This window comes from uncultured Anaerofustis sp. (assembly GCF_938029165.1).
GTDB lineage: Bacteria > Bacillota > Clostridia > Eubacteriales > Anaerofustaceae > Anaerofustis.
The window spans coordinates 57,672-115,342 of the sequence record NZ_CALHFB010000050.1 but is presented as its reverse complement, the minus strand read 5'-3'; the positions used below and the strand labels follow the sequence as shown (position 1 = coordinate 115,342).

Sequence of the window (57,671 nt, the reverse complement as noted above, 5' to 3'; positions counted from 1 at the left end):
ACGGGATAAAGGTACACGAAGCTGTACTTAACTACGGTGCAAAGATAACCGGAGCTACCGTTCATTTTGCCGATGAAGGAGCAGATACCGGACCCATAATAATCCAGGGCACCGTCCCTGTATTTACCGAAGATACTCCCGAAATATTACAAAAGAGAGTTTTGGAAGTTGAACACATGATTTTGCCTAAGGCGGTAAGTTTATTCTGTTTGGATAAGCTTGTGGTAAAAGGCAGGATAGTATATATTAAAGAATAAATCAGATTTTATTAAGGAGATATACCAATGATTAAAAGAGCACTTATAAGCGTTTCTGATAAGACGGGCATAGTAGATGTAGCAAGAGAACTCGAAGAAATGGGAGTAGAAATAATTTCTACGGGCGGAACGAAAAAAACTCTGGAAGAAGAAGGCATAAAAGTTATTTCCGTTGAAGATGTTACGGGTTTCCCCGAATGTTTGAACGGAAGAGTAAAGACTCTTCATCCCGGGGTTATGGCAGGTCTTCTCGCAAAAAGAGATAACGAAGAACATATGCAGCATTTATTTGATTTATCTATCGAACCTATAGATATGATAATTGTAAACTTATATCCTTTCAAGAATACAATTTTAAGAGAAGGCTGTACTTTTGAAGAAGCGATAGAAAATATAGATATCGGCGGACCTACGATGCTTAGAGCTGCCGCTAAAAATTTCCAAGATGTTGCTGTTGTGATAGACCCGAGTGATTACGATGTCGTTTTAGGTGAACTTAGAGAAAAAGGCGAAGTTTCTTACGATACAAAACTAAATTTAGCTAAAAAAGTATTTATGTCGACAAGTTATTATGATACATTAATAGCAAGTTATTTGAGAGAACAGGTGGGAGATGATTCTTATCCCGAAACTCTTACCCTTTGCTATGATAAAGCTCAGGACTTGAGATACGGAGAAAATCCTCATCAGGACGCCGTTTTTTATAAAGAAGTACGTCCTATGAAAGGTTCTCTTCCTCTTTCAAAACAGCTTCACGGTAAAGAGCTTTCTTATAATAACATCAACGACACCAACGGTGCACTTGAAATATTAAAGGAATACAGCGATGAACCGACCATAGTAGCGGTAAAACACGCAAATCCTTGCGGGATAGCTTCAGATGCTTCTATCGCAGTTGCATTTAAAAAATGTTATGAAGCGGATCCTCAGTCCATATTTGGTGGTATAATCGCTTCAAATGAAGAAATAGACGAAGAAACAGCTCTTCAAATCAGCAATATTTTTATTGAAGTAGTCGTTGCTCCAAGCTATACAGATGAAGCCTTAAAGATACTTACAAAGAAGAAAAATATAAGAATATTGCAGCTTGATGATATAAAACACAATCAGGAAGGCAAAGATATTAAGAAAGTTATGGGCGGGCTTCTTATGCAGGCAAGAGATACCAAGCTTTTAAGCGATGAATTAAAAGTGGTTACTAAAAGACAGCCTACGAATAAAGAAATGCAGGATTTGATTTTCTCATGGAAAGCAGTTAAGCATACGAAGTCTAATGCTATTTCAATAGCAAAAGATAAGATACTCGTTGCCAACGGTCCCGGTCAGGTAAGCAGGATATGGGCACTTGAAAATGCCGTTAAACAAGGCGGAGAAAGCGTAAAGGGAGCGGTCCTTGCATCCGATGCATTCTTCCCATTTGACGACTGTGTAAAAGCTGCTTATGAAGCAGGAATAACCGCTATAATTCAGCCCGGCGGTTCGATAAGAGATGAAGATTCTATAAAAGCTTGTAATGAATATGGTATTGCCATGGTATTTACAGGAGTTAGACATTTTAAACATTCATAAAAGGAGAAATTGAAATGAAAGTTTTAGTAGTTGGTTCCGGTGGCAGGGAACACGCATTAGTTTACAAATTAAAGCAAAGTCCATTGGTCACGGAGGTATTCTGTGCACCCGGTAATGCGGGGATAGCGAATATCGCGGAATGCGTAGATATCAAAGTTGACGACATAGACTCTCTTAAAGAGTTTGCCAAGACAAATGAAATAGGTCTTACCGTAATAGGTCCCGAACTTCCATTGGTCATGGGTATTGTGGATGAATTTGAAAAAGAAGGTCTTAAAGTTTTCGGTCCCAATAAGAAGTGCGCGGCTTTTGAAGGAAGCAAAGGGCTTACAAAGAGATTTTTGGAAAAATATAAAATACCTACAGCTAAATATTTGGAAGTCACCACATATGAAGAAGGTGTGAAAAACCTTGAAAACTTCGGTTTTCCTGTGGTTGTCAAAGCTGACGGGTTAGCTGCCGGCAAAGGCGTTATAATCTGCGAAAACAGGGAAATGGCTGTTAATGCTTTAAAAGACATTATGGTCGATAAAGTATTCGGAGATTCCGGAAACAGTGTCGTTATCGAAGAATTTTTAACGGGAACCGAACTTTCCACACTTTGTTTCGTTGACGGCAATAAAATAATCCCTATGGAAAGTGCAAGGGATTATAAGCCTGCCTACGATAATGATGAAGGTCTAAATACCGGTGGTATGGGCAACTATTCTCCAAACAAGATTTTTGACGATAAACTAAATGCAAAAGTCAGGACAAAGATTTTAGACCCTATCATAAAAGGATTTAAAAGCGAAGAACTGGACTATAAAGGTGTGCTTTTCATTGGTCTTATGGTTGAAAACGGAGAACCTAAAGTCCTTGAATTCAATGTTCGTTTCGGCGACCCGGAAACACAAGTCGTAATGTTAAGACTTGAAAGCGACCTTGCGAATATCATGCTCAATACCGCAGACGGTATCCTTGAAGAAGACGATATCGTATGGTCTGATGAATCTTCTGTCTGTGTGGTTATGGTTTCCGGAGGATATCCTGAAAGCTATGAAAACGGAAAAGTAATAAGCGGACTTGATAAAGTAAGCGAAGATGTTATAGTATTCCATGCAGGAACGAAAAGAGAAGGCGAAGATATCGTTACAAACGGAGGCAGAGTCCTTAACATTTGTGCAGTAGGTGAAACCTTGGATGAAGCGAGAGAAAAAGTATATAACGAAGTAAATAAGATTTCTTATGACGGAGCTTATTTCAGAAACGATATTGCAAGATAAAAAAGGTAACTAATGACTAAAACTAAAAAAATAATGATAATATTGCTGGCAGTAGTTTTAACTTTTATGACTGCTGCCTGCAGTTCTGATTTACAGGATTTATATTCTTTTGTAAGCGGGGATGATTACATATCAGAAATAGAAGACGGTTCGACCCTCGTTGAAGATATAGATGTAGGTCAGGGCGACAGCTATTTGATTTCTAATTCCGGTTTTGGGAATATACTAATAGATACCGGAGACAGTGAACACAGAGATATTTTGGTTTCTCATCTTAAAAAGAGAGGGATCAAGAAAATAGATTATGTTATTTTGACTCACCCTCATTCCGACCATATAGGGGGAATGACAGGTGTACTCGATAATTTTAAAGTAGAAAATATTTATATGCCTAAAATGACGCATAATACCGCTACATTTAAAAAGATGATAAATAAAGTAAAAGAGAAAAATCTTTACTTTAAAGAAGCTAAAAGCGGTGTCAAGATAAGTCTCGGTAAGGGAAGCAGTATAAACTTTCTGTCTCCCACAAAGGATATGTCTTTAAAGGATCTTGATAATTCCGATGCGGTATGCATGTTAAAGTCAAACGGAAGGAAAGTTTTGTTTACGGGAGATATATTTAAAGAAACGGAGCTTAAATTGATTCCGAGGATAGGTAAGATAGATATTTTAAAGGTTGCTCATCACGGAAGTCATAAAGCAACCAGCAAAGAATTATTGACATCTTCTAAGCCTGAATATGCAATGATAGGTGTAGGAGAAGACAATAAATATGACCATCCGTCTAAGTCCGCTTTAAACAGACTGGATAAATATAATGTTAAAGTCTACAGAACGGATCTTAACGGAAATATCGGATTTACAATAAACAATGATGGAAGTATTGAAGTAAACACTAGCAGGTAAGTTATGATAAAAGGTATAATAGATAGATTTGAAAACGATAAAGTCGTAATAGAATTTGAAGATTTGAAAATCGGAGTGCTCCCTAAGAATATCTTTAAAAAAGGTATAGAAGAAGGGGATGAAGTGACTCTTGACATAGATACAAAACACACAAAAAATATTGATATTGATGAACTATTCAAATAGTCATATGAGGAGATATTTATGAGCGAATATTACATGAAAATGAAAGAATTGATTTCCAGGCTCAAAGCCGACGGATACAGCATTACGGGAAGGATGATAAAACACTATATCGATATAGGTATCCTTCAAAAACCGGAGTATAAATGCCCCAATCAGGCTTTATATGCAGACTTTCATTATATAAGACTTAAAAGGATTTTATCAAGTAAGAAATCAGGAAAAAGCATTGCCAAAATCAAAGATGAAATATTTAAAGAAAATGACGATTTACTTATTAAAATCAAAAAAGATGATTTAGACAGTTATGATATAAATGAAATCATCAAAAAATTGGGTATAGTCGAAAAAGAAGAAGCGGATCTAATAAAGAGCGAACTTAATGATAATAAGACTTATACAAAAGTCGATATATTGGAAAAGCTTGACAGTGACGGAAGTATACTCGATTTAGCCGTTGATACGGGAGTAATTTCAGATAAAGATACTTACAACAGTTATGAACTTTATATTTTGATTTGCATAAAGAATTTAATAAAAGTAAAAAAACAAAATAAAAATGCAAGCGGACAGCTTATAGAGAGAATAAGCGAGATTTCAAAGCTAAACAGTATTGCTAATGAAATTTCATATTTAATCAACAGTGATAAAGATAACTCTTGGCTTTACACTTATCTTTTAGAGTCAATCGTTTTAAGTAAAGTCGATAAGAAAATCATTAGAAAACCCATAACGGAAGATGATGATTATAAATATAAAAAAGCTTTGGAAGATTTGGAAAGCATGGAATTTGATAAAAACTATGAGGGATAGGAGGTAGATTATGAAGTTTATACATACAGCGGATTTACATCTCGGTTCTTCGTTTCTATCTTCTTCTTTTGATAAAAACACCGCAAAAGAAAGAAGAGAAGATTTATTTAAAGCATTCAATAAATTGATATTAGCCTGCAAAAAAAGAGAAGCGGATATTCTTTTGATTGCAGGTGATTTATTTGAAGATGAGTTGGTCAGAGCCAGCGATGTAAACAGGATAATAGACGGATTTAAAATGATTCCCGAAGTAAAAGTAGTAATAGCGGCGGGAAATCACGATTATATCCATGAAAAATCTTTTTATAAATTACTTTCTTTTCCGAAGAATGTAACTATATTCGATAGCGATACATTGGATAAGATAGAGTTTGAGGAAATAAATACTTGTGTTTACGGGCTTAGTTTCCTAAAAAAACATTATGAAGAAGATATTTTTGAAGTACCTGAACTTGATTTCAGTAAAAACAATATACTTCTCCTTCACTGTGATGCAATAAGTAAGACTAGTGATTATCTTCCTGTTAATAAGAATAAGCTTGCATCTTCGGGATTTGATTACTGTGCTTTGGGTCATATACATAAATCTGTCAAATTATCGAATAATTCTGTATATCCGGGCAGTTTGGAGCCTTTGGACTTTTCCGAAACGGGATATCACGGATATATATTCGGAGAAATAATAGATAAAAAAACCGGTGTTAAGCTAATTAAAAGTAACATCAAGCAGTTTGTAAGTTTCGGTGTAAATATAACGGGTATAGAGTCCCTTGAAGAGGTCATAAACCTAATAAAAACCGAGGCTAAGATAGGATTGGACAAGTTCTTATTTAGAGTGAGCATTGAAGGTACTTTGAGTGACTTGGTTAAAATGGAAGATATAAAAACCAGGTTAAACGAAGAGTTTTATTATATAGAAGTAGTAGACAATACCGCAGTTGATTATAATATAGCTAAGATTTATGCGGAAAATAAGGATAATGTCATCGGTCATTATATAAAAGCATTAAAAGGCAAAGATGACGAAATAGATACGGAAGCATTGTATCTGGGTCTTGATGCACTTCTTAACGAGGGGGCTAAATAGATGAAGATAAAGAAATTAGGTATAAAGAGTTTCGGTAAATTTCAGGATAAGGAAATCGATTTTAAAAACGGACTTAATATAGTTTACGGTAATAACGAAGCCGGTAAATCTACTACACATAAGTTTATTCAAGGTATGTTTTTCGGTTTCTTTAAGCCTTACAGCAAAAATAAACTATACAGTGAAGAGTATAAAAGATATAAACCATGGAACAGTGATTTATATAAAGGAAGCCTTGAATTTACCATAGGTAAAAGCGAGTATAGGATAGAGAGAAACTTCGATAAGAAGAATGAAGATTTTAAACTCTTCGATAATATTACCGGAGAAGAATTAACGGACAAGCTTCCTTATGACGGTTCGACAAAGCAGCATATAATATCTCCTGTTATAAGACTAAACAGTGTTTTATTCAATAATACCATATCAATAGCACAGCTTGGTAATAAGACCGAGAAAGACTTCAAAAAGGAAATCAGCGAAACTCTTGCAAATTACGAAAAGGGCAATGATAATAAGATTTCCGTAAATAAAGCTATCTCGTATCTTGAAAAGCAAAAGGCAGAAATCGGAACGAGAAAACAGTCTAAATCAAACTACGGCAGTGCGGTAATAAAACTTGAAGAATTAAAAAAATCCAAAGAAAAAGCCGTTATTGCAATGGAAGAAAACAAGGATTATTACCTTCAGGTAAAAGCCTTGGAAGAAAAACTCAAGGAACTTAGAAAGAAAAAAAGAAAATTAGTTAAAGACTTAAATGATATAGCAAGGAACAGAGAAAAGCATATTTTCTTCAAATACAAAGCTGTCGAAGATGAAAATAATCAGATAAGAGAAAAAATAGAAGAATTAAAGAAGTATAAAGATATTAATAACGATATTTATACAGATTTTTTGAACCTTTATACGGAAAACAAATCTTTGAACGAACAGCTTGAGGATTTAAAAAACAAGCAAGAATATGTCAATAATACTCTTGCCGACCTTGATGACGAAGCAAAAGAGGTAAATAAAGAAACAAAGGGAAAAGACTATAACAAAATAGTTAATGACATAGATATCCTTAAAGACAGACTTGGTAATATCGAAAGACTTAAAGGTAGATTATCGGAAAAGAAAGATGTTTCCGTTGAAAAAGATTATTCTTCCAAGAGCACTACAAATAAGGTCATCAATATCGTATGTATAGTAAGTGCTGTCATCACGATATTCATGCTTGCGTTCAGCTTTACCATTTCAAAGAGTCTGATGCTTTATTTCTATATTGCTCTGGGTGCTACCGTAGTTCTTGGGATAATGAAGTTAGTCATAATGAGTGTATTTAAAGAGACAAGCAAGAAGTATGATAAATATGATACTTCGCTTATCAGGACTCAAAATATGATTGAACTCAATGAAGTTGAAATCAATAAACTCTTAATGGATTATGAAGAAGAAGATCCATATAAACTCATTGAGATACTTGAGGAGAAGAGTATCATTGCAAAAGAAGCTTCCGTAAATCAAAGCAAGCTTGAAAAATATAAGATGGACCTTGAAGATTTTGAAGGTACAACTAAAATTTTAGAAGAGAAAATAAGCGAAAATATCTATAAGATGAATGAAATACTTGTAAATAATAATATTTCAAGTATAGAAGAATTCAAAGATGCTCTCGAAAAGAGAGAAGAGTATGAAAAATCCATTGAAAGATATGAAAGCAACAATAAGCTTCTGTTAAATATCATAGACGGCAACGATATAGCCGAGCTCGAGAAAAAATTTGCAGGGGAAGAAGTAGACCAGGCTACTTTGGATACCATAAAGTCAAATGACAGTGCATTCCTTACAAACAGTGTAGATGATTTAAATGATGAAATCACCGGAGTGTCTGCGGAGCTTTCAAGGATAAACGGTATATTGGAAGAATCCAATGCATTCAACGAAAATCTTTGTGTAATAAACGAAGATATTTATAAATATGAAAATAAAATCAAAGAGTATGAACATAAACTGCTTGCTTTGGAAACAGCAATAGCAACAATAAATAACATTTCCAAGGAAATCCATACCAGTGTTGCACCCAGTCTCAACGAGACTTTGGGTACTATCATGACCAAGATAACCAAAGGTAAATATTCTACGGTCAAAGTAGACGATAACATGGATGTAATGGTTCTTGATGAACAAAGCGGTCAAATGGTGGACGCTGAAAGTTTAAGCAACGGTACTATAGACCAGATTTATTTGGCTTTAAGATTTAGTATCATAGATAATCTTTTAGCAAGTAATAAAATGCCTATCATTTTGGATGATTGTTTTGTTCAGTATGATGATTACAGGCTTAAAGAAGTCCTCGAATATCTTCACAGCGTATGCGGTGAAAAGCAGATCATCATGTTTACCTGTCATACCAGAGAAGCGAGAGCTCTTAATGAACTTGGGATAGATTATAATAAAATCGTTTTATAAAAGGAGAATTTAATTGAAGAAAGTTGTCATAGGAATGAGCGGCGGAGTAGACAGTACCGTAAGTGCTTATCTATTAAAAAAGCAGGGGTATGACGTCATAGGCTTATTCATGAAAAACTGGGATGAGACGGATGAAAACGGAGAATGTACCGCTGAAGAAGACTACGACGATGCGAGAGCCGTATGTCTGAAGCTCAATATTCCTTGTTACACCGTCAACTTCACAAAAGAATATTGGGATAATGTATTTACTTATTTCCTTGATGAATATAAAAAAGGAAGGACTCCAAACCCCGATGTTTTATGCAATAAAGAAATCAAATTCAAATGTTTCTTGGATTATGCCATAAATGTACTCAATGCGGATTATATAGCTACTGGACATTATGCGAAAGTCGAGCATACAAAAGAAGGTACTCGCCTTTTAAAAGCAAAAGACCAGCATAAAGACCAAACTTATTTTCTGTCTTTACTTAAAGAAGAACAGCTTGAAAGAGTTATTTTCCCCCTTGCGGATGTGGAAAAAGGTGAAGTAAGAGAAATCGCTGAAAGGGAAGGCTTCAGAAATGCCAAGAAAAAGGACTCAACGGGGATATGCTTTATCGGTGAGAGAAACTTCACTCAGTTCCTTCAAACTTATCTTCCAAATCAGCCGGGAGATATGATAGATATGGATACGGGAGAGAAAAAAGGTGAACATATTGGTCTTATGTATTACACTTTGGGACAGCGTAGAGGTCTTGGAGTCGGCGGATGCGGAAGCGGAGAAAGATGGTACGTAGCAGATAAAGACTTAGATAAAAATATTTTATATATAGTTCAGGGAGATAAAAATCCGAAACTTTATAAAAACGGATTTATAGCTACGGATGTAAATATGATTTCAGGTCATTATCCAAGCGATAAGTTCAAATGTGAAATGAGGTTCAGACATCTTCAGCCGCTTAAAAAAGTTACGGTGGAAGTAATAGACGAAAGCACCGCAAGAGTTATTTTCGATGAAGAGCAAAGCGGTGTGACTCCGGGGCAAATAGCTGTCTTTTATGACGGAGATGTATGTCTCGGCGGGGGAACAATAGATAAATTAATCAAATTTTAACATATTTTTTCTATATATTTAATTTTCTTTATGGTAAAATATATGTTGAATGAAAAGAGGTAATCAATTATGAAGAGAATGAAGCAAATACTTAGCATTTTAATTATTACTATATTTTTAGGGACTTTGTTCGGCTGCGGTACCGAACCGTCTGCACACAGCAAAGACTTTTCCGATGCAAAAAATAAATGGACACAGGACAGTATCTATATAGATGCACATGCAAAGAAACCGGTTAAGAATACAAAGACGGATATGGTGCTTGATGATTCATCTATGACTGTTACCGTTACATCTAAAAAAGGTTCCCCTAAGACTACTACATATACCGTAAGCGGGGCGAGTGACGGAAAGTTTACTGCTTCAGGAGATGGTGAAACAATAGAATATACTTTTAATTATGATCCGGGAGCAAACATTTTACATCTTTATAATACGGATTCTAAAGGCAGAGAAGTACATACGGTCTACAGAGAATATTCCGAAGCTCTTCCTTGGGATGACGGAAGTGCCAATAAAACCAATAACAACACTACAAAATAATTTTTGTAGTGTTTCTTATAATAGGAGACAAAAATGTTTAATACTTTAAAAGAAAAATATTTTGATGAAATAAAAAAATTAAGAAGAGACCTTCACAGGATTCCCGAAGAGGGGCTTAAGGAATTTAAGACCAGCAGGTATATAAAAGACTACCTTACCGACCTTGGGCTTGAATACGAAGAGACAGCGGGCACGGGGGTGCTTTGTTATATTGATATGGGAAGTGAAACGACATATGCTTTCAGGACCGATATGGACGGGCTCAGTATAGTAGAAAATAATGATATAGATTTTAAAAGTACTAACCCTGATATGATGCATGCCTGCGGTCACGACGGTCATATGTCTATACTCCTAATCTTCGCGAAATATTTAAGTGAGAATAAAGATAAACTTAAAGATAATATTTTGCTTATATTCCAGCCCGCAGAGGAAGGACCGGGAGGAGCGAAGCTCATTATTAAAGAAGGCGTACTTAAGAAATATAATGTGAAGAATGTATTTGCTCTTCATTTAAGTCCCAATGTTCCAAAAGGCAAATATTCTTCAAAGCCTTACGGTTTTTATGCGGCTTCAACCGAATTTACCGTCTTCATAGACGGGAAGTCTTCTCACGGTGCGGCGCCTCATAACGGCGTCGATGCTATAGTTATTGCCGCACAGTATATAAATGGTATACAAAGCATAGTAAGCAGGAACATAAATCCCATAAGAGAAGGGCTTGTTACCATAGGTACTATTGACGGAGGCGACAGGATAAATATAATCGCCGAACATGTCGAAATGGAAGGAACCATAAGGACCCTTGATAAAGATACGTACAAGATAATCGACAAAAGGATGCATACCTTCGCAGAAGGTTTAAGCGAAGCTTATGATTGTAAGATAACTTATGACTGGAGACCGTTCTACGGGATAACTTATAATGATAAAGAATTATATGAAAAAGTGGTTCCCGCTTTCGGTAATGATTATATCCTCGGTGATGCAATATTGAGTGCGGAAGATTTTTCTTTCTACTCTGAAGAAGTACCTTGCTTTTTCTATGAGCTTGGTATAAGAGAAGAAGATAAGGGATATGTTCATCCTCTTCATAACGCATGCTTTAACTTTGATGAAGAAAGTCTTTTATATGGAGTAATGGGCGATATCAATATATTAAAGACTTTAGGTGCAATTAAATAGTTATTTTAATAAAAAATAAGCTTCCTTACGGGGAGCTTTTTTTGTGGATTAACTGTGGATAACTATCCTCTCATATCATTCCGATTAGTAGTATTAAAAGCTGATTTTTATATGCTAGAATTTAAGAAATAAGAAAAATGTCGAAATACGGAAAATAGATATGAATATCAAAAGACCTGCTTTAATAATATTTCTATATATTTTATATGGACTTTTAATGTCTTATTTTAATGCGGAAAATATCATATTCTTTTCGTTACTCTTGATTTCATTTGTTTTGCTGTTCATTTTATTTAGGGATATTTCTCTTAGGATAATCTTTATTATTTGTATCCTTCTCAGTACTTTTACTTTCTATCATACTTCTTACAGGCTTGATTATATAAGCGAAGTGGATAAATTCACCGATGATAATATAAGCATAACCGCTCAGGTAGTGAGCGCACCTTCTTATAAGGAAAAGACTACTTGGATTTATGTAAAAGACGTAAAGTATGAGTTGAATGGGAAGATACACACTTCAAACGATAAACTGCAAATAGTTATTTATAATGACAACGGAAAATACAAAGTCGGAAGCTATTACAGATTTTACGGAAAAGTAAAACATCCCATTGCCCTTAAAGGTTTCAATTATAATTTATTTCTCAGAACTTTGAATGTGTATAACTACATGAATGTAAACTATAAAAATATCGATTTTGTAAGGGAAGACCACTTTCCCTTTTATTTGGATAAGGCATTTGTTTTAAGGGACAGATACAGAAGTAACTTGGAAAGAAATATGAAAAGCGAAGATAACGTCAATCTCCTAATGGGAATGCTTTTCTCCGAAAAGAATGTAGATGATGAAACTTATGCAAATTTTAAGATAACCGGTCTCAGCCATGTACTTGCGGTCTCCGGACTTCATGTCGGTCTTATTTATGCCGTGATAATTTATTTTCTTTCGATGTTTGATATAAAGAAACGCTACAGAGTATTTATCATTGCTCCGATTTTATTTGTGTATGTAATGCTTGCGGGGATGTCCTTTTCTTCTACCAGAGCCATGATGTTATGTCTGTTTAATGAAGTTTTATCCATGAAACACGAAGAAGACAACGATCCCTTCAACCATACTTTTATAATTGCCTCTATACTTCTTTTAATAAATCCGCTGAGTATTTTCCATGTAAGCTTTCAGCTTTCATTCGCAGCTGTCATGGGAATATTTCTTTTATCTCCGGTGATGAGAAATAAACTTCTCGATGTATTCAATGAAGATAATAATATCGTTAAATATTTTATTGAGCTGTTTTGTATAAGTACTTCTGCGTATTTATTTACTCTTCCGATAATCATAAATACTTTCGGTGCCATGTCTGTGATAAGTATATTATGCAATTTAATAATAGTTCCTTTTATTGCTCCCATTATCGTAATGGGACTGGTTGGCGGTATTTCCGGAAGATATGTGTTTGGATATATAGTGTTAAATCTTTTGGATTTGATATTGACCTTTATCAGAAGAGTGATTAAATTGCTGGCTTCCATACCCTTTGCTTCGGTAAAGGTCGGGCATTTGAATATTATTATTTTATTTTTATATTATATTTTGCTTCTTATACTCGCGGGATATATAACTATTCCAAAAAAGAAAAAAAGTAAATTTTAATTATTATATTTTTATGATACAATGTCCATATGGGAGACGGCTATGGATTACATTAAATTAAACGATAATATAAAGAAGAAGAATTTTAAAAATATATATCTATTCAACGTAGGGGAAAATTACATTGCGAAGATGATGCTGGACAGCCTCAAAAGTGCTCTTATATTAAAGGACTATGAAGATTTCAATTACTCTGTATTCGACGGTAAAAAACTTGATATAAATAAAATATCTGAGCTTATGGAAACTCTGCCTATGCTCGATGAACATAGGCTTATACTTATAAAAAGCGAATACGCAAAAAATAAAGATTTCAGCAAGAAGCTTAACGAAATCATCAAAGATATACCTCCTTCAACAGTAATTATCATTTGGTCGGAGGGTAACTTTGATAAAAGGACGGCTCTTTTTAAAACAATAAAAAAAGAGGGGGATATCGTTGATTTTGAAAAGTTCAAGGAATTTAAGCTTGAAAACTGGATAAGGAATAAGGTAAAAAACAAAAATCTCATTTTATCAAAAGACGCAATAGGCTATTTTATAGAAGCCAGCGGATATTTGCTTGACGGCAGTGAGGTCGACCTTGGATACTTCGTAAGTGAAATAGATAAGCTTTCCAGTTTAGGAAAAAGAGAAATCGATTTAGAAGACGTAAAGAAAATAATAAGTGTCAATATAAAGGACGAGATATTCAAGCTTACCGATGCTCTCAGGGATAAAAATACCGACTACGCTTTTAGACTTCTCAGTAATTTGGAATACAACAATGTAAATTTCATGCAGATATTGGCTGTTGTAATAAGAAATCTCGAAAATATGTATTTGTGCAAGGAATACATGAAAAAGAAAAAGAGTGAAAAAGATATAGTAAATGATTATTCTCTGCATCCTTATGCGGTTAAAATGGCGAATATTTCCGCAAAGAAATATTCCGATAAGGAGATACATGAAGCCTTGAATTTATGTCTTGATTTGGATTATAAAATCAAGATAGGCGAAATGAGGAACAGGGAAGCGGGAATAATACTAATAGAAAAAATTTCAAACAGGTAGGAGGTAACAATGTATAAAGTATCACTGCATAATCACACGACTTTGAGCGACGGGAAAACCGATATGGAAGAAATGGTATTGGCTGCAATTAAGAGAGGATTTACTCACTTTGGTATAACGGACCATGTTTGCACTTATAAATATGAAGACCACTCTTTAAAACCGGATAAATACGACGAATATGTCGATAAAGTTCATGAGCTTAGAGATAAATATAAAGATAAAATAGAGCTGTTCGCGGGTATAGAAAGCGAAAGATATGCAAATAAGGGGTATCTTGTAAGCGACTTAAGTAATATAAGACCGAGACTTGATTATATAGTAGGTTCCGTACATGTTACATATCCGGGCGAGATAATGGAGCCTGTGGATGAACTTTGTTCTAAATTCAGGAAGTCTTTGGAAAGAAGTTACGATAATGACGCAAGAAAATTTGTGACGGATTATTTTGAAAATTATTATAATAACTTGGCTGAACTGAAACCGGAGGTTGCGGGACATATAGATTTGATAAAGAAAAACAACATAGACGGGATTTTCTTTGACGAAACCGCATGTTGGTATAAGGATTTGGTTTCGGATGTGCTTGATAAAATAAAGGAAATAGGCAGCGTGCTGGAGCTTAATACCGGTGGAGGTTATAAACATGGTGTTAGAAGTCTTTATCCCTCTGATGTAATAATAAAAATGGCAAAGGATAAAGGTATCAAATTCACCATGTCAAGCGACGCTCATAATATAGAAATGCTTGATGTTTTGTATGATCTCGGTGTCAACAGATTAAAGGCAGCGGGTATAAATAAGCTATATACTTATTCCAATAAGGAAAAGGGATTTATCTCATTTGATATTTAAAGGATATATTTTTATATCCTTTTTTATTTTTATGCAATAAAATTATCTTTTTAATTGTTATATTAGTGAAAGTTTTGAAGCCAAATTGATTTTATAGAAAAATATTGTTATACTTTGTAAAAATATAAAATGAGGATAAATTATGTTACTTTTTGCTGAAATCTTTGGAGGGGAAGATAGCGTAAATACTAATAAGGAAATACCTATAGACGATAATACGATAATCGAAATAGGTATGAGTTCCAAAGAAGCTTTTGAAAAGCTTTATTATGCGACCGATAAAGTTTTATATGCTTATATACTATCATTTTTGAAAAATCATGAAGATACTATGGACGTACTTCATGATACATATATAAAAATAAGATCGGCGGCACATCTTTATAAACCCATGAATAAACCCATGGCTTGGGTATTCACTATTGCGAGGAACCTTGCAAAGACTAAAATAACCCAAAACAAAAGAAATTTATATCGTGATAATACCGATATAGAGAATGATTTGAGCTTTTCTTATGTGACGGACGCAGAGGATAGAATGGTGCTTATTACCGTACTCAAAGAGCTGACGGAGGAAGAAAGAAGTATAATCCTGCTTCATGCGGTTTCTGGTCTTAAGCATAAAGAAATAGCGGAGGATTTAAAACTGCCGCTGTCAACGGTTTTGTCAAAGTATAACAGGGGACTGAAAAAACTTAAAAATAAACTTGAAAAGAAAGGAGTAAGATATGAATAAATATGAAGAAAAACTAAAGAATGCCATATATCAAGCTCCTTTACCGGAGCCGGACAAACTTTACGAAGAGGCTATCATAAAAATGGAAGAAGATGATGAAATAACGTCTGATAAGAAGAAATGTGATTTTAAGAAGTTTTTTGCTCCCGCAATCAGTGCCGTTACATGTTGCCTTATGATTTTTGCATTTTGGTATTCTCAAAACCTTATGCCTTATAATTCTATAGATATCGATGTTAATCCAAGTTTGGAAATAGTGACAAATAAGAAAAATAAAGTAATAGATATAAAAGCTTATAATAAGGGTGCTTACGAAGTAGTTGATGGAATAGATTATAAAAATAGAGATATTGATTTTGTAATAAAAAGAATACTTGACAATATGTTAAAAGAAGGTTACTTGATAGAAGGATATGATTTACTGATGCTTTCAACAAACGATAAGAATAAAGACTTATCAAAAAAAATATTAGATGATTTGGACAGTTATATAAAAGATTATTTATCGGCATTTAATGTTTCCTCCGTTGTATTAAAACAATATTATGATGACAGCAGTCATAAGAATATTGATATAAAGGGATGCTCATTGGGTAAATATAATCTAATTGAAGAAATTATCAGCTTAAATCCTTCATTAAATGAAGAAGAGCTTAAATTGTATTCCGTAAGAAAACTTGTAAGCATATATTATGAGCTTAGCAATAACGATGAAAAAAATCATTTGCATGCAAGTAATAAGGAAGATGTCATAAAGGCATGCGGACACTCCAATACAAAAAAAGAAATACATGACAAAGGACACGAGAAGAAAAAGGAACATAAAAAAGAAAGAGAAAAAAATCATCATTAAAAATAAAATTTTATGCAATAAATACTCTATGTGATTAGTTATATTAATATAACAATAAAAAGGAGATTTATATATGAAAAAGAAAAATTTAATTATTTGGGGAGTATCGTTGTGTTTTGTATTCGGAGTATTTTTGTTCAGTAATTATTCTGTGACAAATGCTGCGAGTGTTTCCGTTTCACAAAAAGTAAAAACCGTAAATTGTACTAATGAAGAGTGTTTAAAAAACGATGAACATAAGAGTATCAATCATACAAAAGTTTGTGATAAGTCGAATTGTATAAATAAAAATTGTGATGGAAAAAATCATGTGTACAAACATAAAAAAAGAAGCGAAAATCATAAAGCATATGTAAATAATAATCATGGTTTAGGTAATTATCATAACAATAAATCACATAACAGTGGCGGACATCATCATTAATAGAATAATACAAATAAAAGCCCACAAGTATGTGAGCTTTTATTTGTTTATTTTTTTGTTTTTAGTTCTTCCCAGAATATAATCTGCCGAAACATTATAAAAGTCAGCAAGAGTTATAAGATGCCTAAGAGGCAGTTCATTTATGCCAAGTTCGTATCTTGAATATACTTGCTGAGTCGTCTTTATAATAGCCGCTACTTCGCCTTGCTTAAGGAAGTTATCTTCCCTCAGCTCTCTTAGGATTTCTGCATATTTTTCCATATACACCCCTCCAATAGAAATTATTATAATCAAGGTATGTTTTAATAATTGACTATACATCTTATGTGGTGTATAATGATTATTAAAAATATGTAAGGGGTAAAAATCGGTGATTTGTAAAGAAAATAAAAACTCGGATATTGAAATTTTAGAAAAGACGACTTCATATAAAAATCACGATAATAGCTGCTTTTATATAAAAGGAACTTTATATAATAAAAGTAATCAAAATTTCGGTTACGTTCAAATTACTTTTGATTGCTATGACGAAAAAGGAAATTATATCGATTCAGCCATAGATGTAATAACAAATCTTATTTCCGGTAATAAGTGCGGGTTTAGTGCAGTATGTTCAAAAAATATTGAAATGATATACACTTATAAATTAAAAGAAATATATTACAATTAGTATAAGCCGTTTATTTTAATTTAAACATAAAAAAGTCCTATAATATAGTTTATAGGACTTTTTATTATTCTTTTATTACCATAAGAGAAATGAGGACGTTTTCTTCTTTTTTCTCTTTTCCGATTTTCATCTTTGTAAGATAAGTCTTACTTCTCATTTCATTTACTTCAAAATATTCGTTAACCACCGACAATACATCTTTTTTTACCATTTCCAGCTTATCGTTTGAAATATTGGTCCTTTCTTTCATAAGTATGTTTTGAAGTCTTTCTTTTGCGACATCTTTGCTTTTGGTTTCATCTGTTTTATCTTTTAAAAAATCAAACATATCTCCTCCTAAAATCCAAGACTGTGAACGAGTCTTCTGACAAGATTTTCTTTCTTTACTATTTCCGTTATAGGTATCTCTTCTCCCGTTATCCTTCTTGCTATATCCATGTAAGCCTGTCCGGTTATAAGGTCATTTTTTCCAGCCACCGGTTCGCCTCTGTTGGAAGATATAACTATTTCTTTTTCATCGGGAACTATACCTATAAGCTCTATACCCAAAATATCCAGTATATCGTTTGTATCCATCATCTGACCTTTTTTCATCATATCTTCTTTGGCTCTGTTTATGATAAGTTTTGTATTTTCGATTTCATTTACATCCAGTAAAGATATAATCCTGTCTGCATCCCTTACCGCCGAAACTTCCGGAGTAGTAACGACTATAGCTTCTTCCGCTCCTGCAATGGCGTTTTGAAATCCCTGTTCTATTCCCGCAGGAGAATCGACTATTATGTAATCAAAAGTATTTTCGAGTTCTTTGCAAACTTTTTTCATCTGCGATGGGCGCACCGCACTTTTATCTTTGGTCTGAGAGGCTGGGAGCAGATATAAACCGTCGTATCGTTTGTCTCTTATCAAAGCTTGCTTTAGTCTGCATCTCTTTTCGACAATATCGACTATCGTATAAACGATCCTATTCTCAAGCCCTAATACTACATCTAAATTTCTAAGCCCTATATCAGCGTCGATAACAACTGTCTTTTTTCCTAATTTGCTGAGTGCCACTCCTATATTAGCGGTAGAGGTTGTCTTACCGACGCCGCCTTTACCCGATGTAACTACTAAAGTCTTTCCCATTTTCGCTTTCTTCCTCTTTTCTCTTTTCACTGTTTTTAGTAAATAATAGCAAGATAATGTAAAATTTTTTGTCTTTATTTGTTAACTAACATAAAATTTGAAATTAATTTTATTTATGTTAGAATATATTTAAAATTATAAGAGTATTTTGAAGGAAGTGTACATAATGAAAAAAGTTAAAATAACGGTACTTAAGACGACTTTAGATGAAGAACTTGCGAAAGAGTATGGGGCAGAGGGGCTTGATAAATGTCCTATGATGAGAGAAGGTCAGGTTTTTTATGCTGATTATGCGAAACCTGAAGGATTTTGTGATGAAGCTTGGAAGGCGATTTATCAGTATGTGTTTGCTCTAGCTCATAACTATGGAGATGAACTGTTTTATTACGGAGACTGGATAAGAAAACCGGGGGTCGCGATATGCAGCTGCAATGACGGGCTCAGACCTGTGATATTTAAACTTGAAGCAACAAAAGAAGATGCTGAAATCAATTATACTCCCGTTCGTTAATTTTGATTATCGTAGAAAGGAATAGAATATGAAACTAAATACACTCGGATGCTACGGACCCATTTCAGGCAGTGACGGTCCTACAAGTTCGTATTTAATGGAAGTAAATGATAAAAAAATATTGATGGATATGGGAGCGGGTTCTCTCATAAATCTTCAAAAAATATGTAAGATGGAAGATATAGATATGGTAATATTATCTCATCTTCATGCAGACCATATAAATGATTTGTTTATACTTAGATATTATTTGAAACTTATAGATAAAAAGATACCTCTTTATGCTCCGAATAGTCCAATCAGTGAATTTGACAGATTTAAAGATGAGGAATGTTTTGATGTCAAAGTATTAGAGGATAATATGGAAGTGAAGTTAGATGATATCAAGATATCATTTTTAAGTACCGAACATCCCGTATCTGCTTTTATGACAAAGATTGAATATAATAACAAAACATTCGTTTACAGCGGGGATAGCATAGTAAATGATAATTTAAAGACATTTATAAAAGGTGTTGATTTCGCACTTTTGGACGGTGCATTCATAAGCAGTCAGAAATTAAATAGGAATACTCATATGAGTTCCTATGAGGCAGCAAAAACAGCTGTAGACATGAATGTTAAAAAGTTAATGATCACTCACCTTGCACCGTTTATAGACATAAAAGAATATCTTTTTGATGCAAAAAAAGGTTCTGATGAGGAAATATTGCTTGCAGTACCGATGTTAAAAGTTAAAATTTAATTTGTATCATAAAAAAATCAAGTGTTTTATTGCTTGGTATTTTTTATTTCGGGGCACTACGCCTGCTAAAGCAGATTTCGCGCCCCTTACTTTTCTTCATATATTCATTTAATCAAACACATAAAAACCATTTAAAAGACTTATAAAAATCATTATATAATGATAACCATATAAATTACTTTAAATATGGCAAAAGTGTTATAAAATACTTGCATAAATAGTCTTTTCCCTCTATAATAAAGAAAGATTAAAAATCAATAAGTAGTGTTAAGATAGAGGCGCGGATTTTATCAGTAAATCATTTGATGCAGGTAAATGCAGGTAAGAATGGTTGAAAGGAAAATCTGCCGAGGAAGTTTATATTTTACCGTTTAGATTTCCGGGCTTAATGTTAAGAGCATTGAGACTGTCATCGCTTAGATGGAGTGCTATTCACAAATACTAATTTTTTTGTGTATTAGAGTCGCTTTGTCGGCTTTTATTTTTTATAACACTATAAAAAATACACTTAGGAGGAATAATATGGGAAAATACAATGTAGCGATTGCGGGTGCAACCGGTGTTGTAGGACAAAAAATGATTGAAGTTTTAGAGGAGAGTAATATAGCCGTAGATAATTTTTACCCTATGGCGTCAAGCCGCTCTGCCGGTAAAAAAGTTGAATTCAGAGGTAAGGAATATACAGTCGAAGAATTGAATGAACATTCTTTTGATAAAGATATAGATTTTGCACTTTTTTCTGCAGGAGGAGGAACGAGTAAAAAATTTGCTCCAATAGCCGCAAAGAACAATGTTGTGGTTATAGATAATTCATCTCAGTGGAGAATGGATGAGGAAGTACCTTTGGTAGTTCCCGAAGTAAATCCGAAGGATGCGCTTAAGACTAAAGGTATCATAGCAAATCCTAACTGTTCTACTATTCAGGCGATGGTTGTTTTAAAACCTCTTCATGATGCATATAAAATTAAAAGAGTAATCTATTCTACATATCAGGCTGTTGCAGGCTCAGGTATCAAAGGTATAAAGGATTTGGAAGAAGGTGTAAAAGGCGGTAAAAACGAATTTTACCCTGTACAAATAGCATATAACTGTCTTCCTCATATAGATGATTTTACCGATAACGGATATACAAAAGAAGAACTTAAAATGGTAAATGAAACTCATAAGATACTTGGAGATTATGACATCAAAGTTACAGCTACTACGGTAAGAGTTCCAGTATTTGTAGGACACAGCGAAAGCATAAACCTTGAATTTGAAAAACCGTTTGATGTAGATGAAGCCAGAGAACTTCTTAAAAATGCTCCCGGAGTAATTGTAAAAGACGATATTTCTGTTTCCGAATATCCTACGGTTTTGGACGCTGCGGGTAATGATGAAGTATATGTAGGCAGAATTAGAAGAGACTTCTCTGTGGAAAGCGGTATGAACCTATGGTGTGTAGGTGATAATATCAGAAAAGGTGCGGCTTCAAACACTGTACAGATTGCCGAGTATTTGATTAAAGAAAATTTCTTCGGAAAGGAAAACTAATATGTCAATTCTTAAAGGTGTTGCTACGGCGTTAGTTACGCCGTTTGATGAAAATAATAAGGTCGATTTAAATGTTCTCGAAACACTTATCAACGACCAGATAGAAAGCGGGATAAACGGTCTCGTTATATGCGGTACCACAGGAGAATCTCCTACTGTTACCGATAAAGAGAAAGATGAAATATTCAGAGTAAGTAACGAAGTCATAGCTGGAAGAGTTCCTTTTATTGCAGGAACGGGAACAAACAATACACAACATGTACTGGAGCTTACGGAACTTGCCGCAAAAAGAGGTGCGGATTCTGTTTTAATAAATAACCCTTACTACAATAAATCAAGCGATGAAGGTATTTATAAAAGCTATGAATATATAAGTGACAGAATAGATGTACCTATTATCGTTTACAATGTACCTTCAAGGACAGGGAAAAATATTTCCGCTTCTCTTGCAATAGAGCTTACTAAGATAAAAAATGTAAAAGCTTTTAAAGAAGCAAGCGGAGATTTATCTCAGGTAGCAAGGATTATGAAAGATATCCCTGATGATGTTGAACTCTACTCCGGAAATGACGACCAAATCATGCCTGTACTTTCTTTGGGCGGAGACGGCGTTATTTCAACTTGTTCAAATATAATCCCTAAAACTTGTGTTGAGCTTACAGACGCATTTTTCAGCGGAGATATCAAGACTGCAATTAAAAAACAGCTTGATATTTTACCTATGTGCGATGCACTGTTCTGTGAATGTAATCCTATCCCCGTTAAGACAGCTATGAAAATAATGGGGCTTAAAACAGGTGATATGAGACTTCCGCTTGTTGAACTGACAGGAGATAAAAGAGAGTTTCTAGAAAAGACTTTAAAAGAATATTCTTTGATTTAAAGAGGATAAATAAATGATAAAAGTAATGATCAGCGGCTTTAACGGAGCCATGGGACAAAACGTTAAGAATATCGTCGAAGGATATGAGGATATGAAGATAGTCTGCGGATTTGATAAGCAATCAAAGGGAAACGAAGGTTATCCTATTTATTCTTCATTCGATGATATAAAAGAAGAGATAGATGTGGTTATTGATTTTTCACACTTTAGCTTGGTAGATGATTTGATAGACTACTGTGTAAAAACAAATACTGCGCTTGTATGTGCTACTACGGGACTTGAAGATACTACAAATGCACATCTTGAAGAAGCAAGTAAGAGTATTCCTATATTTAAGACGGGGAATTTCTCTTACGGTATAAGTGTAGTTAGCAAGATGCTTGAGCTGGGTGCGAAGATGTTATGTGAAGATTTCGATACGGAAATCATCGAAAAACATCACAACAGAAAAGTTGACGCTCCAAGCGGGACCGCATATATGCTTGCCGACGTTATAAAAGAAAATGCGGATAAGAACCTTGAATATAAATTTTCAAGATATGGTAAAGATGTAAAAAGAGAAAAAAGTGACCTTACAATCCACGCTGTCAGAGGCGGGACTATAGTAGGTGAACACGAAGTCATTTTCGCGGGAGAAGATGAAATCATAGAAGTAAAACATACTGCTTTATCAAGAAAGGTATTTGCCGTGGGTGCAGTAAAGGCAGGCAGATACATTTACGATAAAGGCAGAGGATACTTTGAAATGAATGATATAGTATAAGGAGAAAAGAATGGATAACAGCAAATTAAAAGAACAATTCGATTTAACAAACCCATATGAAATTGCCAAATATATTAAGGCGGCGGAAAAAAGTACGCCTATAAAATTATATGTTAAAGGTGATTTGGTGGAAAATTTACTTGCGGGACTTGAATATTATGGAAACAACGGTTCTTATATAGTATTCGGAGAAAAAGAAGAAGTATTTGATTTCGTTGAATGTAACAAAGACAGGATCGAAAGCTACAGAATGGAATATGACAGAAGAAATTCTGCGATACCTATGATGGATACAAATGACGTTGACGCAAGGATAGAACCCGGTGCAAACATCAGAGAAGGTGTTCAAATCGGTAAGAACGCTGTGATAATGATGGGTGCAACAATAAATATCGGTGCAGTCATAGGCGAAGAGTCTATGATAGACATGAACGCTGTTTTGGGTGCCAGAGCTACCGTGGGCAAAAGAAGTCACATCGGTGCGGGTTCTGTTTTGGCGGGCGTGCTTGAACCTCCTTCAGCGACTCCTGTCATCGTAGGGGATGACTGTATGATAGGCGGAAACGTAGTAGTACTCGAAGGTGTTCAGATAGGTAACGGCAGTGTAGTTGCCGCAGGAAGCGTTGTAACAGAAAACGTTCCGGAAGGTGTTGTGGTTGCGGGAGCGCCTGCAAAAATCGTTAAAAACAAAGACGATAAAACAGAGGAAAAGACTGAACTTCTTGATGATCTTAGGGGATAACACATTAGGGGCTTTGCCCCTAAAACCCCATAAATATTTTTCCAAAGCCAAAAATATTTAATAAAAGGCTTCCACTGCGTGGAGCTTATAACGCGATTAGATTTTCTAAAAATTTCTACCCGAAATTTTTAAAATAATCGCTACCCCAACCCAATGATTGGGGAGGGAGCAATATGAAAAGTACATTAAAGAGAACCAACCAAAGGTTTTCTTTTTTTATTGTAGTGATTTATAAGTATAGGTGGAAATTTACTTTTTTCGTTTATAAATTTCCCTATTTTGGTAAATAATATTATATAATAATTTATATTAAGGAGAGATTTATGAAAGAGATTTTTACGCCCATCGTTGATATAAGAAGAAAAGTATTTAAAGAAGTGGCAATACTTGCTTATGAAAATAAGGAGCTTGAACTTGAAAAATTAGCTTCAACAATAGTAGAGGATCAAGATAACAAGATAACCAACAAAAAAAGAGAAAAGGCTTTGATTTTGGAAAGAATAAGACTTGCTCTCGGGCTTGATGTAAGCAGTAACGAAAATCCTTTTGATGAAGATAAGGATAGAGAAGATATAAAGGGAGAAAAAAATGTACTTAAATTACCTCTTGTAAATGTAGTTTCCAAGGCTTGTATGCAGTGTGAAGAGAATACTGTTTTTGTCACAAATAACTGCAGAGGCTGTTATGCTCATCCGTGCAGTGAAGTCTGTCCGGTCGATGCAGTTTACTTCGAGAACGGGAAAAGCGTAATAAATAAGGATAAATGCGTGAGGTGCGGAAGATGTGTGGAAGCTTGTCCTTATAATGCCATAGTAAAATACGACAGACCTTGTAAAGCAAGCTGCGGAGTTAACGCATATACCGAGGACGAAGAGGGGAATGCAAAGATAGATTATGAAAAATGCGTTTCCTGCGGACAGTGTATAGTTGCTTGTCCTTTTGGTGTGGTAAGTGATAAATCGGAAATTTATCAAACTATAAAGGCTATTCAAAATAATAATGAAGTGATTGCGGAAATCGCACCTGCATTCGTAGGTCAGTTCGGAAAAGGAGCCAGTCCCGAAAAGATAAAAGAAGCTTTACTGAAACTTGGTTTCAGCGATGTTATCGAAGTTGCCCTCGGCGCCGATATGGGTGCTGTTTTCGAAGCAAAGCATTTCATCGAAAAGGTAAAGACAGGTGAAGAGCCTTTCCTTGCTACTTCATGCTGTCCGTCATGGGCTGTTATGGCAAAGAGGGATTATCCGGACATTGCACCATATGTTTCTCCGGCACTTACACCAATGGTAGCAACCGCAAGGGTAATAAAAGAAAATCATCCAAATTCAAAAATAGTTTTTATAGGACCGTGCTCCGCTAAGAAGCTTGAAGCGAACAGAAGAAGCGTAAAAAGCGATGTTGATTATGTCCTTACATTTGAAGAGGTCGCAGGAATGTTTGAAGCAAAAGGAATAGATGTAGACAGCTTTGAAGGTGAAAGACTTGATGATGCAACGGCTGCAGGAAGAGGCTACGGATATTCCGGAGGTGTTACAAAGGCTATTGTGGGTGCAATAAATAAACTCGATCCAGAACTTGAAGTTATGACAGACAGAGCCGACGGTCTTAAAGGATGTAAGAAGATCCTTACTCTTGCAAAATCAGGTAAAAGAAACGGATATCTTTTGGAAGGTATGGGCTGTCCGGGAGGTTGCGTAGGAGGAATGGGAACACTTATTTCTCAGGCTAAAGGAGAGAAAGAAATAAAAGGATTTGAAAATAAAGCAGATAAAAAAGAAGCTTACGAAAATAAATATGTAAAAGAAATAGATGAGGCAGGTATAGATGATGGAAAGATGTAAAATCGTTTTGGGAGATATCACAAATGAAGAGACCGACGCTATAGTCAATGCCGCTAACACCTCCTTGCTTGGAGGAGGAGGCGTTGACGGCGCCATACATAGAGCCGCAGGGAAAGAACTTCTCGAAGAATGCAGGACCCTTCATGGGTGTAAGACTGGGGAAGCTAAGATAACTAAGGGATATAACTTAAAAGCTAAGTATGTTATCCATACCGTAGGACCGGTATACAGAGGCGGGAGAGATAATGAAGCTTTGCTTCTTAAAAATGCTTATAAAAATTCCCTTAAAGTTGCCAAAGAAAATGGGGTTAAGACCATCGCTTTTCCTTCTATAAGCACAGGGGTATATTCTTATCCTTTGAATGAAGCAAGTGAGATCGCCGTAAATACGATACTGGATTTTTTAAGTAAAGATGATACAATAGAAGAAGTAAAGATAGTTTGTTTTGATAAAAGGACTTATGATTATTATGTAAAATCATTAGAGAAATTCGGAGATAAAATATGATAAATATATTGTTTGTAGGATTAGGCGGTTTTATAGGGGCTTCACTCAGGTATTTGGCAGGGAATATTTTTTCTTTCACTTCTGACTTTCCCTTTGTGACATTGATGATAAATCTGGTCGGTGCTTTCTTGATAGGATTTATTTCTTCAGTTGCGGGAAGCAGCGGATACATAAGCAAAGATTTGCAGCTATTTTTACAAACCGGGATTTGCGGAGGATTTACTACTTTTTCGACATTCTCTTTGGAGACGGTAAATTTGATTGAATGCGGAAGATTAGTATTTGCGGGATTATATGTTTTATCAAGTGTAATCCTTTGTATAATAGGTGTCTTAATCGGAAAATACGTTGCGGGTTTGATTGTAAATTAAAAGCAGACTAAAATAGTCTGCTTTTTTGTTTTTATTCTTCATCTTTTTGATATTCCAAAATATCCCCCGGCTGACAACCCAGGACTTCACATATTGAATTTAGTGTAGAAAATCTTATTGCGCTTATTTTTCCTCTTTTTATATTTGATAGATTTACATTTGATATACCTACCTTATCGGCAAGTTCACCAAGGGATATTTTCCTGTCCGCCATTACTCTGTCCAATCTTAATATAATTGCCATATTTACTCCTATAACGTTTCGTCTGCGTCTTTTTGAAGCACGGCTCCGTATGCAAATATTTCGGATAAGCAGTAAAATACTATTACGACCAAAATCATCGAAAAGTTAAAATTTATCGTTGCTGTCGTTCTAAATAATGTTGCTATGGAAATGGATAATACGGGAGGGACTATCACCAATATCTTCATTATGTTCGCTATTTTTTTTATGATATTGATATTTTTTATATCAAAAGGTGTATGACTGTTTTCTATGCTCTCAAATAGAATTAGAGTACTGTCCATTAGTATATATAAAATAATTCCGGAGATCAATGCGTTTATAAATTCCAATACTGCGTAAGGAACATTCAGTGTCCCGTTTATGATGTAATCTTCTAATAAAATATTTGATACGGAAGTCCAGATCCCTTCGGTTTGTCCTATCGACAATAATGTAACTCCTATTGCCATAGCTATAAGTATCATTGCTATGATTAAACATACTTTTGTTATTTTGCAAAATATACAAATAACCTTGCTTAAACTGTTTATTTTCTCTTTTTGTTCGTTCATTTTATTTCTCCTTAAATTTATCTTGATTTAAAGATATCATCTTTTAACTTGTTTGTCAATAAATATTTAATGATAAACGATAAATATTTTATATTTCACATAAAATACTATAGTAAAATTTAAATTTATTTTGTTAAACTTATGTGTTAATATAACTGAGAGGTAATAAAATGAAACGTATCCCGAACATAATAACCGCATCAAGAATAATTTTTACAATGTTATTATTTTTTATATCCAATAATGATATTTTATTTATTTGTCTATATCTTTTATGCGGTTTAAGTGATTTGCTTGACGGATATATTGCCGGAAAGTATCATTTTGAAAGTAGTTTCGGAGCTATGTTTGATAGCTTTGCGGATTTTATTTTTGATATACTTATTCTTAAATTACTCTTTAAACTTATAGGTATTAAAATAATATATTTTATTTTAATAATTTTATTTATTAAGCTGATTACCTTTTTTGTAGGATACAAAAAATATAAAAAGCTTGCTTTTTTACATACGTGGTTAAATAAAGTATCCGGGATATTGCTCTTCATATTTCCCGTAATATATCTGAAATATAAATCCGATATTATTATTTATATTTTGTTTGTTTTTGCTTTTATATCCGCACTCGAAGAGCTTATTATAACTTTAAAATCCAAAGAACTCGATTTGGATATCAAGTGTATTTTTAAAATAAAATGAATTATTTGTCTCTTGGGATATACTTCCTTAAAAATTATAATATGATTAAAAAAGTTTTAATTTTACAAAAAAGATGTTATTATACAATATATTTAAAAACAATTTTATTTTATAAGGAGTAATTTATGAAAAAAATAATTGGATTGATTATGTCATTGATGATTTTAACCATTCCTCTGTCAAATGTTTTGGCAATAAATGCGGGACAGGAAATGGTAGCTATAGGTTCAAACTTGAGTGATGATCAAAGAAAGACAGTTTATGATTATTTCGGTAAAGAAGAAGGCGATGTCAATGAAGTTGACATTACGATAGATGATGAAAAGAAATATCTTGAAAACGTCGATCCTTCAAGGATAGGAAGTAAGAGTTTATCTTCTATATACATCTTAACAAGAGATAAAGGTGAAGGGCTTGATATTGAACTGCATAATATCGACTGGCTTACAAAAGATATTTATGAAAATGCTTTGACTACTGTAGGTATAACCGATGCTAAAATAGTTATAGCTTCACCTATAAATGTTTCGGGCACGGCGGCTCTTACGGGCGTATATAAAGCTTATGAACAGATGAGCGGTGAAACGGTTCCCGAAGAAACAAAAGAGGCTGCGACGGAAGAACTTGTCACAACAGGTGAATTATCCGATGATATAGGAAGCGAAGACGCTTCAAATCTCGTTAATGAATTAAAATTATCAATGGATGATATAAAGGATGCGGATGACAGTACTGTTAAAGAGAAAATTAACGAAATAGCTAATGAAAAAGATATTACATTGACAGATGAACAAGTTGAACAATTATTGAAGCTTGCAAGAAATCTTGAAAATGTAGATTTAAGCAGTGTTTCGGAACAATTACAAAATATATCCGATAAGTTTAATGATTCGGGACTTTGGGATAAGATAGTTAATTTTGTAAAAGATTTGTTTTAAGCTGGAATATTAAAATAGTAAAAACCTGTACAATATGTTGTACAGGTTTTATTTTGAATTCTAACGGTGTTTTTTAGCATAGATAAATCATTTAAGATTTTTATATTTGGGGTCTTATTTGATATTGTATGACATTTAGTATAAATGTATTGAATTATTATTTAAAATTATATTTGATAGAGAACCTTAATGATTAATCGATTTTGCATATATTTCAAAAAGCATAAATATTAAAAAACACCCTGAGGGTGTCTTTTTAATATTGTTCCGTTTTATAACAGATTTTATTTTTAATAAGTATCTTTGCTATAGGTACGCCTATAACTATAGCTACCATATCCGAAATGAATTCTCCGGGCATTGAAGCCATCGGTGCAATCCAGTTTCCGTAAATCAGTGCTTCCGCAAGGTAATATCCGCCCATACCTATTATGGTGTATATGACCATAGCAAGGATAACTCCGGAAATTCCTTTTTTAAGAAGAAGCTTTGATACTACGATACCTTGAATGAGCCTTATCACGAATGTAAAAGGTGCCCATACCGCATAAGGTGATAACATATCAAACAGTCCCATACCTATTGCTCCTGCCAAACCTGCTTCCACAGGCATAAGCAAGAATGTTGCTATTACCAGTACTGCTCCTCCGAGATGGATAAGTCCGCCGTCCGTAAATGATATAGGAAGTCTAATATTTATGTATGTCGCTATAAATATTAAAGCAGCCATAACTCCCGTCAATACCACATTTAAAGTTTTTTTGTTTGCCATAATTTCCTCCTGTCAAATCACTTTTTGTTATTATAGCCCCAATTTTTTTATAATTCAAGGTCAAATTCAGTATATATGTGCATTTTTATGCAAAAGGTGACACATTTTTTACTTTGTATTTTTTATAGTTATATTGTAATATTTAGGAGGTAAATGAAATGAAACTAATTAAAATGGAACGAATAGGAACTATACTCATTGTGTTGTTTACTTTAATACTCTCAAACTTATATTTATCTACGGATATGGGGCTGTTCAGAGTGGTGGGAGCAAATAATGCCAGCGTTATGGAACAGATGAAAGTGATTTATTTTTCTTTGATATTTTTTATAATAATAGAAATGTTATTTAAGGTCCAGTACAATGACAATTTCTTTTATGCAAAAGCGATAAGTTCTTACATATTAGTATTTAGCGTACCTATGCTTTTTTATACTTTTAAAAATATGTTCGGTGTTATGAACATGTTTATGTATATACTATTGATATTTTTGTCTGCTTTATTATGCCAAAGCTTTAGCTGCAAGATACTTCTCGACGAACAGATCGGGACTTTGAAAGGAAAACTTATCAGTATTTTAAGTATACTTCTATTAGGTATCATTTTGGTGTACTTTTCTTACAATCCCCTTTCTACGCCTATATTTATGGCTGGTTAAATTTTTATTAATATAGTTAATGTAATTGCAATAAATAAAAATAATGTTATAATTGTATTATTAATGATGAGTATGAAATTTTACTATTCGGAGGTAAATTTATGAGTAAGAATATAGAAGAAAATATCGGCATCAAAGAGACTTTGGAAAAAGGTGATGAACTTAATATAAGCGAGAACGTCATTACTTCCATCGTCGGTCTGGTAACTGCCGAAATAGATGGTATAAGCGGATTTTACGGAGGTCTAGATATAGGTGAGCTGTTTGGTAAAAAGAACGTGGGAAAAGGCGTGAAGACGATTATAAGCGGAAAGAAACTTATAATCGACGTTTCTCTTATAATCAAGTACGGAGCAATCATTCCCGAGCTTACAAAGGAAGTAAAGAAAAAGGTAAAACAGGCAATAGAATCCATGACAGGATATAATGTGATACAAGTAAATGTTTATGTTGAAGGGCTTGAATGTTAATAACATTTAAAGGAGGATACTTTGAAACGAGACGTAGCAAGAGATTTAGTATATAAGATAATTTTTCAAATGAACTTTCACGACGATTTTACTGAAAGATATGAACAAATGATTTTGGATAACGGAATAAAAGGTACTCAGGGTGAGTATGCCAAGAAAACAGTCAAAGGTATTTTAGATAACCTTGAAGAAATCGATAATACCATAAAGGATAATTTAAAAGGATGGAAATTTGAAAGATTATCTACTCATGTAATAGCGGTACTTAGACTTGGTGTATTTGAAATAATGTATAATGAAGATATTCCTCCGTTAGTGGGACTGAATGAGGCTGTAAGCCTTGCTCATACATATTCTGATGAAAAGGAAGCTATATTCGTAAACGGATTATTAAATAGCGTTTATAAGAAAGTTATTTAATGAAAATGTATTGACAATACCGTTAGTAAATGATAACATGGTATTCAATACTAGATGATATGGTTTTAAATATAGGTGTTTAAATGATAGATAATGTAATTTTAACCGTCAGAGATGTTAACAAATATATAAAAACACTGCTTGATTACGATGAACTTTTATCAAATTTGAGAGTTGAGGGGGAAGTGTCTAATTATAAAAGACATTCGTCCGGTCATTTATACTTTTCAATCAAGGATAACAGCGGAAAAATCAATTGTGTTATGTTTAAATCGGACACATATTCTCTCGCCTTTGAACCAATGGATGGTATGAAGGTAATTATTGAGGGATATGTGTCTGTTTTTGAAAGAAACGGTAATTATCAGCTTTATGTCAAGAGCATGAAAAAAAAGGGGATAGGTAGGTTATATGAAGAATATAACAGGCTTCTTGAAGAGCTTAAGGCTCAGGGGTATTTTGATAGTGACAAGAAGAAACCTATTCCTGCTTTTGCTGATACCGTTGCAGTCGTAACATCCAAGACCGGGGCGGCGGTTAGAGATATAATAAGCGTAATAAAAAGAAGAAATAAGAATATAAAGATAATAGTATGTCCCGTCACGGTGCAGGGAGAGGGGAGCGGTGAAGAAGTCGCCCAGATGATATATGATATAAACAGGCTCAAGCTTGCGGATGTGATAATCACAGGCAGAGGCGGCGGAAGTATCGAAGAGCTTTGGGCTTTTAATGAGAGAGTCGTTGCTCAGGCGGTCTACGACAGTGCCATTCCCGTAGTTTCCGCGGTAGGACATGAAACCGATTTTACCATATGCGACTTTGTCGCGGATTTCAGGGCTCCGACACCTTCCGTTGCCGGAGAAGTCGTAAGCGAACCTTTGGATAATATAATATATACCGTAGAGGTTTATGAAAAGAAGATAAATAAGGCTCTTAAAAGTCTTATCGACAAATATCTTGAAAAGCTTGATAATATAATAAACAAGCCTGTAATGAAAAGACCCAATGCTTATATAGAAAATATGGAGCAGTATATCGATACTTTAAAGGATAATATCGACTTAAGTTTTTATAATAAAATCAATCTTTTGAAGCATAAAGTAGCTTCGGCTGAAAAGCTGATAAATTCTTTGTCGGCGGTAAGTGTTTTGGAAAGAGGATTTGCTATTGTCGAAAGTAATAATAAAGTAATAACTTCGGTTAATGAAGTAAATGTAGAAGATAAAATAAGCATAAGGATGAAAGACGGTAGACTAAATTCTGTTATCAGCAAGATAGAAGGAGAGTAATATGGGTGATAAAAAAACTTTTGAAGAGAAACTTCAAAGACTTGAAGAAATAAGTACATCAATGGAAGAATCAAAAATAACTTTGGATAAATCCGTAAAGCTTTATGACGAAGCGGATATACTTATAAAAGAACTTAAAGAAGAACTTACAAAGGCAAGTGAAAAAGTGAAAGTTTTGGTAGATAGAAAAGGTGATGAACCGATAGTCGAAGATTTTGATGAGGAATAAAAATGGATATAAAAAAAGAATTAAAAGATAAACAACTATTCGTAGAAGATGTATTAAATAAATTTACCATAAAAGAAGGTAAACCCAAAAGTATCTTTGAAAGCTTCAATTATTCTCTCTTTGTCGGAGGAAAAAGGATAAGACCTATACTATTGATGGAAAGCTGTAAATGTGTAGGCGGAGATATCAACGAAGTTCTTCCTTTAATGGCGGCTATGGAAATGATACATACCTATTCTCTAATTCACGATGACCTTCCCTGTATGGATGATGACGAACTGAGAAGAGGTAAACCAGCCAATCATACGGTTTACGGCGAAGCTACCGCTTTACTTGCGGGAGACAGCCTTTTAAATCTGGCTTATGAAACTATGCTAAAGGGTGCTAAGTCGTCAAAGGATATAAACAGATATGTAGAGGCTATGAATGTAATTGCCGACAGTGCGGGAGTAAAGGGAATGATAGCGGGTCAGGTAATGGATATGGAAAGCGAAGGAAAAGAACCCGACGGTGAAACTCTTGACTTTATACATGACAATAAAACAGGAGCTATTTTAAGAGCAAGCGTCATAAGCGGTGCCATTGTAGGCGGAGCTGATAATGATGAACTTACCAATTTAAGTGAGTATGCAAGAGCTATCGGACTGATGTTTCAAGTCGTGGATGATATACTCGATGTGGTATCCGACGAGGAGACTTTGGGTAAAAAAGTAGGTATGGACCATGAGAGAAATAAGATGACATATCCTTATGTTTACGGGCTTGAAAAATCTTATGAAAAGGTAGATGAACTTTTGGATATATCTTTAAAAAGTTTATCCGGTTTTGGCTGTGAAGCTGAATTCCTAAGGGAGTTGGCTGTTTATCTTGCAAATAGAAAAAATTAATTAGAAAGAGGTTTGTTATGAGTAGTGACGAAAGAGATTTGACAAAGAGATATACTCTTGGCGAAGAAATTTTTAACTCTGTTTCTCACGGAGTAGGTGTGTTTTTTGCCGTGGCAGGCTGTGCTGTGCTTATTGTACTAAGTGCGATATATGCCGACCACTGGGCTGTCATAAGCAGTGTGATTTATGGTATAAGTATGTTCTGCCTATATTTGGCTTCCACTTTATATCATTCATTTCAGAATAAAAAGATAAAAGAAATACTTAGGGTCTTTGACCACTGTACGATATTCCTCCTTATTGCGGGAACGTATACTCCTTTTACTCTTTTTACACTAAGAGCTAGTGTAGGCTGGTTCCTGTTTGCGGTTATATGGATAAGTGCCGTAATAGGTATAATTTTGAATGCGATCAATCTTAAAAAATATGAAAAGATATCTTTGTTACTGTATTTGGTAATGGGCTGGGCGGTAGTTTTTGCCGTAAAACCATTGATTGCGGTAGTATCGACTTTAACATTGGTTCTTTTAATTGCAGGCGGTTTGATGTATACTTTCGGTGTAATATTTTACTGTATGACCAAATACAGATATATGCATTCGATTTGGCATTTATTTGTTCTTGCAGGCACAATTTTACATTATTTTGCAATTTTATTTAATATTATAGGTATGTAGGTAGAAATATGGGTGCAAACAAAAATAAAGAAGATAAAAAAATAATAGCAAAGAATAAAAAAGCAACATTTGAATACCATATTATAGAAACTTATGAAGCGGGACTTGAACTTAAGGGTACAGAAGTCAAATCTATCAGAAACGGTAAAGTTAACCTCAAAGACAGTTATGCAAATATAAGTAAGAATAATGAAGTGTTTATTATCGGTATGCATGTAAGTCCTTATGAATTCGGTAATATAAACAATGTTGATCCTTTAAGAGAAAGAAAGCTTTTATTGAATAAAAGAGAAATCAGGAATATCAAGGATTATCTTACAAAAGACGGTTACACTTTGATCCCTTTGGATTTGCACTTTTCTAAAAGCTATGTTAAAATGAGTATCGCCGTATGTAAAGGTAAAAAACTTTATGATAAAAGAGAAGCACTTAAAGAAAAAGCGGCAAAGAGAGACATTGACAGGAACTTCAAAGTGAGTTTCAGATAAAATGGGGGTGCAATGGTTTCGACAGGGTCGGTGCGGTCAGATAAGCGAGTAGATGAGCTTAACATCTTTAAAATAAGCAACTTAAAATTAAACGATAACAATAGATTATCTTTCGCTGCCTAGTTGCGGCGCGGTCGTGTATCTCTGACCTGCAAGGGATATAACGATTGTCAAATTTTAGCAGGGACCTATACTTTGGGTGTCTTGACAAAGCATAGTATCAATTAAGGCTCGCGGGTTATAATTTTGTTCGTTTGATAATAGCTCGTTAAATTTTAAAACAAACTGCACTCGGAGAAAGTCTGGTTTACCCGGTTTTGGACGGGGGTTCGATTCCCCCCACCTCCACCAAAATATTTATATGTATATGATTATCTCACACGACAAAGGTCGTGTTTTTTTATGTTTTTCTTTTTTATGATTATGTTTAATTGTAGATTTGAATTATGTTTGATAATATGCTATAGTCATGTATATATACTTACATATGAAATCAATAAATAAAAGGTTTTCTTAATAAGTAAATAGGGGAGAATTATTATGAAACTTATTAATTATTTATATAATAAATACAATAAATGGTTTATTTATATCATTATTTTTATTCTTTCTTTACTTATACTTTCAAGCGGATATTTTTTATATAAAAAAAGTGTCGAACATGCGGTATACAACACCACTGTTTCATTTATGGAACAAATAACGGACCATGATATACAGAATATCGAAAACCAAATAGAGTCAAAATGGGAATATATCGAATCCCTTTCAGGAAGGATCAGGAATACCAGAGCAGAGAACGTTTCTGATTTATCCTATATGCTGAGTATCGAAGCACGAAGCACATCTTTCAATAAATTGTATATTATAACGAACAAAGGAAGAGTTTATGATAATGCTCATCTGATAACTTCCATTGATAAGATGAATTGGAAAGATACATATAAAAGTTCTAAGGGAAAGTTTATCAAAAAATTTCAGTATAATGCCAGGGAGTGGTGGCAGGACAGTATTCTCTTCGGAATTCGATTTGAGGAGGGGTTTAAATATAAAAATGAAGTTATAGAAGGGATTGTCGGGCTTGTTCCAGTCGAAGATTTCAGAGACAGGATAAAACTTGAAAGTTTCGATGGTAAAGGTGTTGTCCTAGTAATGGATGACGTAGGTGATATAGTAACTTCAAGTAAATATTATGATACCAAAACAAATCAGAACTATTTTAATGAACTTGAAGTTTCCGAAATAGATGGCAGTAATACTCCGAGTACTTATAAAAACGATATAAAAAACGGAAAGGATGTATTTATAAAGTATAAATATAATGACCATAATTACTATTCCATGATGAAGACAATAAAGGATAATGGTTGGTATATAGTAGTAAAAGTTTCTGATTCCGTAACCGGTGAGCAAACCCAAATACTTCTTTTAAGATCCTTACTTTTCTTCTTTCTTATAGGTATAGTCATAATAGTTGTATCTATATTTATTTATCGAACTATAATGAATGCAAAAATTGCACGGGAGGCAGAACAGGCAAAATCTTTTTTCTTGGCAAATATGAGTCATGAAATTCGCACCCCTCTTAACGGGATAGCCGGGCTTCATTATTTAATCAGACAGAATATATATGATAAAGATAAAATCATGGAATATCTTTCCAAAGCGGATGTTTCTGCCGAGTTTTAAAAAGCGTGATTTCCGATGTTTTGGATATGTCAAAAATCGAGAGCGGACAAGTCGATATATATAACGACAATGTTGATTTGAATAAATTTATAGCTGATATCGATATATTAATAGGTACTCAGGCAAGTGAGCGAAATCTAATATTCAATATAGATGTTGATAATGTGATCGAGCCTTATATAATAGGGGATGAAGTGAGACTTAAACAAATCGTAGATAACCTTTTGGGCAATGCTCTTAAGTTTACTCCAGCTAACGGTACCATAAGTTTAAAAATAGAACAATTTGAAGAGGGAAATATTTTAAATACGACTTTTGTTATTTCGGACACCGGATGTGGTATGACTCCCGAATTTCTTGAAAAAATTTGGAATCCATTCGAACAGGAAAGGCGATTTAATTCACAGAACGGCACAGGGCTCGGAACAACGTTAAGCAAAGTTTTCGTAGAAAAAATGGGCGGTACCATAGATGTAAAAAGTAAATAAAATGAAGGTACTACGTTTACCAACGCTATCCCGTTTCAAAAAGCAGAATATAAAAATAATATAAATAAAAACCAGAATGAAAAAAATACTGTATCTCTTGAAGGATTTAATATTTTATTAGTGGAAGATAATGATATCAACAGAGAAATAGTTACGGAAATTTTAACGTCACAAGGATGCAGTATTACTGAGGCTACAAACGGAGAAGAAGCTGTAAAGGAGTTTGAAAAAAGTGAAATAAATTATTTTGATGTTATTTTAATGGATATACAAATGCCTGTTATGAACGGATATGAAGCAACTGAAAAAATCAAGAAAGCAAACAGGGATGACCATGATGTCATAATATTTGCATTAAGTGCAAATGCTTTTAGAGATGATTACGATAGGGCTATGGAAAGCGGTATGGATGATTTGGTAACAAAACCTCTTGATGTGGGAGCATTTATCGAAAAACTAAAATCAGTAAGAAGGAAGGGGAATTAAATAATGAAAAAAAATTAATATCTTCGGTATTTATACTACTTTTATTAGCCGCACTTTTCGGATGCGGTAAAGAACCTAAGAAAGTTACAATAAATATAAAATGTCCTCCCGTTACAATGGCTTACGATAAAGATCATGCTAATGCGGAAATTTATGATTTATTTACTGAAGCCTCTGAAAAGTTTAAAAGCACATATAAAGATTATGATGTTGAATTTAACATCACAAAATATAAATATACTGATGAAAAAGAGCAGATACCCGATAAATTCGGTACGGATGAGGCGTGTGATTTGACTTATCCGGGGTCTTTTAATAATCCGACTTATACTCTCAGCGGTCGCCTCGCTTCTTTAGATGATATTATAGATGAAGAATTGAAAAATGATATAGATCCGAAAATTTGGGAGCAATGCAGTGTCGATGGAAAAATATATATGTTGCCTTTTAATCAGCTTCAAAATACTTTATTTGTAAATGAAGATATGATGAAGAAAGCCGGACTTAACAGATATATATCTGAAAAAGGACAGATCGCTCATTGGTCAACCGAGGAATTCAATATTATATTGAAGGGATTAAAATCTTCTTTTAAAGGAGATAATAAATACCCGCTTGCAATGTTTGCTTTGGATAATCAGGGAGATACACATATAATGACGTTTTTAAGATCTTATGACAGTGACATATTCGATAAAAACGGATATTTTAATATAAATACTCCTGAGGGAATAAAGGCTTTGAAATGGATATCTAAATTAAATAGAGATAAATTGATACCATATGGTTCTGAAAATCTAGACTTTTTATCTAATTATGATTTGTTTTTTAATAATCAACTTGCGATATGTTATGGTAACAATGTAAACTTAAATGACGCAAAGGATAAATATGGACTAAACGTTTTTTTTGCAAATTTTCCAAATATGCAGGGAAACGGTAATGCAACAAATTATTTAAGCGGATTTATAGTTTTCGATAATAATAATGAAGACAAATTGAAAGTTTCTAAAGACTTTGTTAAATTTATTTACGATAATGAAGAATACTGGAAATATTCATTGAGTGCTACCCCGGTAATGAATTCCTATGTCAAAAAACACAAAGATAAAGTGGAATATATGGATGTTTATAGTAAAAATTCTAAAAATATAGTTGATGCAAGGCACAATAATCTAAACTGGGAAGGCGTCAGAGATGTTTTTCATGTATGTATTCAGGATTTACTCAGAGGAGATAAGTCTGCCAAAGAAGTGGCAAAAGACATAGATGAAAATGTAATGCGGCAATCAAAAAAGGTATAGAAGATGCTAAGAAATAAATATTTTATCGAAAATAAAAAGATAGGATAAAAAATCCTGTCTTTTTATATTTATATAGTAACCATAATTATCATATATATTTAATATTTTAAAATGTCTTTTTTATTCTAAAATGTTTCAATAAATTATATAAAAATGTATTTCTTGCTGTTTTTTTAATATATGATATAATTATATTTATATAAAATGGAATTTAAAATTAGTCCTTTTCTGAAAAGTCTGATTTATATCAAGGGGAAAACAATGAAACACGGAAAATATAGCAAAGTATTTAATATAATCGTTCCCATCCTTTTATTTTTATCATTTACTTGTATTAGTATAACATCTCTTAATTCCATCAACAATATGCAGGGTAATGCTCGTGTAATAAATTATTCGGGGATAGTAAGAGGAGCCACTCAGCGTCTTATTAAACAGGAAATGCATAATAATAAAAATGATGAACTGATTAGTAAATTAGATAAAATATTAAAAGGACTTTCAAGAGGAAGCGAAGAATTCGATTTAATTATTTTAAGCGATAAAACTTTTCAAAAAGATATCGCCAACATGCAGGAAAAGTGGGAAGAAATAAAAAAAGAAATATATCTTGTACGTAACGGTAAAGATAGCAATAAACTTTATAGTTTAAGTGAAGAGTATTTTGACCTTGCAGATGAGGCGGTTTATGCAGCCGAAGTGTACTCAGAAAACAAAGTTCAGAATACTGTTACCGAATTATCCCTTCTCAGTATATTATTTATAATATTTGTAATTGTATTTTTGTTCTTTCAAAAGAAACAAAAGAAACTGTCCATTGAACTTCAGGTGGCTGAGAATGCAAGTAAGGAAAAGAGCAATTTTTTGTCGAGGATGTCTCATGAAATAAGGACACCTATGAATGGTATAATAGGTATGACCGATATTGCGTGTATGAACTATGACAATCCGGAAAAAACGTTGGATTGTCTGAATAAAATAAAATTATCTTCAGAATATTTGTTATCACTCATAAACGATATTTTGGATATGTCCAGAATAGAAAACGGAAAGATAGAACTTTATAAACAGACTTTTGATTTATGCGGTTTCTGTGAAAGATTATATATAATGTTCTCTCAGCGTGCACAAGATGCATCGCTCGATTTTAACATAACTTCAAATATAACAAGACCTTATTTGATCGGTGATGAACTTAGATTAAATCAAGTAGTGGTAAATATACTATCAAATGCATTAAAATTTACTCCTGCGAACGGAAGGATAGATGTTGATATAAATCAAAAAATTATAGATGATGAAGTATGTTCACTTATAATAACCGTTAAAGATAGCGGGATAGGTATGAGCAAAGAATTTTTGTCTAAGATATTCGAACCTTTTGAACAGGAAGTAAACATGACTTCTCATCAATTTGCCGGTACCGGTCTCGGACTTGCCATTAGTCATAATCTTGTAAAACTTATGGATGGCAATATCAATGTTTCGAGTGAACAAGGTAAAGGCTCCAAATTCGAGATTATTATTGAACTTCCTATTGCAGATAAAGCAGATTATATGAAAATTCAGGATAGTGTTCATTCAATGGATAATGATAATAAAAATCTTATAGGATACAATATATTATTGGCTGAGGATAATGAAATAAATGCTGAAATAGCTATGTCATTGCTCGAAATGAAGGGGGCTAGTGTAAAGCATGTATGGAACGGTAAAGAAGCCGTCGACGAATTTTTGCATTCGGGAACAATTGATTACGATGTGATTTTAATGGATGTTAAAATGCCTGAAATGGACGGGTTGGAAGCCTGTGAATATATAAGGAGTTCAAAGCATAAAAATGCAGATACTATCCCAATAATAGGTTTATCGGCTAATGCCTTTGTACAGGATATTGATAAGGCTAAGAGTATAGGGATGAATGATTATGTGTCTAAACCTTTTAACGTCGATGAGCTTATATATACCATTATAAAATTAACCAATAAAATATAAAAAAGCATCTTGTTTTTATAAGATGCTTTTTTATATTCATTTTTTTAACTTTTGTTTTATGTATTTTTTTATAAAATTTTCAAATTGCATTACTAATTTAGCTTCTTTGGGATCCGAATAAAAATTGTTTTCTATCTCTGCTTTTTCAAATTTTTTAAATCTTATATTACTGGCTTGTTTTGATAAAGCGCAAATTTCTGCTAATTCTTTCGCAGAGTCAAGTTTTATTTCATGAAGAACACACAAAGGCGCTAAAATCCTTATTGCAAACATGTTTGCTTCTGTTTCCATTGCTTTATATTCTTTATTGTTTTCGTTTGTATTATGTCCCAGCATTATATGACCCAGTTCATGTGCAATGGTAAATCTGTTTCTGTATTTGTTTTTAATAGCCTTATTATAGAAAATTATTTTATCGCTGTTATTTAATATTATAGAAAATCCATTCTTATAATTTTTAGCAAAATGATGATCATTATCATAACTGCGAACTTTAACATCTAGTTTAGCACATACTTCTATTATATTTACCGGTAGTTTATTTACCTTTGTTTCTCTTAAAATATACCATGCCAAATCTCTGATATTTTTATATTCTTCTTTAGTCATTTCTTTTTAGATTGTAAATTAGATTTTCTAAATTAAATTAGTATCAGATGTAACCAAAAAAGTGTTTTTATTAAACTTTTTTAATTCTTCTTTACTCATATCCAGTGAGCTTAACCCGTCTTCTCTGGCTATCATTTTAATTTCGATTTTATGATTGTCGGTTCTTACACCAAAAGTTATTAAAATATCTTCTACGTTATAAATATCGCATAAAGTAAGAAATATATCCGGATAAGGCAATCGCATTCCGCTTTCCCAGCCATATATAGTTTTTGTTGCTACATTTATATCTCTTTCTTCGAGTAACTCTTTTACTTCTTCTATTGTTAATTTATTATTTCGGCGAAGCTCTTTAAGTTTTAAAGATATTTGTTTTTTATTCATATTCTCAGCTCCTTATAATTAAATGATAGTAAAAAGTCACTTTTTTGTCAACAATTTATTATATATCCGAGATATTCTTCGTTTTGAAGAATATATATTGACAATATTTGACATGAAGATTATAATTATATTAGTAAAATTCTTCAAATTGAGGAAAAGGTCTGAATAATGTTCAATAAAAAATATAAAAAAGATTGTAATGTCAATGTTGGTGGAAAGTCCGGTGATAAAGCGACAAATAATTTATCTAAATATGTAACAGATAATAATTTAGATTTAAATGATATTTGTAAAGAGACCGGTATTGAATATAATTGTTTAAATAAAAGTATCAATTTGGGTAATAGAAATCTAGAAACGGATGAGTTTTTAGACTTAAATAAGGATCCAAAAAATTTTAAATAGTTGGGGTGAGGGTGTTATTATGGGATGGTCTAAAGACGAGGTATATATATTATATAAAATAATTTTTGCATTAGATGAAGATTTAAAGTTAATAAATAGTATTTATGATTTGGAACATATAGTATATTACAAAAATAATTTCCATAATAATATTCTTTGTTAAGTGTTCTTTCATAAATATAAAACTAAGGTATACAATAAAAAAAGTTCATAAATAAATGCACATAGTAAACTATCCCACTAATACCTTAGTTTTATATTTTTTATTCTTGTAAGTCTGCTAGTTCATCTTGCTGTTTATTTGGGACTTCCATCTGATATAAGTCCTGATAAGATTCTAATTCTGCTTCGTCTCTCGGTATGTTTTGCATCAATCCCGTGCATTCTGTCTGTGAGGCCGTATGATTATTTTCCATGAAATCTGTTTCCGGCGGATTTAAATCGCTTTTTTTTATTTTCATAATATCCTCCTTTTAAATTATTTTTTTCCTTTTAAAATTAATTATTCAAAATATAATTTATTATTTTTATTTTCATTTTTTTAATAATTATTTTTAGTTAAAATATCTAACTTATAATTAAATCGTTGTATATAAGCTCTTTTTTTGTTATGGATATTATTTAACATTAAGACAAAATTTTAGATGGTATAACCCAAAATAAAGATATAAAGGGAAAAATATTCTTATTTTAAAATTAAATATATTTTATTATTGACTAATAAAAAATTATTATGAAAATTACAGTAACTGTTTTTTATTCTTAATTGAAATAGAAATAAAATTAAGAAGTAAAAATAGAAAAATATTTATTAAAGAAATATTTCAAATAGAATAAGGTAAAAAAGTCCATATAAAGGACTTTTTTTAATGAGATAAATAAGTAATAAAGGAAGTAAAAATCAGTATATAAGGTAATGCTGAATAAAAGTAGTATAGAATAATAAGTTAGTAATAAGGAGAAGTAATAATAAAGTAAGGAGGAACGATGAATGAGAGTAAAAGAGAAAGGAAAGTAATGTAAAAAATAATGAGGTAAAAGAAAGAATAATTAGGAGGTAGATAAAAAGAAAGTAAAGAGAAGATTAAAAATAAGACAAAAAGGAGTCAAAAAAGGATAAAAAATCAATCAAAACATAAATAACCCTATTTTTCGTACAAGAAGCATTTAGTAGGATAGTAGAATATTAAAGTAGTATAAAATAGGGGGAAGTATGAGATGAAGAAATCCGTAAGACTATTTGGTATTATAATATTTGTGTTAGTAATATTATCTTTTCGAGGAGGCGTTGTAAAGGCGTCGAACGAAGAGTATACATATAAAGAACTTTCTGAGGGAAATATTGAAATAGAAAGTTATATGGGAAATGATAAAGAAGTAGTTATTCCCGATGAAATATGTGGTAAGAAAGTTGTAAGCCTCGGGGAATATTCTTTTTGTTGGTCTGATATAGAAAAAGTAACGTTGAATAAAAGTCTAGTAAAAATATCAAGAAATACATTTTCGTCTCTTTCAAATTTAAAGGAAGTAATATTTAATAAAAATTTAAAAGAAATAGACGAAAATTCTTTTGCGGATTGTAAAAGTCTGACTTCTGTAAATATACCTCAGGGAGTAAAAAAGATAGGCGAAAGTGCATTTAATAAATGTACTTCTCTTGAAAATGTAAATCTGTCCTGCTCGATAAAAACTATAGAAAAAAATACTTTTTTCGGGTGTATATCCTTAAGGAATATAACGATGACGGATGATATAACAGATATAGGAGAAAGTGTTTTTTATGGTTGTAAGAAACTTGAAAGTATTTGTCTTCCTGAAAATCTGAAAACTATAGGTGAAAGCTGTTTTAGCGGCTGCAGTTCTTTGAAGAGTATTACAATACCGAGAGGTGTTACCGGTATAGGTAAGAATGCGCTAAAGGGTGTGGCTGATGATTTTAAGATACATAATAATTCTATTGTGGAAATAACCGATGATATATATCCAAGTGAGGATATAACGAATAAGTATGTTTCCTTGAGTTTAAAGTATAATTCCGGCGGAAGTGCAGAATTAAGGTGCGGAGATGATATAATAAAAGAAGCAGTATCTGTAAAAGTCGGAAGCAAGATAAAAATAAATATAAGCAGTGATATCGGTAATATATATAAAGTCAAAGTAAACGGATACTATATTTCAAAACCTTATGAGTTTACTGTCGGTAACTTAGATTATAACGTGGAAGTGGAATTTAAGAAATGTAGAGCTCATGATTATTGTGATGATAATATCGTTTACAAGAAAGCAACTTGTACATCAATAGGGACTGTTACTAAGAAGTGTATATATTGTTCCTTACCTGTTACACAGAAGAATAGCGAGGCATTGGGACATAGTTACGGAGGATATGTAACGGATAAGAAGTCTACATATAAGTCTTACGGAGAGAAATCCAGACATTGCAGCAGGTGTAAGAGCAGGATAAATATAACAAAGATACCGAAGTTAATATATGTGAGTAAAGTAAAACCAAAAGCGGGAAGTAAGAGGCTTGAGGTTGGGAATAGATATAAAATGTCGATAAGTGTATCGCCTTCAAGTGCTTATAATAAGACGTTTAGATATGTTTCAAGCAGTAAAGTATGCAGTGTAAGTTCAAAGGGAGTTGTTAGCGGGAAGAGAGCGGGAAGCTGCAGTGTGAGTGTGATAGCGAAAGACGGGAGCGGGAAGAAGGGGACGGTAAAGATAAAAGTATACCCGAAGAAGATAGCAAAAGTAAAGTTAAAGAGCACAAAGAAGAAGGCGAAAATAAGTTACGGTAAGAGTTTGGGAGCGAGTAAGTACGAGATATACAGATCGACTAAGAAGAGGAGCGGGTATAAGAGGATAAAGGTGACGAGAAATAGGAGTTATGTGGATAAGGGAGTAAAGGGGAGAAGGGTTTATTATTATAAGGTAAGGGGAGTTAGCGGAAAGTATAAGTCTAGTTTTTCTAGGGTTGTTAGGGTTAGGGTGAAATAGACGATATTTAATTTAATAAAAAAGAACCTTTATAAGGTTCTTTTTTATTATTTATTCTTCAAACTGAGAATTATATAGATTTGCATAGAAACCATTTTCTTCAATAAGTGAAGCGTGTGTTCCCTGTTCTACAATATTACCGTCTCTCATAACAAGTATCAGATCAGCATCTTTAATTGTAGATAATCTATGAGCTATAATGAAACTTGTTCTTCCCTGAATTAAAGTATCCATAGCTTTTACTATTAATTTTTCTGTTCTTGTGTCAACGGAACTTGTTGCTTCATCTAAAATAAGTATCTTAGGATCTGCAAGAAGTGCTCTTGCAATAGTTAAAAGCTGCTTTTGACCGCTTGAAATATTGCTTGATTCTTCATTAAGTACCATTTGATATCCATCTACATTTGTCTTGATAAAGTGATCCACATGTGCCGCAATCGCTGCTTGTTCTACTTCTTCATCGGTGGCATTTAAATTACCGTATCTAATATTGTTCATTACAGTATCATTGTATAGCCATGTATCCTGTAAGACCATTCCAAACATTTGCCTCAAATCTCTACGTTTATAGTCATTTATATCTATCCCGTCGATTTTGATTTTACCGCTGTTTACATCGTAAAATCTCATAAGAAGTTTTACTATAGTGGTTTTACCCGCTCCCGTAGGACCGACTATCGCTATTTTTTGTCCGGGTTCTATTTTAGAAGAAAAATGTTTTATTATAGGTTTATCTTTTTCATAACCAAAACATACATCTTCAAATTCTACAGAACCTTTTACTTTCTCTACATCGACCGTAACAGGATTGTCAGTCGTTTCTTTTTCATCTTCTTCATCCAAGAATTCGAAAACTCTTTCTGCCGATGCCGCAGTTTGCTGTAGTATGTTTGATACATTTGCAAGCTGAGTTATAGGCTGTGTGAAGTTTCTAACATATTGTATGAAAGCCTGGATATCGCCTACTGTTACTTGTCCTCTTGTTGCTCTGTAACCGCCGATTATACATATAACTACATATCCAAGGTTGCTGATAAAGTTCATTATCGGCTGCATCATTCCTGATAAGAATTGAGATTTCCAAGCAGAATGATATAATGTTTCATTATATTCGTTAAATTCTTCTATAGATTTATTTTCTCTGTTGAAAGCTTTAACGATTATATGTCCTGAATACATTTCTTCAATATGACCGTTTACATGTCCCAAATATTCCTGTTGACTTCTGAAATATCTTTGTGAGAAATGGACTACTATCATTATACATATCACTGATACCGGTATTATCAGGATAGCTACCAATGTCATAGTCAGATCTATTGTTGCCATCATGTATAAAATACCTATTACCGTAGTTATACTTGTGATTATTTGTGTAAGCCCCTGATTTAAGTTTTGGTTTATCGTATCTATATCATTTGTTATCCTAGATAATACTTCACCATGAGTCTGTTTATCATAATATTTAAGCGGTAATTTATTTATCTTATGAGAGATATCTTTTCTTAGTCTATAAGTTAGATCAGTAGTAACTCCTGTCATAATAAAACTTTGCAAATATGAGAAGAGTGCGGATATTAAATATAGGATTACTAAGGTGATAAGAATCTTTCCTATATAAGTAAAGTCTATGCCCGTTGCCGTTCCTGCGATTTTACCCATAACACCTTCGAATATTTTAGTTGTTGCTTTTCCTAAGATTTTAGGTCCGACAATACTGAATACTGTCGATACAACCGCAAATATAAATACTATAAATATACTAAGTTTCTTTGAACCCAAATATTTTAGAAGAGTTTTTATAGTTCCCTTGAAATCCTTGGCTTTTTCTCCGCCTCTCATCATAGCGGGACCTCTGCCCATAGGACCTCTTCTTGGTCTGTTTTCATTACTCATTGTCTCTAACCTCCTCTTCTGATAATTGAGATAAGGCTATTTCTTTGTATACATCGCAGTTTCCCATAAGTTCTTTATGTGTACCTATCCCTGCGATTTCTCCTTCGTCCAATACGATGATCTTTTCTGCATGCATTATCGTACTGATCCTTTGTGCTACTATTATCATAGTTGCATCAGATAATTCCTTATTTAAAGCCGAACGGAGATTTTTATCGGTCTTAAAGTCAAGAGCCGAGAAACTGTCATCGAATATATAGATTTCGGCATTTTTTATAATAGCTCTTGCAATAGAAAGTCTTTGTCTTTGTCCGCCTGAAACGTTCGTACCTCCGGAAGAAATCTCCGTTTCAAATCCTTCGGGTTTTTCATTGATAAATTCACTAGCCTGAGCAATATCACAAGCTCTTCTCATTTCTTCATCGGTCGCATCCTGTTTACCGTATTGGAGGTTTGATTTTATTGTACCTTTGAATAATATACCTTGCTGAGGGATATATCCTACTTTGTCCCTTAAATGGTCTTGATTTATATCTTTTACATTGACTCCATCGACTAGTATTTCACCTTTACTTGCTTCAAAGAGTCTAGGTATAAGTTGAATCAATGTTGATTTACCACTTCCCGTTGAACCGACTATAGCAGTCGTCTCGCCTTTGTTTGCAGTAAAGTTTATATGATGAAGGACATATTCGCTTGCACCCGGATAAGCGAAGGATACATCTTTGAATTCTACAACACCTATTTTATTTTCATCAAATTCTTTTTCTTCTTTAGGGTCTTTAAGTTCCACTTCTGTTTCCAATACTTCGTTTATCCTGTTTGCGGAAACACTTGCTCTCGGAACCATTATAAACATCATGGAAATCATCAGGAATGACATGATTATCTGCATTGCATATTGGATGAATGCCATCATATCTCCGACTTGAAGTGCACTTGCTTCTATTTGATTTGCTCCTACCCATACTATCAGTAATTGAACGAGGTTCATAACTATCATCATGAAAGGAAATAGGAACATCATAAATCTGTTTACGAATAAGTTTGTTTTGGTTAGGCTTTTGTTTGTTTCATCAAATCTTTCTTCTTCAAAATCTTCGGTCCCGAAAGCCCTTATAACCATTAATCCCGATAAGTTTTCTCTGGCAACCAAGTTCAGCTTATCCGTAAGTTTTTGAACTATTTTAAATCTTGGAAGCACTACAGAGAAAGCTATCATCATAAAACCTAAAATAAGTATTACTGCAAGTAAGATGATCCAGCTCATTGAAGCACTGAATTCAAGCGCTTTAAATATCGCTATTGCCCCCATTATGGGCGCAAAACAAATCATTCTCATACCCATCGTTATAAGCATTTGCACTTGGTTGATATCATTGGTCGTTCTTGTTATCAATGATGAAACGGCGAATTTATTGAATTCTGCATTTGAAAAGCTTTCTACTTTTCCGAATACATCTTTTCTAAGTGCTTTTGCAACTCCCGCACCTGCTCTTGAGGCAAGGAAACCTACGCATATCGCACATATCGCAGATAATAAAGCTATAAGTAGCATTTTAATTCCGATGTTAAATATATATGACGACTGAACGTCTTCAAGGTTTAATCCGACAGCTTTATATTCGCTCTTTATAAAAGTTCCGGCAACTTGGCTTATGCTTGTTTCCGGTATCTTATCAAGACTTGTATAAATCTTATCTTTAAATTCATTCAAATTCTTTTCGGGCATGTTCTTTATCATTGTAAATGTATCAGTCTTACCCGAGGTCATACCCTGCATTTGCTGCATATTCTGCATTTGTTTCATTTTATCGCTGTCGGTATCCAAGCTAAATAAGTTTTGATCTTTTATTTTTTCCGGATTATCTATAGAACTAACGATTATTTCACTTTTGCCTACAGCTGTATCTAGTTTTTCAATTATATCTTTATCCGCATCATCTTTTAAAACAAATACATTTTCTTTTTTTAGAATCGGATATTCTTCTTTGTATTCATTATAATCAGAACTTTTCTTAGTTACTTTTGTGTAAAGTTTATTTAAGTCTTTCTGGTCTTTTTCATCCAAGAAGAATTTTACTTTTTCATATTCGTCTTCTCTAATTACGTTTGGGATGTTGTTTTCTATCCCTCCGTTTTGTATACCATAGTTTACTATCTTTGACATGTAATCGGGCAGTGATAATTCACAGTTTGCCTGAACAAGCAAGAAGCATATGGTAAATATGATCGAGAAAACAAATGGTTTTAAGTATTTTCTAAGTTTTATCATATTATGTCTTTTCCTTTCTTTGGTTTAGTTTTTATAAATTTCCACAATTTCCTTTAAGATATCCAAAAGCTGCTTTAACTTTTCTTCTCCGAGTTTATTGGCTATTTCCATTAATTGTAAAAACCTGTCCTCAAAAGCATCATCTACGATTTTTTTGCCGTCTTCGGTGATACTCACTTTAAATTTCCTTCTGTCATTTTCTTCCAGTACCCTTATGATATACCCTTTTTTCTCAAGGCTATTCAGAGTCTGTGTTATTGCGGGTCTGGAAAGTCTGCTTTTAAGGCTTATTTCTGAAGGGTAAATACCATCGACATCGTTTTCTTTCTTTTCCCTCAAGAGTACTGAGAGCAGAAAGAATTCCGACTTCGGCAGAATAAGATGACAGTCCATTTTCGGAGTAAAGATTTTATTAATGGAGTGCAGATAATAAACAAATTCCTTTAGCTCTTTTTTTAATGTTTCATTATCTTCTTTCATTTAATCATTCCTCTCTTTAAAATAAAAAAAGCAACAAATAGTTAAGTTGCTTAATTATTTTGTTGCTTAATTATAGTCTTGCTATATATAAAAGTCAATAGATTTTATTATTTTAATTTAAAATTAATTTTTAAGCTTTTTTAATATTGTCCTTACTTCTCCTATCATATACAAAGAACCTACAAAAGCATACGTTTCGTCGCTGTTTTTATCTATTAAATCCGGTATTTCACTAATATTATTCAAGTAAGTCACTTCAATATGATTATCGACTTTTTTTATCTTTTCATACATATCTTTGCTTGTAAATGCTCTGTTGTTATTCGGAGTCAGTGTATATATCTTTTTAGCCAAAGGTATGAGTTTTTTTAAAGCACTGTCGATATCTTTGTCGGCTAACATGCCGAAGAATAAAACTATTTTTTTGTCTCTCAAATATAATTTGATGTTATCAACAAAACTTTCAACCCCTTCTTTGTTATGACCTCCGTCGAGTATGATGAAAGGATTTTTACTATATACTTCAAATCTTCCATTAAAATGTATATTATTAAGGGCTTTTTCAATATTACATTTATTTATGTTATAACCATCTTTTTTTAATACTTCGAGGGCTTTTATCACGGTAAGTACATTGTATATCTGATTTTTCCCCAATAGAGATAAGCTGAATTTATCAAGACCGAATGTATTTTCTTTTTTGTAATATAATTCGCTTCCGTTAATATCTGTTTTTATTAATTCTATATCGCCTTTATTTGTTAAATAATATGAAGCATTTTTTTCTTTTGATATCCTGATAAGCTCATTCAAAGCTTCTTTATGAGAGGGATATAAAATAACCTTGCTGTTTTCTTTTATTATCCCGCCTTTTTCATAAGCTATCTGTTTTAATGTGTTTCCAAGGTATTCGGTATGGTCAAAACTTATGGAAGCTATGATTTCCAAAATAGGAGCATCAATGACATTTGTAGCGTCCAGTCTTCCTCCCAAGCCTACTTCCAAAATAACGATGTCCACGTTCTTTTCTTTAAAATAATAAAGTGCCATTGCAGTTATTATTTCAAATTCCGTAGGGTGATTAAGCCCTTCAGCTGTCATTTCATCTATTTTTTCTTTTACCTCAGTTAAGTAATGTGCAATGTCTTCGTCAGGGATATCATTGTTATTTATTTTTATCCTTTCGTTGAATTTTTCAAGGAAAGGGGAGGTATAAAGCCCCACATCATATCCCGCTTCCATAAGTACCTTATTCATCATGGTGGAAATGGACCCCTTACCGTTGGTACCTGCTATATGAATGACTTTTAAATCTTTCTGAGGATTACCGAGCCTATCCAGTAAATTCAATATATTATCAAGTCCCAAAACGGAGCCGAATTTATTTGTCATGTGTATATATTCTATTGCTTCTTTATAATTCAAAATAGTGTCTCCTTCTACAAAAAACTTAGGGATAATTATAGCATAATTCGTAATAAAAATACTTAATATATAATATTTTTTTAATTTTCTGAAAATTGTATCATTTTGACTTGACAAAAGAAAATTGTAAGGGTAATATAATAACAATTATTAGTATTTTCTTTGAAAGATAAGATGGGAAAATATAGGAAAAATTATATTAAATAAGGGGTAATAAAAATGAAAAAAACTATGAAAAAAGCAGCAGCTTTAGTTCTTGCTTCAATGATGCTTGTTGGTTTTACCGCCTGCGGAGGAAGCGAGTCTGAAAGTAAAGGAGACACTATAAAAATCGGTGTTAACTATGAACTTTCCGGAGATGTAGCTACTTACGGACAAGCTTGTACAAAGGGTATTGAAATGGCTGTTGCCGAAATCAATAAAGACGGCGGAGTAAACGGCAAACAAGTTGAAGTTGTTAAGATAGATAATAAATCGGATAACAACGAAGCTATGAGTGCCGCTACAAAACTTGCTTCAAAAGAAGGCGTTAGCGTTATGATAGGACCTGCTACATCAGGTGCATTCAAAGCTACTATCTCGGCTGCAAATCAATATAAAGTTCCAGCGATAACTTGTTCAGGTACTTCTGATGACATAACGATGAAAGAAGACGGTTCCGTTCAGGATTATATTTACAGACTTTGCTACACAGATACACTTCAAGGAAGTAAAATGGCAGAATTCGCTTCTAAAAAATTAGACGCTAAATCTGCTATCGTATTAGCTGATAATTCAAACGACTATTCAAACGGTCTTGCAAAAGCATTTGAAGCTAAATTTAAAAAGGATGGCGGAAAAGTAGTTTCAACAGAAACATTCACAGCTCAGGATAAAGACTTTGCACCTGTTCTTACAAAAATCAAAGACAAAAAAGCAGATGTTATCTACCTACCTGGTTACTATACAGAATGCTCACTAATCATAAAACAAGCAAGAGATCTTGGTATAGATATTCCTATCTTAGGTGCTGACGGATACGATTCTCCTTCAATGCTTGAAACAGCAGGTAAAGATGCTCTAAAAGATGTATACTTTACAAATCACTATGCTGCCGATGATAAATCAGATGTAGTTCAAAACTTCGTTAAAGCATATAAATCAGCAAACAACGATGAAAACCCGGGTGCTTTTGAAACATTGGGTTATGATGCAGCTAAATTTGCATGCGACGCTATCAAGAGAGCCGGAAGTGCCGATCCTCAAAAAGTTGCTGAAGCTTTAGCATCTACAAAAGATTTTAAAGCCGTTACGGGTACATTATCTATAGATAAACAGCATAACCCTGTAAAGGAAACAGTTGTACTTGAATTCAAAGACGGTAAAGCAACATTCAATACAAAACTATAATTTAATATTTTGAAATTTATTGTATAATTAAATAAATTTTAAGTAAAGTGGTAGGTGATACTTACCACTTTACTATAGTTTAAGGCTATAATTAAAACGATATAGTATATGGTTTTAACAATATCTTTAAATAATTTAAATAATGGGGGTATAAGATTTGGAACAATTTATTCAGCAAATCATTAACGGTATATCCATTGGAAGCATTTATGCTTTGATTGCTCTTGGTTATACCATGGTATACGGAATTATCAATTTAATCAACTTCGCCCACGGTGATATATTAATGGTCGGAGGTTACATAGGATTTTTCTGTGCATATACTTTGGGGATAGGATTTATTCCCGCTACATTGATAGCTATGGTCGTTTGTGCATTACTTGGAGTGGTAATAGAAAAAGTTGCTTACAGACCGCTTAGGAACGCACCTAGGATCACACTATTGATTACGGCGATAGGGGTCAGTTTCTTACTCGAATATGCAATGATGTACTTCGTAGGTCCTGACGTAAAAACATATCCTTCGGGATTTTTCGGATTTGGTTATATAAGTTTGGGAGGACTATCTATCTCAAGCGATAAATTAATGGTTACATTTATAACTCTTATCTTGATGGTCGCTCTTCAATTCTTAATAAGCAAGACAAAGATAGGTAAATCTATGAGAGCCGTTTCTTCCGATCCCGATGCCGCTCAGTTGATGGGAGTTAGTGTAGATAAAGCTATATCATTTACTTTCCTTATCGGTTCTGCTTTGGCTGCCGTTGCGGGAGTAATGTACGGGGCTATGTTTACCATAAATCCTTTATCAGGTATGACACCTGGACTAAAAGCCTTTATCGCTGCGGTATTTGGAGGTATAGGAAGTATTCCGGGTGCAATAGTCGGAGGAGTATCCCTCGGGCTTATAGAAACGTTGGTCAGCGGATACTTGTCAAGTGCATATAAAGATGCGGTTGCCTTTGCAATACTTATTATAATCCTGATAGTAAAACCATCCGGTTTACTGGGTAAAAACAGGAAAGAAAAGGTATAGGAGGCAGTATAATGAAATTTTTTGATTTTTTTAAGAAAAAAGATGAAAGTAAAATATCCGGACTTAGCGATAATTTACCTACATTGTTGATTTTTGTTGCCGCTTATATAATAATCAAGCTTTTGATAGTTGTAGGTATAATTTCTCCCTTCTACGAGACAGTTGTACTTAAACTTTGTATAGATATAATCCTCGGTCTCGGTCTTAACCTTATTACGGGTATTACCGGACAGTTCTCCCTTGGGCATGCGGGATTTATGGCTATAGGTGCGTACACAAGTGCATTGATGACCCTTAGGATATCTTCATCACCTGTTATGATTATTTTAGCTGTTATCTTAGGCGGTGTGTTATCCGGTTTCTTGGGCTTCTTGATCGGTATTCCAACCCTTAGACTAAGAGGCGACTACCTTGCCATAGCAACCCTTGGACTCGGCGAAATAATAAAAATAGTAATACAAAATGTAGACCAGACAATTCTCGGAGGAGCTGCGGGACTTTCTTCTATCCCTCTTTATTCCTCATTTGAATTCTGCTTTATATGTATGGTCATATGTTACTTTGTTATTACGAATGTACTCAAATCCTCATTCGGGAGAGCTTGTATTTCGGTGAGAGAAGATGAAATAGCATCAGAATCTATGGGGGTAAATGTCACCAAGGCAAAGATACTCGCATTTATTATAGGTACGTTCTTTGCAGGTGTTGCGGGCGCATTATATTCCGGTTACGTAGGAGTTATCCAGCCTAAAAACTTCGGATTTATGAAATCTATCGATATTTTAATGATAGTAGTATTGGGCGGGCTTGGAAATATCAACGGTACCATAATCGCGGCATTTGTTTTAAATATAGTTTCATTTGCACTTCAGGATTTTGCGGAACTCAGAATGGTACTTTATTCATTGCTGCTTATTGCAATAATGCTTATTAAATCGGGAGAAACTCCTTTCTTTGTAAAATTGAGAGAAATGTTCTCTATAGAAAATATGAAGAAGAAATTAAATAGCAGGAAAGCGGAGGAATAGTTTAATGGCGATATTAAAAATAGAAGACTTAAGTAAAAGTTTCGGCGGCTTAAAAGCTGTTTCTCATGTAAATATAAATGTAGAAAAGGGTGAACTCATTGGTCTTATCGGACCTAACGGAGCGGGTAAAACTACCATATTCAATCTTTTAACAGGCGTTTATGTCCCAACCAGCGGTAAAATCGAACTTAAAAACGATAAGACGGGAGACAGTATATTAATTAACGGACTTAAACCTTATATAACGAGCAGTTTCGGTATAAGCAGGACTTTCCAGAATATTAGATTATTCAGAGATTTATCCGTTTTGGATAATTTAAGGATAGCCATGCATAAAAGAGTTAAATATAATGTGTTTTCTGCGATATTCAGGACAAAGGCTTACAGAGAATGCGAAAAAATATTCTATGAAAATGCAATGGCAATACTCGATTTTGTTGGTCTTGCGGATAAAAGGGACGAGCTTGCGGATAATCTTCCTTACGGGGAACAAAGAAAACTTGAAATAGCCAGAGCGGTTGCTACGGGAGCCAGCGTAATATTTCTCGATGAGCCGGCAGCAGGTATGAACCCAAGCGAAACGGAAGAGCTTAGAGTTTTGATTGAAGATTTAAGAAAAAAATACGAACTTACGGTTATCCTTATCGAACATGATATGAAATTCGTAATGGAAATCTGCGAAAGGATATATGTTTTGGACTTCGGTACGATAATTGCGGAAGGTACACCTGAGGAAATCAAGAATAATGATAGAGTTATTAAAGCATATCTAGGGGAGGAAGCGTAATATGTTCTTTGAAATAAAAGATTTAAATGTACATTATGGTGCTATTCATGCCCTTAAAAATGTTTCTTTACGAGTAAACGAAGGTGAAATAGTTACCCTTATAGGTTCAAACGGTGCTGGGAAGACTTCCACGCTCAGAACCATTTCCGGACTTGTTCCGAAATCAAGCGGGACTATCGAATTTATGGATAAACCTATCGAAAATACAAAAGCAACGGATATAGTAAAAATGGGTATTTCCCATGTACCTGAGGGAAGAAGGATATTTTCGGACATGACAGTGCTTGAAAATCTTGAAATGGGTGCTTACCTCAGAAATGATAAGGAAGGTATCAAGGAAGATATCCTTGATATATATAATAAATTCCCGAGACTTAAAGAAAGAAAAAGTCAGTTGGCAGGAACTTTAAGCGGCGGGGAACAGCAAATGCTTGCCATTTCGAGAGCACTTATGTCTAAACCTAAGTTCTTACTTTTGGATGAACCTTCGATGGGGCTTGCTCCGGTTATCGTACAGGATATATTCAAGCTTATTAAACAAATCAACGAAGAAGGCACGACTATCTTTCTTGTTGAGCAGAATGCAAACATGGCTCTTTCGATTTCTAACAGAGCTTATATCCTTGAAACGGGAGAAGTAGTTATGAGCGGAAACGCAAGTGAGCTTTTAGAGTCCGATGATGTTAAAAAAGCTTATCTCGGAGGATAGAAAATTCGAACTTAGCTTTTAAAGTATTTACCAAAAAATTAAATAGTAATTAATTGCTTCCCGCTTATTTGGTTTTGCGGGAAGTTTTTATAAATATTTAAGTGAAATTTATGTAAGTATTTGTTACAATATATAAAAAGACTTAGAAATATAAAAAATTCAGAAAATTCTGAAATAATTTACTCTAAAGTCTTGTACTTTGTATACAAAATTGTATATAATAGAAAGGTCAATAAAAATTTAGAAAAGGATGATGCGATATGAAATTAACAGGTTCTGAAGTTTTAGCAGAAGTATTATTAGAGCACAGTGTTGATACCGTTTTTGGGTATCCGGGAGGGGCTGCTTTAAACATTTACGATGTTTTATACAAGTACAGCGATAAAATCAAGCACGTCCTTACGGCACATGAACAGGGTGCTGCTCATGCTGCCGACGGTTACTATAGAGCGACAGGTAAAACAGGTGTGGTAATTGCAACAAGCGGACCGGGCGCTACCAACTTGGTAACGGGCATTGCAACCGCATTTATGGATAGTATTCCTATGGTTGCAATCACAGCCAATGTTCCTGATAATCTTATCGGAAGAGATTCATTTCAGGAAATATGCATCACAGGTGTGACACTTCCTATAACAAAGCATAATTTCTTTGTAAATAAAGTTGAAGATTTGGCTGATGCACTCAGAGATGCTTTCAGGATAGCAAACAGCGGAAGAAAAGGTCCTGTTCTTGTGGATATCACAAAAGACGTGACCGCTGCCTTGACTGAATATGAAAAGGCTGAACCTCTTGAATTATATAAAAATCCTGTTGCAAAGGATGAAGATATCGAAGAAGTTGCAAAACTTATAAACGAATCGGAAAAACCGGTCATATATTTCGGAGGCGGAGTTGTTGCTTCCGAAGCATTAGATGAACTGAACGAACTTTTATCAAAAGGCGATATACCCGCAACCAATACTTTAATGGCTACGGGAGTTCTGGGATACAACAATAAAAGAAGGCTCGGCATGATAGGTATGCACGGTACCGTAGCCGCAAATAAAGCAATACATAATGCAGATTTGGTTTTGGCTCTCGGAACGAGATTCAGCGACAGAGTTGCCCTTAATCCGAACAAATTTGCAAGTCATGCTAAAAAAATTCAAGTAGACCTTGATATGAGCGAAATAAACAAGAATGTATTTGTACATAAAAGCGTTATAAGTGACGTTAAAGATTTTCTTATAAGATTATTACCATTGATTGAAAAGAGATCTCGTAAAGAATGGATAGATCAAACTTTACTTTGGAGGAAAACTCCCGTTGAAGATAAGTATTATAA

63 protein-coding genes, 1 other RNA gene and 1 riboswitch (2 of these 65 cut by a window edge) are annotated in these 57,671 nt (G+C 33.6%); of the genes, 51 read left to right on the top strand and 13 right to left on the bottom strand.

Going from position 1 to position 57,671, the window contains the following annotated elements; genetic code table 11:
• The 17 genes from purN to Q0516_RS09540 form a co-directional block, all read left to right on the top strand.
• Window positions 1-257: the 3' portion of a phosphoribosylglycinamide formyltransferase gene (gene purN, locus Q0516_RS09620; protein WP_294465278.1), read on the top strand. 364 nt of this gene lie to the left of the window's left edge; the window shows 257 of its 621 coding nt (coding positions 365-621); the start codon falls outside the window, past its left edge; the stop codon is at window positions 255-257.
• Window positions 258-284: 27 nt separating this feature from the next.
• Complete coding sequence (purH, locus tag Q0516_RS09615; RefSeq protein ID WP_294465275.1) at window positions 285-1,826, top strand: bifunctional phosphoribosylaminoimidazolecarboxamide formyltransferase/IMP cyclohydrolase; 1,542 nt, start codon at window positions 285-287, stop codon at window positions 1,824-1,826.
• Window positions 1,827-1,840: 14 nt separating this feature from the next.
• Window positions 1,841-3,091 (top strand): phosphoribosylamine--glycine ligase, encoded by a 1,251-nt coding sequence (purD, locus tag Q0516_RS09610; protein WP_007049909.1) that lies wholly within the window; start codon window positions 1,841-1,843, stop codon window positions 3,089-3,091.
• A gap of 12 nt (window positions 3,092-3,103) precedes the next feature.
• Complete coding sequence (locus tag Q0516_RS09605; RefSeq protein ID WP_294465270.1) at window positions 3,104-4,000, top strand: ComEC/Rec2 family competence protein; 897 nt, start codon at window positions 3,104-3,106, stop codon at window positions 3,998-4,000.
• A 3-nt stretch (window positions 4,001-4,003) separates the two neighbouring features.
• The gene (locus Q0516_RS09600) at window positions 4,004-4,186 is read left to right on the top strand and encodes a DUF3006 domain-containing protein (RefSeq protein ID WP_257480533.1); all 183 of its coding nucleotides are present in this window, start codon (window positions 4,004-4,006) and stop codon (window positions 4,184-4,186) included.
• Between the two features lie 18 nt (window positions 4,187-4,204).
• On the top strand, window positions 4,205-4,996 hold the full coding sequence (locus Q0516_RS09595) for a hypothetical protein (RefSeq protein ID WP_257480534.1): 792 nt from the start codon (window positions 4,205-4,207) through the stop codon (window positions 4,994-4,996).
• A 10-nt stretch (window positions 4,997-5,006) separates the two neighbouring features.
• A complete protein-coding gene (locus Q0516_RS09590; protein WP_257480535.1) occupies window positions 5,007-6,083 on the top strand; it encodes a DNA repair exonuclease in 1,077 nt (358 codons plus the stop codon).
• Window positions 6,084-8,534, top strand: a complete 2,451-nt coding sequence (locus Q0516_RS09585) for an ATP-binding protein (RefSeq protein WP_294465262.1) — start codon at window positions 6,084-6,086, stop codon at window positions 8,532-8,534.
• 13 nt (window positions 8,535-8,547) lie between these two features.
• Complete coding sequence (gene mnmA / locus Q0516_RS09580; protein WP_294465257.1) at window positions 8,548-9,633, top strand: tRNA 2-thiouridine(34) synthase MnmA; 1,086 nt, start codon at window positions 8,548-8,550, stop codon at window positions 9,631-9,633.
• A 69-nt stretch (window positions 9,634-9,702) separates the two neighbouring features.
• A complete protein-coding gene (locus Q0516_RS09575; protein WP_257480538.1) occupies window positions 9,703-10,176 on the top strand; it encodes a hypothetical protein in 474 nt (157 codons plus the stop codon).
• A 33-nt stretch (window positions 10,177-10,209) separates the two neighbouring features.
• Window positions 10,210-11,361, top strand: a complete 1,152-nt coding sequence (locus tag Q0516_RS09570) for a M20 family metallopeptidase (RefSeq protein WP_294465253.1) — start codon at window positions 10,210-10,212, stop codon at window positions 11,359-11,361.
• Between the two features lie 160 nt (window positions 11,362-11,521).
• Complete coding sequence (locus Q0516_RS09565; RefSeq protein WP_294465250.1) at window positions 11,522-13,018, top strand: ComEC/Rec2 family competence protein; 1,497 nt, start codon at window positions 11,522-11,524, stop codon at window positions 13,016-13,018.
• Window positions 13,019-13,060: 42 nt separating this feature from the next.
• Window positions 13,061-14,071, top strand: coding sequence for a DNA polymerase III subunit delta (holA, locus tag Q0516_RS09560; RefSeq protein WP_294465247.1), 1,011 nt, complete (start codon window positions 13,061-13,063; stop codon window positions 14,069-14,071).
• A gap of 9 nt (window positions 14,072-14,080) precedes the next feature.
• On the top strand, window positions 14,081-14,926 hold the full coding sequence (locus tag Q0516_RS09555) for a histidinol-phosphatase (RefSeq protein ID WP_294465245.1): 846 nt from the start codon (window positions 14,081-14,083) through the stop codon (window positions 14,924-14,926).
• Between the two features lie 142 nt (window positions 14,927-15,068).
• Window positions 15,069-15,662 (top strand): RNA polymerase sigma factor, encoded by a 594-nt coding sequence (locus Q0516_RS09550; protein WP_257480543.1) that lies wholly within the window; start codon window positions 15,069-15,071, stop codon window positions 15,660-15,662.
• Window positions 15,655-16,515 (top strand): hypothetical protein, encoded by an 861-nt coding sequence (locus tag Q0516_RS09545; protein WP_294465240.1) that lies wholly within the window; start codon window positions 15,655-15,657, stop codon window positions 16,513-16,515. Before Q0516_RS09550 ends, Q0516_RS09545 begins: the two co-directional genes overlap by 8 nt.
• A gap of 73 nt (window positions 16,516-16,588) precedes the next feature.
• On the top strand, window positions 16,589-16,939 hold the full coding sequence (locus tag Q0516_RS09540) for a hypothetical protein (protein WP_294465237.1): 351 nt from the start codon (window positions 16,589-16,591) through the stop codon (window positions 16,937-16,939).
• 39 nt (window positions 16,940-16,978) lie between these two features.
• On the opposite strand, the gene Q0516_RS09535 is transcribed toward Q0516_RS09540, so the two are convergent.
• A complete protein-coding gene (locus tag Q0516_RS09535) occupies window positions 16,979-17,200 on the bottom strand; it encodes a helix-turn-helix transcriptional regulator (RefSeq protein ID WP_257480546.1) in 222 nt (73 codons plus the stop codon).
• A gap of 109 nt (window positions 17,201-17,309) precedes the next feature.
• On the opposite strand from Q0516_RS09535, the gene Q0516_RS09530 reads away from it, so the two are divergent.
• Complete coding sequence (locus Q0516_RS09530; RefSeq protein ID WP_294465232.1) at window positions 17,310-17,609, top strand: FxLYD domain-containing protein; 300 nt, start codon at window positions 17,310-17,312, stop codon at window positions 17,607-17,609.
• Window positions 17,610-17,673: 64 nt separating this feature from the next.
• Here the strand turns inward: Q0516_RS09530 and Q0516_RS09525 are convergent, their stop codons facing one another.
• Window positions 17,674-17,937, bottom strand: coding sequence for a cell division topological specificity factor MinE (locus Q0516_RS09525; protein WP_257480548.1), 264 nt, complete (start codon window positions 17,935-17,937; stop codon window positions 17,674-17,676).
• An 8-nt stretch (window positions 17,938-17,945) separates the two neighbouring features.
• Window positions 17,946-18,737: a septum site-determining protein MinD gene (gene minD, locus Q0516_RS09520; protein ID WP_257480549.1), complete on the bottom strand. Its 792-nt coding sequence runs from the start codon at window positions 18,735-18,737 to the stop codon at window positions 17,946-17,948.
• Window positions 18,738-18,903: 166 nt separating this feature from the next.
• On the opposite strand from minD, the gene Q0516_RS09515 reads away from it, so the two are divergent.
• From Q0516_RS09515 to crcB, 9 genes are all read left to right on the top strand, one after another.
• Window positions 18,904-19,248: a TIGR04076 family protein gene (locus Q0516_RS09515; RefSeq protein ID WP_294465226.1), complete on the top strand. Its 345-nt coding sequence runs from the start codon at window positions 18,904-18,906 to the stop codon at window positions 19,246-19,248.
• A gap of 28 nt (window positions 19,249-19,276) precedes the next feature.
• A complete protein-coding gene (locus tag Q0516_RS09510) occupies window positions 19,277-19,993 on the top strand; it encodes an MBL fold metallo-hydrolase (RefSeq protein ID WP_294465225.1) in 717 nt (238 codons plus the stop codon).
• Window positions 19,994-20,258: 265 nt separating this feature from the next.
• Window positions 20,259-20,432, top strand: a riboswitch (Lysine riboswitch).
• Window positions 20,433-20,515: 83 nt separating this feature from the next.
• Window positions 20,516-21,526: an aspartate-semialdehyde dehydrogenase gene (locus Q0516_RS09505; protein ID WP_294465222.1), complete on the top strand. Its 1,011-nt coding sequence runs from the start codon at window positions 20,516-20,518 to the stop codon at window positions 21,524-21,526.
• Window position 21,527: 1 nt separating this feature from the next.
• On the top strand, window positions 21,528-22,409 hold the full coding sequence (dapA, locus tag Q0516_RS09500) for a 4-hydroxy-tetrahydrodipicolinate synthase (protein WP_294465219.1): 882 nt from the start codon (window positions 21,528-21,530) through the stop codon (window positions 22,407-22,409).
• Window positions 22,410-22,422: 13 nt separating this feature from the next.
• On the top strand, window positions 22,423-23,172 hold the full coding sequence (gene dapB, locus Q0516_RS09495; RefSeq protein WP_294465216.1) for a 4-hydroxy-tetrahydrodipicolinate reductase: 750 nt from the start codon (window positions 22,423-22,425) through the stop codon (window positions 23,170-23,172).
• Window positions 23,173-23,182: 10 nt separating this feature from the next.
• Window positions 23,183-23,914: a 2,3,4,5-tetrahydropyridine-2,6-dicarboxylate N-acetyltransferase gene (gene dapD, locus Q0516_RS09490; protein ID WP_257480555.1), complete on the top strand. Its 732-nt coding sequence runs from the start codon at window positions 23,183-23,185 to the stop codon at window positions 23,912-23,914.
• Window positions 23,915-24,237: 323 nt separating this feature from the next.
• On the top strand, window positions 24,238-25,755 hold the full coding sequence (locus Q0516_RS09485) for a 4Fe-4S dicluster domain-containing protein (protein ID WP_294465208.1): 1,518 nt from the start codon (window positions 24,238-24,240) through the stop codon (window positions 25,753-25,755).
• Window positions 25,742-26,263, top strand: coding sequence for an O-acetyl-ADP-ribose deacetylase (locus tag Q0516_RS09480; RefSeq protein WP_294465632.1), 522 nt, complete (start codon window positions 25,742-25,744; stop codon window positions 26,261-26,263). The genes Q0516_RS09485 and Q0516_RS09480 overlap by 14 nt, the downstream gene beginning before the upstream one ends.
• Window positions 26,260-26,634, top strand: a complete 375-nt coding sequence (gene crcB / locus Q0516_RS09475; RefSeq protein ID WP_257480557.1) for a fluoride efflux transporter CrcB — start codon at window positions 26,260-26,262, stop codon at window positions 26,632-26,634. Before Q0516_RS09480 ends, crcB begins: the two co-directional genes overlap by 4 nt.
• 31 nt (window positions 26,635-26,665) lie before the next feature.
• On the opposite strand, the gene Q0516_RS09470 is transcribed toward crcB, so the two are convergent.
• Both Q0516_RS09470 and Q0516_RS09465 read right to left on the bottom strand, forming a co-directional pair.
• Window positions 26,666-26,878 (bottom strand): helix-turn-helix transcriptional regulator, encoded by a 213-nt coding sequence (locus Q0516_RS09470; protein ID WP_294465201.1) that lies wholly within the window; start codon window positions 26,876-26,878, stop codon window positions 26,666-26,668.
• 8 nt (window positions 26,879-26,886) lie between these two features.
• Entirely contained in the window at window positions 26,887-27,432 is a 546-nt protein-coding gene (locus Q0516_RS09465; protein WP_294465199.1) for a hypothetical protein, read from the bottom strand.
• 170 nt (window positions 27,433-27,602) lie between these two features.
• On the opposite strand from Q0516_RS09465, the gene Q0516_RS09460 reads away from it, so the two are divergent.
• Entirely contained in the window at window positions 27,603-28,130 is a 528-nt protein-coding gene (locus Q0516_RS09460) for a CDP-alcohol phosphatidyltransferase family protein (RefSeq protein ID WP_294465196.1), read from the top strand.
• 125 nt (window positions 28,131-28,255) lie between these two features.
• Entirely contained in the window at window positions 28,256-29,068 is an 813-nt protein-coding gene (locus Q0516_RS09455; protein WP_294465191.1) for a DUF1002 domain-containing protein, read from the top strand.
• 256 nt (window positions 29,069-29,324) lie between these two features.
• On the opposite strand, the gene Q0516_RS09450 is transcribed toward Q0516_RS09455, so the two are convergent.
• Window positions 29,325-29,840 (bottom strand): ECF transporter S component, encoded by a 516-nt coding sequence (locus Q0516_RS09450; RefSeq protein ID WP_294465189.1) that lies wholly within the window; start codon window positions 29,838-29,840, stop codon window positions 29,325-29,327.
• A gap of 158 nt (window positions 29,841-29,998) precedes the next feature.
• Here Q0516_RS09450 and Q0516_RS09445 point away from each other — a divergent pair, with 158 nt between their 5' ends.
• The 14 genes from Q0516_RS09445 (at window position 29,999) to Q0516_RS09380 (ending at window position 40,921) form a co-directional block, all read left to right on the top strand.
• Window positions 29,999-30,499: a DUF6512 family protein gene (locus Q0516_RS09445; protein WP_294465185.1), complete on the top strand. Its 501-nt coding sequence runs from the start codon at window positions 29,999-30,001 to the stop codon at window positions 30,497-30,499.
• 101 nt (window positions 30,500-30,600) lie between these two features.
• Window positions 30,601-30,969: an Asp23/Gls24 family envelope stress response protein gene (locus tag Q0516_RS09440; RefSeq protein WP_294465183.1), complete on the top strand. Its 369-nt coding sequence runs from the start codon at window positions 30,601-30,603 to the stop codon at window positions 30,967-30,969.
• A 21-nt stretch (window positions 30,970-30,990) separates the two neighbouring features.
• Window positions 30,991-31,389, top strand: a complete 399-nt coding sequence (gene nusB / locus Q0516_RS09435) for a transcription antitermination factor NusB (RefSeq protein WP_294465179.1) — start codon at window positions 30,991-30,993, stop codon at window positions 31,387-31,389.
• Between the two features lie 83 nt (window positions 31,390-31,472).
• Complete coding sequence (gene xseA / locus Q0516_RS09430; protein ID WP_294465178.1) at window positions 31,473-32,678, top strand: exodeoxyribonuclease VII large subunit; 1,206 nt, start codon at window positions 31,473-31,475, stop codon at window positions 32,676-32,678.
• Window position 32,679: 1 nt separating this feature from the next.
• Window positions 32,680-32,907, top strand: coding sequence for an exodeoxyribonuclease VII small subunit (xseB, locus tag Q0516_RS09425; protein WP_294465175.1), 228 nt, complete (start codon window positions 32,680-32,682; stop codon window positions 32,905-32,907).
• Window positions 32,908-32,909: 2 nt separating this feature from the next.
• Window positions 32,910-33,794, top strand: coding sequence for a polyprenyl synthetase family protein (locus tag Q0516_RS09420; RefSeq protein ID WP_294465172.1), 885 nt, complete (start codon window positions 32,910-32,912; stop codon window positions 33,792-33,794).
• Window positions 33,795-33,811: 17 nt separating this feature from the next.
• Window positions 33,812-34,471 (top strand): hemolysin III family protein, encoded by a 660-nt coding sequence (locus Q0516_RS09415; RefSeq protein ID WP_294465169.1) that lies wholly within the window; start codon window positions 33,812-33,814, stop codon window positions 34,469-34,471.
• An 8-nt stretch (window positions 34,472-34,479) separates the two neighbouring features.
• Complete coding sequence (gene smpB, locus Q0516_RS09410; protein WP_294465161.1) at window positions 34,480-34,959, top strand: SsrA-binding protein SmpB; 480 nt, start codon at window positions 34,480-34,482, stop codon at window positions 34,957-34,959.
• Window positions 34,960-34,962: 3 nt separating this feature from the next.
• Window positions 34,963-35,310: a transfer-messenger RNA gene (gene ssrA / locus Q0516_RS09405) on the top strand.
• Window positions 35,311-35,499: 189 nt separating this feature from the next.
• Entirely contained in the window at window positions 35,500-36,648 is a 1,149-nt protein-coding gene (locus tag Q0516_RS09400; protein ID WP_294465158.1) for a histidine kinase dimerization/phospho-acceptor domain-containing protein, read from the top strand.
• A 26-nt stretch (window positions 36,649-36,674) separates the two neighbouring features.
• Window positions 36,675-37,136: a HAMP domain-containing sensor histidine kinase gene (locus tag Q0516_RS09395; RefSeq protein ID WP_294465156.1), complete on the top strand. Its 462-nt coding sequence runs from the start codon at window positions 36,675-36,677 to the stop codon at window positions 37,134-37,136.
• A gap of 120 nt (window positions 37,137-37,256) precedes the next feature.
• Window positions 37,257-37,622, top strand: a complete 366-nt coding sequence (locus Q0516_RS09390; protein ID WP_294465153.1) for a response regulator — start codon at window positions 37,257-37,259, stop codon at window positions 37,620-37,622.
• A 116-nt stretch (window positions 37,623-37,738) separates the two neighbouring features.
• Window positions 37,739-38,926, top strand: coding sequence for a capsular biosynthesis protein (locus Q0516_RS09385; RefSeq protein WP_294465150.1), 1,188 nt, complete (start codon window positions 37,739-37,741; stop codon window positions 38,924-38,926).
• Window positions 38,927-39,187: 261 nt separating this feature from the next.
• Window positions 39,188-40,921 (top strand): ATP-binding protein, encoded by a 1,734-nt coding sequence (locus Q0516_RS09380; protein WP_294465148.1) that lies wholly within the window; start codon window positions 39,188-39,190, stop codon window positions 40,919-40,921.
• Between the two features lie 36 nt (window positions 40,922-40,957).
• On the opposite strand, the gene Q0516_RS09375 is transcribed toward Q0516_RS09380, so the two are convergent.
• Both Q0516_RS09375 and Q0516_RS09370 read right to left on the bottom strand, forming a co-directional pair.
• Window positions 40,958-41,530 (bottom strand): ImmA/IrrE family metallo-endopeptidase, encoded by a 573-nt coding sequence (locus tag Q0516_RS09375; RefSeq protein WP_257480567.1) that lies wholly within the window; start codon window positions 41,528-41,530, stop codon window positions 40,958-40,960.
• A 27-nt stretch (window positions 41,531-41,557) separates the two neighbouring features.
• Window positions 41,558-41,914, bottom strand: coding sequence for a helix-turn-helix transcriptional regulator (locus tag Q0516_RS09370; protein WP_294465143.1), 357 nt, complete (start codon window positions 41,912-41,914; stop codon window positions 41,558-41,560).
• Between the two features lie 168 nt (window positions 41,915-42,082).
• Here Q0516_RS09370 and Q0516_RS09365 point away from each other — a divergent pair, with 168 nt between their 5' ends.
• Complete coding sequence (locus tag Q0516_RS09365) at window positions 42,083-42,319, top strand: hypothetical protein (protein WP_294465140.1); 237 nt, start codon at window positions 42,083-42,085, stop codon at window positions 42,317-42,319.
• A gap of 263 nt (window positions 42,320-42,582) precedes the next feature.
• Here the strand turns inward: Q0516_RS09365 and Q0516_RS09360 are convergent, their stop codons facing one another.
• Window positions 42,583-42,780, bottom strand: coding sequence for a hypothetical protein (locus Q0516_RS09360; RefSeq protein WP_007049627.1), 198 nt, complete (start codon window positions 42,778-42,780; stop codon window positions 42,583-42,585).
• Between the two features lie 757 nt (window positions 42,781-43,537).
• Between Q0516_RS09360 and Q0516_RS09355 the strand changes: the two genes are divergently transcribed.
• A complete protein-coding gene (locus Q0516_RS09355) occupies window positions 43,538-45,319 on the top strand; it encodes a leucine-rich repeat protein (RefSeq protein WP_294465133.1) in 1,782 nt (593 codons plus the stop codon).
• A 51-nt stretch (window positions 45,320-45,370) separates the two neighbouring features.
• Here the strand turns inward: Q0516_RS09355 and Q0516_RS09350 are convergent, their stop codons facing one another.
• The 4 genes from Q0516_RS09350 to Q0516_RS09335 form a co-directional block, all read right to left on the bottom strand.
• Window positions 45,371-47,215: an ABC transporter ATP-binding protein gene (locus Q0516_RS09350; RefSeq protein WP_294465130.1), complete on the bottom strand. Its 1,845-nt coding sequence runs from the start codon at window positions 47,213-47,215 to the stop codon at window positions 45,371-45,373.
• The gene (locus Q0516_RS09345) at window positions 47,208-49,490 is read right to left on the bottom strand and encodes an ABC transporter ATP-binding protein (protein ID WP_294465128.1); all 2,283 of its coding nucleotides are present in this window, start codon (window positions 49,488-49,490) and stop codon (window positions 47,208-47,210) included. The genes Q0516_RS09350 and Q0516_RS09345 overlap by 8 nt, the downstream gene beginning before the upstream one ends.
• A 24-nt stretch (window positions 49,491-49,514) precedes the next feature.
• Complete coding sequence (locus tag Q0516_RS09340) at window positions 49,515-49,970, bottom strand: MarR family transcriptional regulator (RefSeq protein ID WP_257480839.1); 456 nt, start codon at window positions 49,968-49,970, stop codon at window positions 49,515-49,517.
• 123 nt (window positions 49,971-50,093) lie between these two features.
• Complete coding sequence (locus Q0516_RS09335; protein ID WP_294465124.1) at window positions 50,094-51,395, bottom strand: folylpolyglutamate synthase/dihydrofolate synthase family protein; 1,302 nt, start codon at window positions 51,393-51,395, stop codon at window positions 50,094-50,096.
• Between the two features lie 219 nt (window positions 51,396-51,614).
• On the opposite strand from Q0516_RS09335, the gene Q0516_RS09330 reads away from it, so the two are divergent.
• The 6 genes from Q0516_RS09330 to ilvB all read left to right on the top strand — a co-directional run.
• Window positions 51,615-52,784, top strand: a complete 1,170-nt coding sequence (locus Q0516_RS09330) for an ABC transporter substrate-binding protein (protein ID WP_294465122.1) — start codon at window positions 51,615-51,617, stop codon at window positions 52,782-52,784.
• Window positions 52,785-52,941: 157 nt separating this feature from the next.
• Window positions 52,942-53,820, top strand: coding sequence for a branched-chain amino acid ABC transporter permease (locus Q0516_RS09325; protein ID WP_257480836.1), 879 nt, complete (start codon window positions 52,942-52,944; stop codon window positions 53,818-53,820).
• 11 nt (window positions 53,821-53,831) lie between these two features.
• Window positions 53,832-54,848 carry a branched-chain amino acid ABC transporter permease gene (locus Q0516_RS09320; RefSeq protein WP_257480835.1) on the top strand — a complete coding sequence of 339 codons (1,017 nt, stop codon included), beginning with the start codon at window positions 53,832-53,834 and terminating at the stop codon, window positions 54,846-54,848.
• 4 nt (window positions 54,849-54,852) lie between these two features.
• A complete protein-coding gene (locus Q0516_RS09315) occupies window positions 54,853-55,635 on the top strand; it encodes an ABC transporter ATP-binding protein (protein ID WP_007049825.1) in 783 nt (260 codons plus the stop codon).
• A 1-nt stretch (window position 55,636) separates the two neighbouring features.
• The gene (locus Q0516_RS09310; protein ID WP_294465110.1) at window positions 55,637-56,344 is read left to right on the top strand and encodes an ABC transporter ATP-binding protein; all 708 of its coding nucleotides are present in this window, start codon (window positions 55,637-55,639) and stop codon (window positions 56,342-56,344) included.
• A 260-nt stretch (window positions 56,345-56,604) separates the two neighbouring features.
• Window positions 56,605-57,671 carry the 5' portion of a biosynthetic-type acetolactate synthase large subunit gene (gene ilvB / locus Q0516_RS09305; protein ID WP_294465108.1) on the top strand. It continues 595 nt past the right edge of the window, so the window shows 1,067 of its 1,662 coding nt (coding positions 1-1,067); the start codon lies at window positions 56,605-56,607; its stop codon lies off the right edge, out of view.

Bases quoted from the DNA above. Each gene is read 5' to 3' on its own strand.
- purH (WP_294465275.1), top strand. From the start codon at position 285: ATGATTAAAAGAGCACTTATAAGCGTTTCTGATAAGACGGGCATAGTA.
- purD (WP_007049909.1), top strand. From the start codon at position 1,841: ATGAAAGTTTTAGTAGTTGGTTCCGGTGGCAGGGAACACGCATTAGTT.
- Q0516_RS09605 (WP_294465270.1), top strand. From the start codon at position 3,104: ATGACTAAAACTAAAAAAATAATGATAATATTGCTGGCAGTAGTTTTA.
- Q0516_RS09600 (WP_257480533.1), top strand. From the start codon at position 4,004: ATGATAAAAGGTATAATAGATAGATTTGAAAACGATAAAGTCGTAATA.
- Q0516_RS09595 (WP_257480534.1), top strand. From the start codon at position 4,205: ATGAGCGAATATTACATGAAAATGAAAGAATTGATTTCCAGGCTCAAA.
- Q0516_RS09590 (WP_257480535.1), top strand. From the start codon at position 5,007: ATGAAGTTTATACATACAGCGGATTTACATCTCGGTTCTTCGTTTCTA.
- Q0516_RS09585 (WP_294465262.1), top strand. From the start codon at position 6,084: ATGAAGATAAAGAAATTAGGTATAAAGAGTTTCGGTAAATTTCAGGAT.
- Q0516_RS09575 (WP_257480538.1), top strand. From the start codon at position 9,703: ATGAAGAGAATGAAGCAAATACTTAGCATTTTAATTATTACTATATTT.
- Q0516_RS09570 (WP_294465253.1), top strand. From the start codon at position 10,210: ATGTTTAATACTTTAAAAGAAAAATATTTTGATGAAATAAAAAAATTA.
- Q0516_RS09565 (WP_294465250.1), top strand. From the start codon at position 11,522: ATGAATATCAAAAGACCTGCTTTAATAATATTTCTATATATTTTATAT.
- holA (WP_294465247.1), top strand. From the start codon at position 13,061: ATGGATTACATTAAATTAAACGATAATATAAAGAAGAAGAATTTTAAA.
- Q0516_RS09555 (WP_294465245.1), top strand. From the start codon at position 14,081: ATGTATAAAGTATCACTGCATAATCACACGACTTTGAGCGACGGGAAA.
- Q0516_RS09550 (WP_257480543.1), top strand. From the start codon at position 15,069: ATGTTACTTTTTGCTGAAATCTTTGGAGGGGAAGATAGCGTAAATACT.
- Q0516_RS09545 (WP_294465240.1), top strand. From the start codon at position 15,655: ATGAATAAATATGAAGAAAAACTAAAGAATGCCATATATCAAGCTCCT.
- Q0516_RS09540 (WP_294465237.1), top strand. From the start codon at position 16,589: ATGAAAAAGAAAAATTTAATTATTTGGGGAGTATCGTTGTGTTTTGTA.
- Q0516_RS09535 (WP_257480546.1), bottom strand. From the start codon at position 17,200: ATGGAAAAATATGCAGAAATCCTAAGAGAGCTGAGGGAAGATAACTTC.
- Q0516_RS09525 (WP_257480548.1), bottom strand. From the start codon at position 17,937: ATGTTTGATTTTTTAAAAGATAAAACAGATGAAACCAAAAGCAAAGAT.
- minD (WP_257480549.1), bottom strand. From the start codon at position 18,737: ATGGGAAAGACTTTAGTAGTTACATCGGGTAAAGGCGGCGTCGGTAAG.
- Q0516_RS09515 (WP_294465226.1), top strand. From the start codon at position 18,904: ATGAAAAAAGTTAAAATAACGGTACTTAAGACGACTTTAGATGAAGAA.
- Q0516_RS09510 (WP_294465225.1), top strand. From the start codon at position 19,277: ATGAAACTAAATACACTCGGATGCTACGGACCCATTTCAGGCAGTGAC.
- Q0516_RS09505 (WP_294465222.1), top strand. From the start codon at position 20,516: ATGGGAAAATACAATGTAGCGATTGCGGGTGCAACCGGTGTTGTAGGA.
- dapA (WP_294465219.1), top strand. From the start codon at position 21,528: ATGTCAATTCTTAAAGGTGTTGCTACGGCGTTAGTTACGCCGTTTGAT.
- dapB (WP_294465216.1), top strand. From the start codon at position 22,423: ATGATAAAAGTAATGATCAGCGGCTTTAACGGAGCCATGGGACAAAAC.
- dapD (WP_257480555.1), top strand. From the start codon at position 23,183: ATGGATAACAGCAAATTAAAAGAACAATTCGATTTAACAAACCCATAT.
- Q0516_RS09485 (WP_294465208.1), top strand. From the start codon at position 24,238: ATGAAAGAGATTTTTACGCCCATCGTTGATATAAGAAGAAAAGTATTT.
- Q0516_RS09480 (WP_294465632.1), top strand. From the start codon at position 25,742: ATGGAAAGATGTAAAATCGTTTTGGGAGATATCACAAATGAAGAGACC.
- crcB (WP_257480557.1), top strand. From the start codon at position 26,260: ATGATAAATATATTGTTTGTAGGATTAGGCGGTTTTATAGGGGCTTCA.
- Q0516_RS09470 (WP_294465201.1), bottom strand. From the start codon at position 26,878: ATGGCAATTATATTAAGATTGGACAGAGTAATGGCGGACAGGAAAATA.
- Q0516_RS09465 (WP_294465199.1), bottom strand. From the start codon at position 27,432: ATGAACGAACAAAAAGAGAAAATAAACAGTTTAAGCAAGGTTATTTGT.
- Q0516_RS09460 (WP_294465196.1), top strand. From the start codon at position 27,603: ATGAAACGTATCCCGAACATAATAACCGCATCAAGAATAATTTTTACA.
- Q0516_RS09455 (WP_294465191.1), top strand. From the start codon at position 28,256: ATGAAAAAAATAATTGGATTGATTATGTCATTGATGATTTTAACCATT.
- Q0516_RS09450 (WP_294465189.1), bottom strand. From the start codon at position 29,840: ATGGCAAACAAAAAAACTTTAAATGTGGTATTGACGGGAGTTATGGCT.
- Q0516_RS09445 (WP_294465185.1), top strand. From the start codon at position 29,999: ATGAAACTAATTAAAATGGAACGAATAGGAACTATACTCATTGTGTTG.
- Q0516_RS09440 (WP_294465183.1), top strand. From the start codon at position 30,601: ATGAGTAAGAATATAGAAGAAAATATCGGCATCAAAGAGACTTTGGAA.
- xseA (WP_294465178.1), top strand. From the start codon at position 31,473: ATGATAGATAATGTAATTTTAACCGTCAGAGATGTTAACAAATATATA.
- xseB (WP_294465175.1), top strand. From the start codon at position 32,680: ATGGGTGATAAAAAAACTTTTGAAGAGAAACTTCAAAGACTTGAAGAA.
- Q0516_RS09420 (WP_294465172.1), top strand. From the start codon at position 32,910: ATGGATATAAAAAAAGAATTAAAAGATAAACAACTATTCGTAGAAGAT.
- Q0516_RS09415 (WP_294465169.1), top strand. From the start codon at position 33,812: ATGAGTAGTGACGAAAGAGATTTGACAAAGAGATATACTCTTGGCGAA.
- smpB (WP_294465161.1), top strand. From the start codon at position 34,480: ATGGGTGCAAACAAAAATAAAGAAGATAAAAAAATAATAGCAAAGAAT.
- Q0516_RS09400 (WP_294465158.1), top strand. From the start codon at position 35,500: ATGAAACTTATTAATTATTTATATAATAAATACAATAAATGGTTTATT.
- Q0516_RS09395 (WP_294465156.1), top strand. From the start codon at position 36,675: ATGTCAAAAATCGAGAGCGGACAAGTCGATATATATAACGACAATGTT.
- Q0516_RS09385 (WP_294465150.1), top strand. From the start codon at position 37,739: ATGGCTTACGATAAAGATCATGCTAATGCGGAAATTTATGATTTATTT.
- Q0516_RS09380 (WP_294465148.1), top strand. From the start codon at position 39,188: ATGAAACACGGAAAATATAGCAAAGTATTTAATATAATCGTTCCCATC.
- Q0516_RS09375 (WP_257480567.1), bottom strand. From the start codon at position 41,530: ATGACTAAAGAAGAATATAAAAATATCAGAGATTTGGCATGGTATATT.
- Q0516_RS09370 (WP_294465143.1), bottom strand. From the start codon at position 41,914: ATGAATAAAAAACAAATATCTTTAAAACTTAAAGAGCTTCGCCGAAAT.
- Q0516_RS09365 (WP_294465140.1), top strand. From the start codon at position 42,083: ATGTTCAATAAAAAATATAAAAAAGATTGTAATGTCAATGTTGGTGGA.
- Q0516_RS09360 (WP_007049627.1), bottom strand. From the start codon at position 42,780: ATGAAAATAAAAAAAAGCGATTTAAATCCGCCGGAAACAGATTTCATG.
- Q0516_RS09355 (WP_294465133.1), top strand. From the start codon at position 43,538: ATGAAGAAATCCGTAAGACTATTTGGTATTATAATATTTGTGTTAGTA.
- Q0516_RS09350 (WP_294465130.1), bottom strand. From the start codon at position 47,215: ATGAGTAATGAAAACAGACCAAGAAGAGGTCCTATGGGCAGAGGTCCC.
- Q0516_RS09345 (WP_294465128.1), bottom strand. From the start codon at position 49,490: ATGATAAAACTTAGAAAATACTTAAAACCATTTGTTTTCTCGATCATA.
- Q0516_RS09340 (WP_257480839.1), bottom strand. From the start codon at position 49,970: ATGAAAGAAGATAATGAAACATTAAAAAAAGAGCTAAAGGAATTTGTT.
- Q0516_RS09330 (WP_294465122.1), top strand. From the start codon at position 51,615: ATGAAAAAAACTATGAAAAAAGCAGCAGCTTTAGTTCTTGCTTCAATG.
- Q0516_RS09320 (WP_257480835.1), top strand. From the start codon at position 53,832: ATGAAATTTTTTGATTTTTTTAAGAAAAAAGATGAAAGTAAAATATCC.
- Q0516_RS09315 (WP_007049825.1), top strand. From the start codon at position 54,853: ATGGCGATATTAAAAATAGAAGACTTAAGTAAAAGTTTCGGCGGCTTA.
- Q0516_RS09310 (WP_294465110.1), top strand. From the start codon at position 55,637: ATGTTCTTTGAAATAAAAGATTTAAATGTACATTATGGTGCTATTCAT.